Consider the following 53,456-nt stretch of genomic DNA (forward strand, 5'->3'; position numbering starts at 1 on the left):
TGGGATTTAAATTTTAAACTTCTGGATGACCGTGACCAAGTGATAGCTGAGATAAGGAAAGAACTTTTCCATTTAACCTCTACTTATACCGTAACAGTCTATGAAGACTCTTATGCAGACCTAGTTATTTCTCTCTGCGTCGCTATCGACTATGTAGAGATGCTAGAAAGCCAATCAGATTAAAAAAGGAGATTTTTATGAAACAATTATCTAGTGCACAAGTCCGCCAAATGTGGCTTGATTTCTGGGCAAGTAAAGGCCACTCTGTAGAACCATCTGTTAGCTTAGTTCCTGTCAATGACCCAACACTTTTGTGGATCAACTCTGGGGTAGCAACCCTCAAGAAATACTTTGACGGAACTATCATTCCTGAAAACCCACGTATTACCAATGCACAAAAGGCAATCCGTACCAACGATATTGAAAACGTAGGTAAGACTGCTCGTCACCATACCATGTTTGAAATGTTGGGAAACTTCTCAATTGGGGATTACTTCCGTGACGAAGCCATTACTTGGGCTTATGAACTTTTGACTAGTCCTGAATGGTTTGACTTCCCAGCTGAAAAACTTTACATGACTTATTATCCAGCCGATACAGATTCTTACAACCGCTGGATTGAAGTGGGAGTAGATCCAAGTCACTTGATTCCAATCGAAGACAACTTCTGGGAAATCGGTGCTGGACCTTCTGGACCAGATACAGAAATCTTCTTTGACCGTGGGGAAGCCTTTGACCCAGAAAATATCGGTATTCGCCTTCTCGCAGAAGATATCGAAAACGACCGTTACATCGAGATCTGGAATATCGTATTGTCACAATTTAATGCAGACCCAGCTGTACCTCGTAGCGAATACAAGGAATTGCCACACAAGAACATTGATACGGGTGCTGGTTTGGAGCGTTTGGTAGCTGTTATCCAAGGTGCTAAGACTAACTTTGAAACAGACCTATTTATGCCTATCATTCGCGAAGTTGAGAAGTTATCTGGTAAGGTTTATGACCAAGATGGCGACAACATGAGCTTCAAGGTTATTGCAGACCATATCCGTTCTCTTTCATTTGCTATCGGTGATGGTGCCCTTCCTGGAAATGAAGGTCGTGGTTATGTCCTTCGTCGTCTTCTCCGTCGTGCTTCAATGCATGGTCAAAAATTGGGTATCAATGAGCCTTTCCTTTTCAAATTGGTTCCAACTGTTGGAAAAATCATGGAAAGCTACTACCCAGAAGTTCTTGAAAAACGTGACTTTATCGAAAAAATTGTGAAGAGCGAGGAAGAGTCATTTGCCCGTACCCTTCACTCAGGTCAGCACTTTGCCCAAGGTATCGTAGCAGACTTGAAAGAAAAAGGCCAAACAGTTATCGCTGGACAAGATGTCTTTAAACTCTACGATACTTATGGATTCCCAGTAGAATTGACAGAAGAAATCGCTGAAGAAGCTGGAATGACCGTAGACCGTGAAGGCTTTGAAGCAGCCATGAAAGAGCAGCAAGAACGTGCGCGTGCATCTGCTGTCAAAGGCGGATCAATGGGGATGCAAAACGAAACTCTTCAAAACATCACTGTAGAAAGTGTCTTCAACTACAATGCTAGCCAATTGCCTTCTAAGTTAGTGGCTATTGTAGCGGACAATGCAGAAGTAGAAGCTGTTTCAGAAGGAACTGCCTCTCTGATCTTTGCAGAAACTCCATTCTACGCTGAAATGGGTGGACAGGTTGCAGACCACGGTCAAATCTTGGATGCTGCAGGAAACCTTGTAGCGACTGTAACGGATGTTCAAAAAGCACCAAATGGACAAGCTCTTCATACTGTTGAAGTTCTTGCACCGCTTGCTTTGAACCAAGAATACACTTTGGCCATCGATAGCAATCGTCGTCACCGTGTCATGAAGAACCACACAGCAACTCACTTGCTCCATGCGGCCCTTCACAATATCCTTGGCCACCATGCAACTCAAGCAGGTTCACTTAATGAAGTAGAATTCCTCCGCTTTGACTTCACCCACTTCCAAGCCGTAATTCCAGAAGAATTGCGTGCTATTGAGCAACAAGTTAATGAGAAGATCTGGGAAGCCATCGCAGTTAAGACCGTTGAGACAGACATTGACACAGCCAAAGAAATGGGAGCTATGGCCCTCTTTGGTGAGAAATACGGTAAGGAAGTCCGTGTTGTAACGATTGGTGACTACTCAGTTGAACTTTGTGGTGGTACTCACGTAGGTAACACTTCTGAAATCGGTCTCTTCAAGATTGTTAAAGAAGAAGGAATCGGCTCAGGAACTCGTCGTATCTTGGCAGTGACTGGTAAGGAAGCCTTTGAAGCTTATCGTGAACAAGAAGATGCACTGAAAGCAGTCGCAGCAACCTTGAAAGCTCCTCAACTCAAAGAAGTACCTCACAAGGTTGAAGGACTTCAAGAACAACTCCGTCAATTGCAAAAAGAAAATGCAGAATTGAAGGAAAAAGCAGCAGCAGCGGCAGCTGGCGATGTCTTCAAGAATGTTCAAGAAGCAAATGGCCACCGTTACATTGCTAGTCAAGTTTCTGTATCAGATGCAGGTGCCCTTCGTACCTTTGCGGATAATTGGAAACAAAAAGATTACTCTGACGTCCTTGTTCTTGTCGCAGCCATTGGTGACAAGGTGAATGTCCTTGTAGCCAGCAAGACAAAAGATGTGCACGCAGGTAATGTCATCAAAGAATTGGCTCCAATCGTTGATGGACGTGGTGGTGGTAAACCAGACATGGCCATGGCAGGAGGAAGCAATCAAGCGAAAATCCAAGAATTATTGGATGCAGTAGCAGGTAAATTGTAATCAAAAAAACCTATCCATTTGGATAGGTTTTTTTGGCATTAGAAAAACTCCCCACGAATAGTGAGGAGTTCATTTTTTAGAATTAAACGATACCTTGGGCAATCATAGCATTTGCTACGTTTTCAAAGGCTGCAATATTTGCGCCTGCAAGGTAGTCAGTACCAAGACCGTATGTTTCTGCAGTTGTTTTAGCTGTGTTGAAGATGTTGGTCATAATACCTTTCAAACGACCATCAACCTCTTCACGTGTCCATGAAAGACGAAGGCTGTTTTGGCTCATTTCAAGAGCAGATACAGCTACACCACCAGCATTGGCAGCTTTGGCAGGTCCGTAAAGAAGGCCATTTTCTTTGTAGACTTTGATAGCATCAAGGTCACTAGGCATGTTGGCACCTTCGGAAACAACTTTGACGCCTTGAGCAACCAAGCGTTTCGCAGCTTCACCGTTAATCTCGTTTTGAGTCGCACATGGAAGAGCGATATCGTAGTTACCAGTGTAAGTCCATACAGAACCTTCGTGGTAAGTAGCAGTAGATTTTTCAGCAGCGTACTCAGTCAAACGAGCACGACGTTTATTTTTTACATCTGCCAGAAGATCAAAGTCGATACCATTCTCATCAATAACATAACCGTTTGAGTCCGATACAGAAATAACTGTAGCACCAAGTTCAGTAGCTTTTTGAAGGGCAAACTGAGCAACGTTACCAGAACCAGAGATAACAACTTTTTTACCCGCAAAGCTATCGCCGTTGGCCTTGAGCATTTCTTCAGTGTAGTAAACAAGCCCGTAACCAGTCGCTTCTGGACGAATCAAGCTTCCACCAAATGGGACTGGTTTACCAGTCAAGACACCAGCATCAAATTGGTTGAGGCGTTTGTATTGGCCGTAGAGGTAACCAATCTCACGAGCACCAACACCAATATCTCCAGCAGGAACGTCAAGTGAAGGGCCGATGTATTTTTGCAATTCTGTCATAAAGCTTTGGCAGAAATTCATCACTTCGATGTCAGTTTTACCTTTAGGATCAAAGTCTGATCCCCCTTTACCTCCACCGATTGGAAGTCCTGTCAAAACATTTTTAAAGATTTGTTCAAATCCGAGGAATTTCAGAATCCCTTGGTTTACCGTTGGGTGGAAACGAAGTCCGCCTTTATATGGTCCAACAGCTGAGTTAAATTGAACACGATAACCACGGTTGACTTGTACTTTGCCATCACGGTCAACCCATGGAACACGGAAGGAAATAATGCGCTCTGGCTCAGTGATACGTGCTAAGATATTTTCTTCAATATACTCAGGGTGTTTTTCAAAGACAGGCTCCAAAGTGCTGAAGAACTCTTCAACCGCCTGGAGAAATTCAGCCTCATGCCCGTTACGAGCTTTTACAGTTTCAAACACGCTTTGGATATATTCTTTAGCAGATGTCATATCGTTCTCCTTTATTGTCCTAGTTTATTACGTGAGCCATTATAACAGAATTTTATTTTAGTGTAAAGAAAAAAAGGTGAATTTTCTAAAAATTCTTTCAATTAACGAAACGGACTGAGAAGTGTTAAGGTAAAAGACGAACGATTCCACTAGAACAAGCTTTTTTAAATAGAAGAAATCAAATTATGGTATAATATTAAAAATAAAAGGTATCTGGAGGAATTGGATAGATGGTATCAACTAAAACACAAATTGCGGGCTTTGAGTTTGGTAATTGCTTAATGAATGCAGCGGGTGTGGCTTGTATGACGATTGAAGAGTTAGAAGGAGTTAAAAACTCTGCGGCTGGAACTTTTGTAACCAAGACAGCTACCCTGAAGTTCCGTCAGGGAAATCCAGAACCACGCTATCAAGATGTTCCGCTCGGTTCCATTAACTCCATGGGCTTACCTAATAATGGTCTCGAATACTATTTAGACTATCTCTTAGATTTACAGGAAAAAGAACCAAATAGAACTTTCTTCCTTTCTTTAGTGGGTATGTCTCCTGAAGAAACACATACCATCTTGAAGAAAGTACAAGCAAGTGACTATAAAGGTTTGACAGAACTCAATCTATCTTGTCCAAATGTACCAGGTAAACCTCAAATTGCCTATGACTTTGAAACAACTGATCGTATCTTATCAGAAGTCTTTGCCTACTTTACAAAACCTCTAGGAATTAAGCTTCCACCTTACTTTGACATTGTTCACTTTGACCAAGCAGCAGAGATTTTTAACAAGTATCCACTTAAGTTTGTTAACTGTGTAAACTCTGTTGGAAATGGTCTTTATATTGAGGATGAAACAGTGGTTATTCGCCCTAAAAATGGCTTTGGTGGTATTGGTGGAGAATATATTAAACCAACTGCCCTTGCTAATGTTCATGCCTTTTATCAACGTTTGAAACCAGAAATTCAAATTATCGGGACTGGTGGTGTCTTGACAGGACGGGATGCCTTTGAACATATCCTTTGCGGAGCCAGCATGGTTCAGATTGGTACAACCTTGCATAAAGAAGGCGTTAGCGCTTTTGAACGTATCACAGCTGAACTAAAAGCAATCATGGAAGATAAAGGCTATGCATCCTTGGAAGACTTCCGTGGGAAATTGCACTATATTGACTAAATCTATTTAAAAATAAGAAGAAAGGAGAAGAGATGCTCGCCATTGAAGAAAGTCAGCAGTTGACCTTAGAAAACTTGCCTGCCCTAACCCTGTTTACTGGGAATGATCAGGGCCAGTTTGAAGTCATGAAGGCGCAAGTGCTAGAGCAAATTGGTTATGATCCAGCTGATTTAAATTTCTCACATTTTGATATGAAGGAAGTTTCCTACAAGGATGTAGAGTTAGAATTGGTTAGCCTCCCTTTCTTTGCGGATGAAAAGATTGTGATCCTAGATCACTTTTTGGATATTACAACTGCTAAAAAACGTTATCTGTCAGATGATGAACTCAAGTCTTTTGAAGAATATCTAGAAAATCCCTCTCCTACTAGTAAATTAGTTATTTTTGCAGAAGGTAAACTAGACAGCAAGCGACGTCTAGTTAAAATTCTCAAGAGAGATGCTAAGATATTTGAAGCTCTTGAGCCAAAAGAGCAGGAGATTCGAGCTTATTTTCAAAAATTGTCTCAAAAACAAGGCTTGGTATTTGATAACAAAGCTTTCGACCATCTACTCATCAAGTCTGGTTTTCAATTTAGTGAAATTCAAAAGAATCTTTTATTTTTAGAATCCTACAAGACTGATGGCCACATCACTGAAGAGGACATCGTTCAAGCTATCCCCAAAACCCTGCAGGATAATATCTTTGACTTAACCCAGCTCATCCTAGCGAAGAAGATAGATCAAGCAAGGGACTTAGTGAGAGATTTGACCTTGCAAGGAGAAGATGAGATTAAACTGATTGCCATTATGCTGGGGCAGTTTAGACTCTATACACAGGTAAAAATATTGCAAGAGTCTGGTCAGACAGAATCACAGATGGTCAGCAGTTTGGGTCACTATCTTGGTCGCAATCCGAATCCCTATCAAATCAAATTTGCCCTTCGTGACACGCGAGGATTGTCCCTGAATTTCCTACAAGATTCTATTCGTTATCTCATTCAGGCTGATTACCAAATCAAAACTGGTGTCTATGAGAAAAACTACCTATTTGAAAGGGCTCTTTTACAGATTGCGAGCCAGTCAAATTGAGCAAATATCTTGAAAAAAAAGGTTGTTTGCGTTATCATTTTTATATAGAAAGAAAAAGAGGTATTACAGATGGCTATTATCTTACCAGATCTTCCATACGCTTACGACGCCTTGGAACCATATATTGATGCTGAAACAATGCATTTACACCATGACAAACATCACCAAGCATATGTAAATAACGCAAATGCAGCTCTTGAAAAACACCCTGAAATCGGTGAAGACCTTGAAGCTTTGCTTGCAGATGTTGAATCTATCCCAGCTGATATCCGTCAAGCGCTTATCAATAATGGTGGTGGCCACTTGAACCATGCTCTTTTCTGGGAATTGATGACTCCAGAAAAAACAGCTCCTTCAGCAGAACTTGCAGCAGCAATCGATGCAACATTTGGTTCATTCGAAGAATTCCAAGCAGCATTTACTGCGGCAGCAACAACTCGTTTCGGTTCTGGATGGGCATGGTTGGTTGTTAACAAAGAAGGTAAGCTTGAAGTGACTTCAACAGCAAACCAAGACACACCAATCTCAGAAGGTAAGAAACCAATCTTGGGCTTGGACGTTTGGGAACATGCCTACTACGTGAAATACCGCAACGTTCGTCCTGACTACATCAAAGCTTTCTTCTCAGTTATTAACTGGAATAAAGTAGACGAGCTTTACGCAGCAGCTAAATAATCGCATTTGATAACACCCCTTTTTAGTTGGATTTTGGGTCTAGCTTTAAAGGTGTTTTTTTGTTTGCCTTTTTTAGAAGTAACTGTCTCATGATTTTCCTTTGTTGGATAGGCTTGATTTATGGTATAATGATAAGATAGAAATCGAAGGAGAAATCATGAATATTCAACAATTACGTTATGTTGTTGCTATTGCAAATAGTGGTACTTTTCGTGAAGCGGCTGAGAAAATGTACGTTAGCCAACCCAGTCTATCTATTTCTGTAAGAGATCTGGAGAAAGAGCTAGGATTCAAGATTTTCCGCAGAACTAGTTCGGGTACCTTTCTTACTCGTCGTGGAATGGAATTTTATGAAAAGGCCCAAGAGTTGGTCAAAGGATTTGATGTTTTCCAGAATCAGTATGCCAATCCTGAAGAGGAAAAGGATGAGTTTTCAATAGCCAGTCAGCACTATGATTTCTTGCCACCGACTATCACAACTTTTTCTCAAAGGTACCCAGACTATAAAAATTTCCGTATTTTTGAATCTACAACTGTTCAGATTTTGGATGAAGTAGCCCAAGGTCATAGTGAGATTGGGATTATTTACCTCAACAATCAAAACCAAAAGGGTATCATGCAGCGGATTGAAAAATTAGGTCTTGAAGTGATTGAGTTGATTTCTTTCCAAACTCACATTTATCTACGTGAAGGTCACCCCTTAGCTAAGAAAAAAGAGTTGGTCATGGAAGATTTAGTTGATTTGCCAACAGTTCGTTTCACACAAGAAAAGGATGAATATCTCTATTACTCAGAAAACTTTGTGGATACAAGTGCCAGCTCTCAGATGTTTAACGTAACAGACCGCGCTACTTTAAATGGAATTCTTGAACGAACAAATGCTTATGCGACTGGTTCTGGATTCTTGGATAGCGACAGCGTTAACGGAATCACCGTTATTCCACTAAATGATAATCTTAATAATCGTATGGTTTATGTCAAACGTGAGGAAGTAGACTTGAGTCAAGCAGGGACTTTATTTGTAGAGGTCATGCAAGAGTATTTTAGTCAGAAGAGGAAAGAATGAAAAAAAGAGGAATAGTAGCAGGAATCATAGCAGCCTTAATCGTGTTAGATCAATTGGTAAAGTCCTATGTCGTTCAGAATATTGCTCTTGGTGAAATCAAATCATGGATCCCAAATCTAGTTAGTTTAACCTATCTGCAAAATAGGGGGGCAGCTTTTTCTATGCTTCAAGATCAACAGTGGTTTTTTGCGGTGATTACTCTAGTAGTTATGGCAGGGGCTATCTGGTATTTGCACAAGCATATAGAGGATTCCATCTGGACAGTCTTTGGATTGATTCTAATTATTGCAGGTGGTCTGGGAAACTTCATTGATCGCATTAGCCAAGGATTTGTCGTGGATATGTTTCACTTAGACTTTATCAATTTTGCGATTTTCAATGTGGCTGATAGTTATCTGACAGTAGGGGTCGTTGTGTTATTACTTGCAATGCTAAATGAGGAAATGAATGGAAATTAAAATTGAAAGAGGCGGGGTACGTTTAGATAAGGCTTTGTCAGATTTGACAGAATTGTCTCGTAGTCTCGCCAATGAACAAATCAAGTCAGGTCAAGTCTTGGTCAACGGCCAGGTCAAGAAAGCCAAGTATACGGTCCAAGAGGGGGATGTCATCACCTATCAAGTTCCCGAACCAGAGGTCTTGGAGTATGTAGCTGAAGATATTCCTTTAGAAATCATTTATCAAGATGAAGATGTAGCAGTAGTCAACAAACCTCAAGGAATGGTCGTTCATCCAAGTGCTGGTCATACCAGTGGTACCTTGGTAAACGCCCTTATGTATCATATCAAGGATCTTTCTGGAATCAATGGTGTGCTTCGACCAGGGATTGTTCATCGTATCGATAAGGACACATCTGGGCTTCTCATGATTGCTAAAAATGATGAAGCGCATTTAGCACTTGCCCAAGAACTCAAGGATAAGAAATCTCTTCGAAAATATTGGGCCATCGTTCATGGGAATCTTCCAAATGACCGTGGTGTCATTGAGGCGCCGATTGGTCGTAGCGAAAAAGACCGCAAGAAACAAGCTGTGACTGCCAAAGGAAAATCAGCAGTGACACGTTTCCAAGTCTTAGAACGCTTTGGTGACTATTCTTTATTAGAGTTGCAACTGGAAACAGGACGAACTCATCAAATCCGTGTGCACATGGCTTATATCGGTCATCCTGTCGCTGGTGATGAGGTTTATGGACCTCGTAAAACCTTAAAGGGACATGGGCAATTTCTCCATGCCAAGACGCTAGGATTTACCCATCCAAGAACTGGGGAAACTATGGAATTTACTGCTGATATTCCAGCTATCTTCAAAGAGACTTTAGAGAAACTTCGAAAAAACTAAAAAAGGACTCAATTAAGTCCTTTTTATTTGCGTTTTTTCTTAGCTTTTTTCATTTTGTTGGCCATACGTTTCATGGATTGTTTCATGGCAAATTCACCGATTTTACCCTTGAGACCTCCACCGAGCATCTGGCTCATATCAGGCATTCCAGCTCCTCCAAAAGCAGACATATCCGGCATACCACCTTGTCCCATCATTCCTTCAAGGGCTGACATATCCATGCCACTAGGCATGTTTTTAGGAAGGTTGTTAGGGTTGATGCCCATTTGCTTCATCATCTTGTTCATGTCACCAGACATGACACCTTGCATGAGTTGTTTGGCTTGGTTAAAGTCTTTGATGAACTTGTTGACATCGATAAAGGTATTACCAGAACCAGCTGCGATACGACGACGACGGCTTGGAGTTAGTAAATCTGGATTTTCACGTTCTTCAGGAGTCATAGATGAGACGATAGCACGTTTGCGAGCGATTTGTTTTTCATCCACCTTCATATTTTGAAGGGCAGGATTGTTGGCCATACCAGGAATCATCTTTAGCAAATCTTCCATTGGCCCCATATTTTGCACTTGATCCAACTGATCGATGAAATCGTTGAAATCAAAGGTGTTTTCCCGCATCTTTTCAGCCATTTCAAGGGCTTTTTGCTCATCATACTCTTGGGAAGCTTTCTCAATCAGAGTCAGCATATCTCCCATACCGAGAATACGGCTGGCCATACGGTCAGGGTGGAAGGTTTCAATGTCGGTAATCTTTTCACCAGTACCAGTGAATTTGATTGGTTTTCCTGTGATATGACGAACAGAAAGGGCAGCACCACCACGAGTGTCCCCGTCAATCTTGGTAAGGATGACACCAGTAACTTCTAATTGAGCGTTAAATTCTCTTGCAACGTTAGCAGCTTCTTGACCGATCATAGCATCGATGACGAGAAGGATTTCATTTGGTTGAGCAAGAGCTTTGACATCACGGAGCTCATTCATGAGAAGTTCATCGATTTGTAAACGACCGGCCGTATCAATCAAAACATAGTCATTATGGTTGGCTTTAGCTTGCTCCAAACCTTGGCGAACAATCTCAACTGCAGGAACTTCAGTCCCAAGAGCAAAGACAGGAACATCAATTTGTTGTCCCAGTGTTTTGAGCTGGTCGATGGCCGCAGGACGATAGATGTCGGCTGCAATCATCAGAGGACGAGCATCCTCTTCTTTTTTGAGTTTGTTAGCAAGTTTTCCAGCGAAGGTTGTTTTACCAGCCCCTTGCAAACCGACCATCATGATAATGGTTGGGATTTTTGGAGACTTGATAATCTCAGCTTTATCAGAACCAAGAACTTCCGTCAACTCTTCATTGACAATCTTGATGATTTGTTGAGCTGGATTGAGGGTATCAATGACTTCATGCCCGACCGCGCGTTCACGAATTTTTTTGATAAAATCCTTAACTACAGGCAAAGCAACGTCGGCTTCTAAAAGAGCCAGACGAATTTCCTTGGTTGCTTCTTGGATATCACTCTCTGTGATTTTTCCTTTTTTACGTAGATTTTTAAAGACGTTCTGCAAACGTTCTGTTAAATTTTCAAATGCCATATTTTTCTCCTATTTATTCAATTCAGTGGAAATCGTCCGAAATGTTGCAAACACTCTAGTTCTTCGGGTGTGACTTCTTTCATGATTTCATTTGGATATCCCCAACAGCTAAAACCTATTTGCATAGCTTTGGAGATATCATTGGACGAGATAATCTGTAGTCGACTAGGAAATGGTTCCTCTGCGGCTAATAGTTTGCAAGGTATTCCTTGATAAATAACTAGATTGCCCATGATTACTCCCGATTGTCAATACTTGTTAAAATCTCAATTTGCTCTTGGAGAAAAGCATCTTCTGGATAGCGCTCAATGATCTGATCAAAAATCTGACTGCGGACAATGTAGTCAGAGTACATATGAAGCTTCATCTCATAGTCTTCCAGTATCTTTTCTGTTCGTTTGATATTATCATAAACAGCCTGACGACTAACACCGAATTCTTCAGCAATTTCAGCTAAACTATAGTCATCTGCATAATAGAGTTCGATATAGTTCATTTGTTTATCAGTCAAAAGGGCTGCATAAAATTCAAACAGAGCATTCATTCGATTGGTTTTTTCAATTTCCATAAGATTTATTATACCAAAAAATAGCTTGAACTGCTAGTAATGGATTGATTTTAAACACAAGTCAGAAAAAGGACTTTTAACTGTTATTTTCTGACTAAGAAACCTTTTTTTGGTATAATGGATAGGATTATAATGTTTTAGAAAGAGGTTCTTATGAAAGAATTAGAAACCGTGTTAGAGCAACATTTTGGGCTTGTTTTTTCAGATAAACAGTTACTTGAAACAGCTTTTACTCATACTAGTTATGCCAATGAGCACCGCCTCTTAAAAATTTCACACAATGAACGCTTGGAATTTTTAGGAGACGCTGTTCTGCAATTATTGATTTCAGAATATCTGTACAAAAAATATCCTAAAAAACCAGAAGGTGACCTGTCTAAACTCCGTGCCATGATTGTACGTGAAGAGAGTTTAGCTGGTTTTGCCCGTGACTGCCAGTTTGACCAGTTTATCAAGCTAGGTAAGGGAGAGGAAAAATCTGGAGGCCGTAATCGAGATACCATTTTGGGAGATGCTTTCGAAGCCTTTTTGGGTGCCCTGCTTTTAGATAAGAATCTACTTACGGTAAAAGAGTTTATCTATCAGGTCATGATACCGAAGGTTGAGGCTGGTGATTTTGAGATGATTAAAGACTACAAGACTCACCTCCAAGAATTACTCCAAGTCAATGGTGATGTCGATATTCGTTATCAGGTGATTTCGGAAAATGGTCCTGCCCACGATAAGATGTTTGAGGTTGAAGTCCTTGTCGAGGGTCAAAGTTTAGGTAGGGGTCAAGGACGATCAAAAAAATTGGCCGAACAAGAAGCCGCTAAAAATGCAGTTGAGGAAGGACTGGATTCATGTATTTAAAAGAAATTGAGATTCAGGGGTTTAAGTCCTTTGCTGATAAGACCAAGGTTGTTTTTGACCAAGGAGTAACAGCAGTTGTAGGACCCAATGGTTCTGGAAAATCTAACATCACAGAAAGTTTACGCTGGGCTCTTGGGGAATCCAGTGTCAAAAGTCTTCGTGGTGGGAAGATGCCTGATGTTATCTTTGCAGGGACAGAAAGTAGAAAACCATTAAACTATGCTTCTGTAGTTGTTACTCTAGATAATCAGGACGGTTTCATCAAGGATGCAGGACAGGAAATTAAGGTGGAGCGTCATATCTATCGTACTGGGGATAGTGAATACAAGATTGATGGCAAAAAAGTCCGTCTTCGTGATATTCATGATCTTTTCTTAGATACTGGACTTGGACGCGATTCCTTCTCCATCATTTCCCAAGGGAAGGTCGAAGAAATCTTTAACTCTAAGCCTGAGGAACGTCGCGCTATTTTTGAAGAGGCAGCGGGAGTCTTGAAATATAAAACTCGTCGCAAAGAAACAGAAAGTAAACTCCAACAAACTCAAGACAATTTAGATCGCTTGGAAGATATCATCTATGAGTTAGATAATCAAATCAAGCCATTAGAAAAACAAGCAGCAACAGCTCGTAAATTTATGGACTTGGACGATCAGCGTAAAGCCATCTACTTAGATGTTTTAGTTGCACAAATTCAAGCCAATAAGGCTGAATTGGATCTAACAGAAGAAGAATTAAACCAAGTCCAAGAACTGTTGACTAGTTATTATCAAAAACGCGAGTCACTAGAACTTGAAAATCAATCTCTCAAGAAGCAGAGACAAGATTTACAAGCAGAGATGACTAAAGATCAAACTAGTTTGATGGACTTGACTGCTTTAATCAGTGATTTAGAACGGAAATTGGCCTTGTCTAAACTGGAGACAGAGCAGGTTGCTCTCAATCAACAAGAGGCTCAAGCTCGTTTGGCTAGTTTGGATGAAAAGAGAAATGCTCTTATTCAAGAGAAGGAAGAAAAAGAAGCAAATCTCAGTCAGTTAGAAGCAAATCTAGCAGTCAATACCAAGGAGCTCAATCGTTTAGAAGCTGAGTTAGAAGCATTTTCTGATGATCCTGATCAGATGATTGAGCAACTGCGTGAGCGCTTTGTTGCTTTCTTGCAGGAAGAAGCAGATGTCTCTAACCAGTTGACACGGATTGAAAATGATCTTGAAAATAGTCGCCAACAGACTCAAAAGCAAGAAGAACAATTGGAGTCCTTGAAGGAACAATTAGCTTCTGCCAAGTCAAAGGCAAGTGAACAAGAGGCTGATCTAAAATCAGCAAAAGAAAAAGTACAGACCTTGCTTGCTGACTATCAGACACATGCTAAACAGGAAGAAGAACAAAAGCAGGCTTATCAAAGTCAGCAAAATCAACTTTTTGACCGCCTAGATAGTTTGAAAAACAAGCAGGCCAAGGCGCAAAGTCTGGAAAACATTCTTAAAAACCATAGTAATTTCTATGCAGGTGTTAAGAGTGTTCTACAAGAAAAAAATCGCCTGGGCGGTATTGTCGGAGCGGTCAGTGAACATTTAACTTTTGATGTTCGTTATCAAACAGCTCTTGAAATTGCCCTCGGGGCAAGTAGCCAACATATCATCGTTGAAGATGAACAGGCAGCGACTAAAGCTATTGATTTCCTTAAACGAAACCGAGCTGGTCGTGCGACCTTCCTGCCTTTAACAACTATTAAGGCTCGTAGCATTTCAGGTCAGAATCAAGATGTGATTGCCTCAAGTCCAGGTTTTCTTGGAATGGCAGATGAATTGGTTACTTTTGATGCCAAGCATGAAGCTATTTTTAAAAACTTGCTAGCTACAACAGCAATCTTTGATACGGTAGAGCATGCGCGTGATGCAGCTCGTAAGGTACGTTATCAGGTTCGTATGGTAACTCTCGATGGTACAGAATTGCGAACAGGTGGTTCTTATGCTGGTGGTGCTAATCGTCAAAATAACAGTATTTTCATCAAGCCTGAATTGGAGCAGTTACAAAAGGAAATTGCTCAAGAAGAAAAACTTCTTCGTCAAGAGGAAGAAAATCTGAAATCTGTTCAAGAAGGCTTGACAGCCCTCAGTCAAACTTTGGAGACTATTAAGTCTCAAGGAGAGCAAGCTCGAATAGAGGAGCAAGGCTTCTATCTGGCTTATCAACAAACTTGCCAACAAGTCGAAGAACTCGAAACACTTTTAGAACTTCAGGAAAAAGAATTAAACAATCTAAGAGGTGGAGATTGGCAAGCTGAAAAAGAAAAATGCCAAGAACGTCTCTCAATCATCGCAACTGAAAAGCAAAAGCTGGAGTCTGAGATTGAAGAAATCAAGTCCAATAAAAATGCGATTCAAGAACGTTACCAAAACTTACAGGATAAACTTTCTCAAGAACGTCTGCTCAAAACAGAAATGATAGGGCGAAAACGTTACGAAGTTGCGGATAGTGAGCGTATCAACAAAGAACTTGAATATCTTGATATGGAGCAAGATGAGATTGAACGTCTTCTCCAAGAAAAGGTAGACAATCTTGAAAAGGTTGATACGGAACTTTTGACCAAGCAGGAAGCAGAAGCTAAGAGTCAGAAGGAAGAAATTCAACAAGGGCTTATTCGTAAGCAGTTTGAACTGGATGATATTGAAGGTCAATTGGATGATATTGCTAGTCATTTAGAACAAGCTCGTCAGCAAAATGAAGAATGGATTCGTAAGCAGACTCGAGCGGAAGCGACTAAAGAGAAGATTACGGACCGCCTTCACTATCTTCAAGGTCAACTGACTGAAGAATACCAGATTAGCTATACGGAAGCTTTGCAGCAAGCCAACCAATTGGAAGACTTGCCTCTCGCTGAACAAAAGGTCAAGGATTTGGAAAAATCTATCCGTTCACTTGGTCCAGTTAATTTAGATGCCATTGAACAGTTTGACGAAGTTCACGAACGCTTGGAATTCTTGAATAGTCAGCGAGATGACATTCTTTCTGCCAAAAATCTTCTTCTTGAAACCATTACAGAGATGAATGATGAAGTGAAGGAACGATTCAAATCAACTTTTGAAGCTATTCGTGAGTCCTTTAAAGTGACCTTCAAGCAGATGTTTGGTGGTGGTCAAGCGGACCTAATCCTGACAGAGGGAGATTTATTGACAGCGGGTGTTGAAATCTCTGTTCAACCACCAGGCAAGAAAATCCAATCCCTCAATCTTATGAGTGGTGGAGAGAAGGCCTTGTCAGCTTTGGCCTTGCTCTTTTCAATCATTCGTGTCAAGACCATTCCATTTGTTATTTTGGATGAAGTAGAGGCTGCACTTGACGAGGCTAATGTTAAACGCTTTGGAGATTATCTCAATCGATTTGACAAGGATAGCCAGTTTATCGTCGTTACCCACCGTAAGGGAACTATGGCGGCAGCAGACTCAATCTATGGAGTTACCATGCAGGAATCTGGTATTTCTAAGATAGTTTCAGTCAAATTAAAAGATATTGATAATATGGATGCCTAGTCAGAATTCATTTAATCATATCTGAGAATAAGATTTCTAAGTGCCTTCAATATAGGAGAAGGCTAACATACATCAATGAGGAGATTCTATGGATTTTGACTTATTCCTAATGATTTGTAATTATATTGGGACTATAGCCTTTGCGGCGTCAGGAGCCATCAAGGGATTTGGTAAACGTTTAGATATTTTTGGAATTAGTTTATTGGCAATTGTAACAGCAGTAGGCGGGGGTATTTTAAGAGATTCTATTATCAGTCGTTTTCCCTCCGCTCTCGCAGATCCTGGACCGATTTATGTCTCTATTCTTGTAGCTGTTATTATGTATGCCTTTGTGACATCAAAACAAGCCAATGCTAGTCAAGAAAAAAAATTCTATAAGTGGCTGAGAGAAGCTTATCTTATCTTTGATTCGATTGGATTGATTATCTTCTCTCTAATCGGGGCTACAGCCTTGGCAGATAGTAAGTTGAATCTAATGTCTGCTGGGATTTTGGCCTGTTTAACAGGTGCTGGCGGAGGTATCATCCGAGATCTCTTGATTAATGAAGTCCCAAGTGTTCTAAAAGAGGACATCTATGCCCTTCTATCTTTTGTAATTGGCGTTATTTATTACTGGTTGGCCTTTGTCCTTCACTTTCCAAGAATCACTGCTTTTATCATTCTCTCAATTGTCGGTTTTGTGATTCGACTCTGTATTATTAAGTTTAAGCTCTCTTTGCCAAATATGGATAAAAAGACTTGGAATTGATTGATGGAAGGAAAGTTCAATCACTCAATTGATAAATATTTTATAAATTACAAGTTTAATCAAGCGTCTAATCTTGCATGGATTAGGCGCTATTTTATTTTTTGCAAATACGGGAAATATTTGATGAAATTTATATTTTTTGGTATTATATCTAAAATTTTAAATAAGATAGGAGCTACAATGAGTAATTTAAAGAATTCAGTCAATTTTATTAAAGAAATAGAGAAGTTAAAGTCAGTAACAAGATTTAATAGAACTCTTGATGGAAGATTTGAAAATAGTGCCGAGCATTCTTGGCAAGGTGCTATAGCTGCTATAGTTCTTCAAGATTATTATCCTGAAAAGTTGAAAATGGAAAAAGTTATTTCTATGTTATTGATTCATGATTTAGGTGAGATTTATGCCGGAGATACTTGGGTTTTTGATGATGAGAAAAAGGTTCATTCTCATGATAGAGAGTTAGAATCTCTAGAAAAAACAATGAGCCTCCTTCCAGAAGATAAATATTTGAATATGAAAAATTTGTGGTTGGAATTTGAAAAAGGGCAGAGTGCTGAAGCAAGATATGCAAGAGTGATCGATGCATTGGTACCACTGATAAATCACTTAGAAGTGTCAGAATTAAATTATAACCCTGATAACATAAGTGCAGACATTGTATTAGAAAAGAAAAAGTTCATAAAAAGTGAATCAGAAGAATTATGGAAACTGACGGAAGATTTGATTCAAGAAAGTGTGGAAAGGGGGTTATATTTATAATAACAATTGGCTCTACGGATAGATTTATAGAATACAAGGACGTGTCAATCCTGCACGTCTTTTTTACTTTTTCTATGGTATAATAGAAGATAGATTTATAACTGGAGAATATGAGTATTTATGATTAAACTAGTCGCAACTGATATGGACGGGACTTTTTTGGATGAAGCTGGCCAATTTGATATGGAACGTTTAAAAAAGCTTCTCCATTCTTATAAAGAAAAAGGGATTTACTTTGCTGTAGCATCAGGACGTGGCCTTTTGTCCTTAGAGAAACATTTTGCGGATGTCAAAGATGAGATTATTTTTATCGCTGAAAATGGTAGTCTGGTTCGTTTTCATGGACAAGATCTATATGAAGCAACTATGCCACGTGATTTTTATCTATCAACCTTTGAAAAACTAAAAACTTCACCCTATTTTGATGAAAGAAAAATGCTCTTGACAGGTAAGAAAGCTTGTTATGTTTTAGATACTGTAGATGAAACCTATCTCATGTTTAGTCATCATTACAATGAGAATATTCAAAAAGTAGCCAAACTTGAAGATATCACCGATGAGATTTTTAAATTCACAACCAACTTTACTGAAGAGACAGTAGAAGCTGGCGAAGCTTGGGTTAATGAACATGTGCCTGGTGTTAAGGCAATGACGACAGGTTTTGAATCCATTGATATTGTTCTTGATTATGTGGACAAGGGAGTTGCGATTGTCGAATTAGCTAAGAAGTTAAATCTGGATATGGACCAAGTGATGGCCTTCGGTGACAATCTCAATGACATTCATATGATGCAGGTTGTAGGGCACCCAGTCGCACCTGAAAATGCTCGTCCAGAGATTTTAGAACTTGCCGAAACAGTTATCGGTCACCATAAGGACCAATCAGTTATCGCTTATATGGAGGGATTATAATGGCAGATATTAAATTAATTGCCCTAGACTTGGATGGAACCTTGCTGACGACAGATAAGAAATTGACTGATCGTACCAAGGCGACTTTAAAGGCTGCGCGTGAACAGGGTGTCAAAGTAGTCCTAACAACTGGACGTCCTCTCAAGGCCATGGATTTCTTCCTTAAAGAGCTTGGAACAGATGGTCACGATGACGAATATACTATCACATTCAACGGTGGATTGGTTCAGAAAAATACAGGTGAGATTCTTGATAAGACAGTCTTTTCAATTGATGATGTGACACGTATTTATGAAGAAACTGAAAAATTGGAAATCCCCTTAGATGCAATTTCAGAAGGAACAGTTTACCAGATTCAGTCTGACCAAGAAAGTTTATATGCTCAGTTTAACCCGGCTTTAACTTTTGTTCCAACTGCATTTGAAGATTTGTCTAGTCAGGTGACATACAATAAATGTGTGACTGCCTTTCCTCAGGAACCTTTGGATGCAGCTATTCAAAAGATTTCACCAGAATTATTCGATCAATATGAAATTTTTAAATCACGTGAACTCTTGCTAGAATGGTCACCAAAGAATGTTCATAAGGCGACAGGATTATCTAAACTGATTGAACACCTGGGAATTGACCAAAGTCAGGTTATGGCCTGCGGAGATGAAACTAATGACCTTTCGATGATTGAGTGGGCCGGTCTCGGTGTCGCTATGCAAAATGCTGTGCCGGCAGTTAAGGCTGTGGCAAATGTGGTAACACCAATGACTAATGACGAAGAAGCTGTCGCCTGGGCAATTGAAAAATATGTACTGAAGGAGAACTAAAGAATGGGATTATTTGACCGTTTATTTGGAAAAATAGAAGAACCTAAAATTGAAGATGTTGTCAAAGAAGCTCTAGAAAACATTGATTTATCGGATGATAGCGAGCAAACTGAGACGCTAGAATCTGAAAATATCGAAGTAAAAGAGCAAGATGGGACTGTCGTAGCCGAAGAAAATGATGAAGGATTAAATGAAGCAGAGGTTGACGAAGAAACTATTGTCGAATCAGTTGATGAAGTTGAGGTTTCTCGAGAAGAGTTAAATCAAGTCCAAGAGGCAGATAGTCCTCAAGAGGAACCGACTCATGTTGAAGATATTCCTTCAAATGATAGTGACGAGGAAGAAATTGTTCAGCCTCAATCAGACGAAGCAGAAACAGAGTTTTTTGAAGAAGAGGAAGCAAACCAAGTAATCGAAGAAACTCCTCAAGTGCAAGAGACTGTACAAGAAAAATATGACCGTAGTCTTAAGAAAACTCGTACTGGGTTCGGTGCCCGTTTGAATGCTTTCTTTGCAAATTTCCGCTCAGTCGATGAAGAATTTTTTGAAGAACTAGAAGAACTGCTCATCATGAGTGACGTTGGTGTGCAGGTGGCTTCAAATCTTACAGAAGAATTGCGTTATGAAGCCAAGCTTGAGAATGCTAAGAAACCTGATGCCCTTCGTCGTGTTATCATCGAAAAATTGGTGGAGTTATACGAAAAAGACGGCGTATATAATGAAAATATTAACTTCCAAGATGGATTAACGGTTATGCTTTTTGTTGGAGTTAATGGGGTCGGGAAAACAACTTCAATTGGTAAATTAGCTAATCGATACAAACAAGCTGGTAAAAAGGTTATGCTTGTTGCTGCTGATACCTTCCGTGCGGGTGCGGTTGCTCAGTTAGCAGAATGGGGACGTCGTGTAGATGTTCCTGTCGTTACTGGTCCTGAGAAAGCAGATCCAGCTAGCGTTGTCTTTGATGGGATGGAACGAGCAGTAGCAGATGGTATTGATATTCTCATGATTGATACAGCTGGCCGTCTGCAAAACAAAGAAAACTTAATGGCTGAATTGGAAAAGATTGGTCGCATCATCAAACGCGTAGTGCCAGAAGCACCTCATGAAACCTTCCTAGCTCTTGATGCGTCAACTGGGCAAAACGCTCTTGTACAAGCTAAAGAATTCTCAAAAATAACTCCTGTTACAGGGATTGTCTTAACCAAGATTGATGGAACTGCCCGAGGTGGGGTTGTTCTTGCTATCCGTGAGGAACTCAATATCCCTGTTAAGCTAATTGGTTTTGGTGAAAAGATTGACGATATTGGTGAGTTCAACTCAGAAAACTTTATGAAGGGCCTTCTAGAAGGTTTGATATAAAAGAACATCCTGCAAGAATTCTTGCAGGATATTTTTTCTATTTTAGTCGACCATCCTCACGATAGGCGATATCTGGTTGCCGGTGTGGCGATTTGTTTTTCAAACTGCTTTATGAAGCTAACTATGTGCTTTAGGAGGATCTCTCTATTTACGAACTATGACCTGCTTATTAAATATTTAGAACTTAATTTAATTAGATCATTTTGACTTAGTAGAAATGATTGATCTTCTTTAGTAACAGTAGGCTTTAACTTATGTTTTCAAGTAAATAATCAAATAACTGGTTCGCAATAAGTTCTGCGTGGTTATTTATAACGGGAAATTTAAAGTAATAATATTGAGATTCATATCTTTCTAATATGTAGCTAGGAACTAGAAAAAAATTATTATAGCAAGAAGATATTTCTTTTATAGAATTAGAAATATCTTCTAATTTATTACTTATATTAGTTATGTCAAAAAAAAGCTCACTAAAACCATTATCAATATTATTAATTGTAATAAATGGATATTTATTTTGATTGCAAAATTCCCAGTGGTCAGTATAATTTTGATCTTTTTTATAAATAAATTTATTCATATAATCCTCTTATTTGAATTTGAAGTCAGTTACATTCTTCATTTTTCCAGCTTTATCAAATATTTCCATGTAGTGAATAGTAAGCCCATCTATTTTTTCTAACCCCAGTGGATCAATCCATCTTTGAACATTCGGCGCAAATCGGTAAAAGTTAAATCCGCCCGTCCTTTTTCAGGCGACGCCAAGCAGTGTATTCGCCGTACCACAACAGATTGCCGTGGATGTCGGTCATCTCTTTTGGAATGCCGATTTGGTCGCAGTGGAAGTAGTGGGTTTGTTGGCGGCTTCCGCCTTCTTCGGTTGCCAAATAGCGGATTTGTGCTAAAGGTTCGTGTGTACCGCACACTTCCTACCTCTAGATTGTAGGAAGTGTGCTGGCTGTGGCTTGCTTTGGGGAAATTCAATAATTATATCCAACTTTTGGTTCAAACATGTTAAACACGATATTTCCTTAAAATAGGATGATTCAATAGAAATTCTAGATATTTTTTACAAAGTTCCTGTCCGCATAATTTATATACATTAAAGAAAGTGGGAAGTAGTATATCGGATACTGTAGCGTAGTTCTCAAGTGCATCAGTGAATTGTTCTTCATCTGATAACCCTCCTAGTATAAGTTGAGTAAAGTTTCTTTCATGTGATGATGTTTGTGAATCATAAATTTTCCAAACTCTTATACGCTCCTTCTTCAATTCATCATTTGATAAGACGTTGGATAAATTCAATAGAATTTTACTACATGTATTTTCTGCTAATTTTATTAAAGTATCAGGTATTTGATTATGAATACAAGGGCTAGATAAAAGTACGTTTTTGATAAAATCATGAGTAATTATCTGAATGTCATGATAATTCATGGCATCAATATCAAATGTATCGGTTAATTTTCGTCCTGCTATAACATCAGGTCTATTTACTTTAGTCATTTTAACCTCCGTTACCGTCACGAATTCCAAGATTTTTTAATACGTGGCTACAGGAAGGATATGCACGCATAGGTTTTCCTTTTTTGTCGTTTCTGTTTGCTGTAGAGACGGAATTTTTTGCTAATTTTCTAAGCTCTCCCATATTGGTAACATTTGCCTTTTCTGCCCCTTTATTGAGAGCCTCGGCTTCAGCACATCTACCATGCATACGAGAATCAGAACGTTTATCATTGGGGACATTATCGTATGCTTCTTGAACAACAGGATGGGTAATACCTTTACCCCCCTCTCCAGTGCTAAGGCCAGTTTGGTTTCGTAACAGGAGCAGGGGGGAGGAGAATGGGTCGTCTGAAAATTTTCAGACGACCTCAGAAGTTATTAGGTCTTAACCTAACTTATTACTACTGCTTAAAATAACTTATATTCTTCTAAATGATTGAGGATATAAAATTATCCTTGCTTCTAAGAAATCATTGTCCGCCTCAAAGTAACCAATATATTTGTATTTATCGAAACTTGTTCCTACTTGAAAGTAAGTCGTTCATTAAAATACCATATATATGAGTTTGGATCGTATAAATTTATATCTCTACATATTTTCTTAATTATATCATAATCTTGCTTTCTGACGGGACTGCCTTTAAAAATTTCTTCAAGAGGTAGAGCATATGAAATATTTGGTTGAAGAGAGGCTATTTTTCCATTCATATTCCATTTTGGGTATTCATTAGGTATGCCTAGATCTTGTGCAAAGTTTGAAGTATTTGCTTGATTAATACCTACATATCTATCATATTCATCTATACTTTTATAATGACCAAGCCATAGATGGTAAAAATTTGAATTATACATATAAAATCCTAATCCTATCTTAGTTACATGAATCTTTACATTTTTGTAAGCTTTAAACATGGCATCAATTTCTGCATGCATGGAATATTCATTACTATTTGGTCCTGCTAATCGACATCCGGTTTTTCCTGACTTTCTGTTAGCACGCTCTGTTGGGTTGACACCTTGGAAAGTTTCTCCTCCCATATTAAATGTTGTATCAACTGTTGCTAATCCAAACGGGTCGATCCATCGTTGCGTATTGCGTCCAAATACATAAAGATTCTCTTCACCCCACAACCCAATCGGATCCTGATTCACAAACCGACCTTCATCAGGCTCATAATACCTGAAGAAGTTGTAGTACAGCCCTGTTTCACGGTCGCAATACTGGTTTTGCAGACGGAAGGGTTGATATGCGCTATCCGTTACCTTGGTTTCCTCTTTCAGCTGGCCTAAAGGGTCGAGTTCGTAGTGGCTGGTGAGTTTACCCTGTGTCCGGAGGACTGAAGGCTTTGCGCGGGCTACGACTTGCTTAATAAATTTATTGAATATTCCAATTAAAAATATTTAAATGGATAAACATTAAACAAATTATTACTTATACTATTTACTGAATTTATAAACTCAGTTTTTATATTATCCGTAAGTGTCTCTCCCTCATCTAATAGGTGTTCTAAATCTCGGTATAAGAGAGCCAAATGGATAAATTGTGAGAAATCTATCCCTAAATTTGTAAATCCAGATTTGGTATATTCTCCAGTATCATGATTATAATGAAAAATGGTATTATCTATTTTATTTAAAAACCATCCATCTCCCTGTCCCGCTTGTCCAATACTCCAATAACACCTTGATATTTCGGGATAATGGCACTCTAAGTATCTATTTTCATTTAAAGCCTCTTCATAATTAAAAAGAGAAATATCAGGTATTATCTCTACCCCCTGATACTTAGTAATAAATAACAAATAGTTATTATCCAGTTTAGGAAGTTTATCTAACTTTGTAATTTCTACTTTACGCTTAATACATATATTAAAAAAATCCTCGGGAAATAATTTTAATTTGAACATAAAAGTATCCTCCATAATTTTTTTGATAGAAAGATATTTCCTTCAATATTTTCCTAATCCTTTTATTTTTTTTTAGATATTGTAGCTATGCCGTCATTATTTTTTAAATTTAGTAAACTACGACTTCGCAATCAGATTCCCCAAAAATATACTCAATAAATTCATTTAATCTTTTATCAGGTTTATAAGTAATAATTAGATTTTCAATACTATTTTGATAGATTTTTTGTTTCTCTTGAAAATAAATAACTAATTTATTGGAATAAATTTCTACTCTTTTGAAGCCACCTACCCCTGAATATTGTTGACTATTAATTTCATAATAATAGTATTCTAAGTCATCAACTTCTCTTTGCAAGATTAAGTAATTATCAGGGTTAGGTTTGTTACTATCTGCAAATGCAATAGTAAGAATATCATCTTCTATTTTGTAATACGTATTTATTGAAATAATTTCCATAAACAATTCCTTATCATATTGTTTCTTAACATTTTTCAGGTGGAGGTGTTTGTAGTTTTTTTCCAGCTGGGCGAGGTGCTTTACGAGTTCTTTTTTGAAGATTTTGGCTTTAACCAGTTGGTCATGCAGATCGTAGAAATAGTTCTGCACTTCGCCGTCGGCCAGTTCGCGGTGGATCAGGTTGGATAACTTTGTGGAATTGTTGAGACTTCCTACCTCACCTGCCATTATTGTTGTATATGCTCATGATCATATATACATTTAATTCCTTGTTTTATAGTGGTAATTAAATCATTAATTGTGTTATCAGATTTTATAAATAATGGATTTTGCCAATCACAATTTTTAACTACGTAAACTTTGAATTTTCCTTTTCTACCGATATGGGGATACCACCCAACATCTAAAATATATTTTTCATTAAAGAACTGTACTTGTAATAAATCTTCTTCAAATTCAAGTTTATTGATTAATCCATTAGTGTTATTGAATAGCCAAAATAAATTGTCATAAGTAATAATGCCATCTTTAAAATCAATTTTAGGTACCATTTCAAATTGCTCCTAATCTTTTCAACTTTTCTTTTTTTGTAATTGGATGTCCATGTATTACTCCTTGAGAGAATTCAACTCGTATGTATGTTGTATCTATCCCTTCTGATGCACCAATAATTTTTCCGGAATCATATACTTTATAATGTACGTTTTTTCCAAATGGTGAAACTGGAGTTCCTTTTGTTCAAGCTATTCTTTCTAATGATTCACTATGAATTTTAGGTTTATATTTTGCAGGTTCACCATTTTTTGTAGCTTTTCGGATTTTAGACCAGAATTTTTAGGGGGAACATGTTTTCCTCCATGAGAAGTCCAATCTAAGGAATTATTATCACATGGATTATTACAGGCACCTGGAGCATTAGATAATCCGAGCGGATCAAACTACTTCTGCGTATTCGGCGCAAAAGCATATAAATTCTCCCCTCCCCACAATCCAATCGGCTCCTGATTCACAAACCGACCCGCATTAGGCTCGTAATAGCGTATCGGGTTATAGTGCAGCCCAGTCTCTTCATCGAAGTATTGGTTCTGCAATCTAAACGGCTGATGCGCATCCTTATAAACCCGCCCGTCCTTTTTCAGACGACCCTAGCCGGTATAGTTACCGAACCAAACCAGATTAGCTTCATCATCGGTCATCTCACGCGAGATGCTGATTTGGTAGCAGTGAAAGTAGTGGGTTTGTTGATGGATTTCCACTTCTTCGGTTGTCCAGTCATGGACTTGCGCCAAGGGGTCATCAGGACTGAAGGTTTTGTGCGGGCTACGGCTTGCTTTTTACACTTTTAAATTCCGGTGGTGAATTTTTTGAAACTCATCCGAAATAAAATCTCCAAATTCTGCAAATGATTCAATAGGTAAATTAAAAATTTCTGGTTTACGACGAATAAGAAAACTTAAAATATGATAATGACTATTGGGTGTTTCAAGCAATTCAATGCTTTTGAGTATTTTTTGCCTAGCATCCTCTTCATCTATTTCTTGCTCGATGGAGAAGTCTGCATTGTGAGCCAATCCCATAGCAGGATTAATAGAAGTAATTTCACTTGGGGTTGGATTTTGGTAATCGGGATCTTGAGCAATTATCCGCCAGTCTGACTCTAGCTTTGATTCAAATAAGGTATGACAGTCTAAAACGGTTTTGAATAGAATTGGGTAATTCCCAGCATTTTTATAATCGAATGGCTCAACTGGGCTTGAAGTAAACAAATCAAAAATTCCTACAGTGGCACCAAGCTTATTTTTAGCGATTATTCTACCGTAACCGAATAATTTATCAGCTATTTTAAAACAAAATAAATCACCATTCTTAAGATATCTATATAAAGTTCTGTTTTTTTCCCAATTAAAGATTTTCATAATACTTTTCCTTTTCTATAGTATAGAATGTTAAATTATTGGAAGATTTTTACAACCATTTTTGAGAATATGGTCTCTTCCCGCAACCATTGCTTCTTGTCTTTTAACATTACGGGTCTTATTCTCAACAAATGAATGACATTTATTTCCTCTGGTTTTAGTTTTTTTAGGATTAAAATTACTTTTCTGACCTTTTTTAAGTTTTTTTCCTGTCAGTGTTCCATGTTGTCGAATACAGCCTTCCTCATATCCACGGGCGGTTTCGTAATCCAAATCGTTATATAATTCTACTAAGCGTTCTGTTCCAACTAATCTTCCTGATTTCCTGTGTTGTTTTGCACGAGTCTTTATATTATCCGTAATACAGATATAAAAAGGTTTACTATCCCCTGGCCTATACAATCCATTAACAGACAATTTTTAAAATCCCAAGGGATCTAACCACATTTGAAAATTTGGCGCAAACCAATACAGATTCTCCCCACCATTAAACCAATAGGAAGGGCTGGTATGTGCTATCCGTTACCTTGGTTTCCTCTTTCAGACGACCCCAGCCAGTGTAGTTGCCGAACCATAAGAGGTTGCCGTCTTTATCGGTCATCTCACGCGGGATACCGATTTGGTCGCAGTGGAAGTAGTGGGTCTGTTGGCGGTTTTCGCCGTCTTCGGTTGTCCAATCGTGGACTTGCGCTAAAGGCTCGTAGGAATCTTGATCTGTGTAGATATAGGTATATCTGCCGTCCGGGTGGATTTCCTGCAAGAGGTGGCTGCCGTCCTAAACGAAGCGGGTTTGGTTTTCGAGACCGTTCCCGCTCAAATCATGCGGGAATGACGTTTCCGAAACTTCTTTGTCTTTCAGACGGCCTTGCAGGTGTATTGTGTCTTAACCCAACCTACGGCTACTACATGATTCAATTTTATCTTGCCAGTCGATTGTATTAGTAATTTTGGTGTTTTAATTTACCTCAATTCCATCAACATATTGAGAATCCTCAATATATACAGTTGAGAAGCTTTGTATAAAGTCGGGAGTTTTTTGCTCATCTCTTTTGGGTTTGAAGAAGCCTTTCATAATTGTCCAATCGTATATAGATATATCAATAGGGTACTTTGATAACATTCCACTAATTTTATATTTTTCTATCCATTGAACAGCTTTTTCTTTAGATGAAAAGATAGCCGATGGGAAGCTTGCTCTGCTTCCTTGAACAACCCACATGTAAAATTCATTCATAGTCATGTCCTTTTTAGTTTTGTTTAAGTTGTTTGTACGAAGAATAATCCACCAGATAGATCTGGATTTATAAAAATATATCCGATGTTCTCAGTTAGATAAAAAATTTCATTTATTTTTTCAGGTAGATCCATTCCTAAGATTTGACCTATGAAAATATATTTTTCTAGAAAATCATCACTCTCTTGCTGTAAATATTCAGGTTGTCCTCCTAAAAAACTCATTTCATCTAAATTCTCAATAGGATTAATTGGATAAAATTTATCTAGGTTAATCTTGAACTGATTTTTATCTCCGACGATAACTCTCGTGTATCCTTGAATAGCATCGTCAATTTCAGTAATGTAGTCAAGAAAATAATCTTCTTTATCATAATAAGAAAAAACGTAAATTGCTTTATCTTTATATTCCATATTCTGAAAATCTGTTTTAAATTGAGGTGCAATAGTTAATAGATTTTCAATTGGTATAAAAGCAACCAATGCTAACTCATGACCATCTGGCGCTATCACTTTATTTGAATAGTCTAAATCTAGCCCAACTAATATATTATTTATATTGGGTTTACTATCTAAAAAGTTAAAATTAACGTATCCATTTTTTTTCATTTAAATTCTCCTAAAAATTTAAGGGCGTTTCTTACCTGCTTTTTTTAATTTTTGAGGTGCAGTGCAATCTTACTTTTTGGTTTTTTTCTTAGGATTTAATTCGTCTTTACGCTGCTTATAAAACTGCCAATATTTTTTGTCCTCAATACTAAATGGATAATATCCAGCATCATTATAAGCAATATCAAAATATTTATAAGCTTCATCATATTTTCCAAGGTCATAATAAAAAATACCAGCTAACAGATACGTCCCTGCATTAGTGGTTCCTAAGTCAGCGACACTTAAAGCAATACTCAGCCATTCCTTAGCCTGTTCATATTTTTGATTTTTATAATACAACTCAAACAAAGCAATCGTAACCATTGTCGTTGGATGCGCCCATTGAGTTACTGGCTTGGGTATTAGCTCAAATGCTTCTTTTAATAACTTTTCTTGTTCTAAAAAAGGTTTATTATAAGCCTCACAGACTAAATCATTAATCTTTGATTCTAATTCTGGATTAACTGCATCTAAATTCATAGCATACAACACCTCAATAAAAATGAAACAAGGTTGTCTGAAAATTGATTTCAGATACCCTTGATATTTGGTGGGACTCGACCTAACCCACGCTTACTAAAAACTATAATGAATGATTTTTAATTCTATACCTAACTCAGATAATAATTGAATTTGATTTAAGGAGATTTTATATTCACGAGTGGCCTCATCGGTACCCCAGCTGTATATTATAAGCTCTTTATTTAGTTTATATTTTTTAAATACGTAATTTAAATCCTTTTTTATGCTTTCTATTGTTTTTATAATTTTATTAATTTTTTCCTTTAAATTTTCCTCTTTATCTATGCCAAAAGAATAGTAAGATTGTTCAATTACAAATTGAATCTTTTGGTTTGGTGATGTAAATAAATCTCCCTTGCTATAAAATTCAGCATTTTTAATATTAAGTATTTTGTCTATTTCTTTCATGTTGATGTAATCATTTGATTCCATATAAAATGTTACTTCAATTAAATTATTCAGCATCATTGCAACCAATTCCTGTTCTAATAAATTCAGAAGAATTTTTTCTTCTTAATAAATGTTCTCCAGTTTTATTTTGTTTATAAACATCATAATGAGATACGGCTCGTTTACCAACATAATCACCTTTAAACGCATGTGGATCTGTGCCTATTTGATCTAAAATCCGGTTCAATTCTTTTTGGTTAATTAGTTTACTATCTTTTGTATCTCCGTCATTACAACTAGACGACAATCTATATAAATCTACCCAAGCTTTTACATTTTGAGAATAGTTATAAAAATTGCTTCCTCCCCACAAACCGACCCGCATCAGGCTCATAATACCTGAAGAAGTTGTAATGCAGCCCCGTTTCACGGTCGCAATACTGGTTTTGCAGGCGGAAGGGTTGGTATGCGCTATCTATAAATATGATTTTTGAATTTTGCTTAAATAATATCTTCTTCGCAAGACAAGAAGTAGTCATAATTATTTATGTCTAATTTCTCGCATAAATAAGGTTCGATTATTTTTGCAACTTCATTTGATATCCAATATTCTTCATACATCGAGCTAGTTTCATGACAAATTTTTTGTAAGAAATCGAGAGATGGTTCATTCTTAAAATTTATAACCTCAATAAATTTTTCTCCATTTTTTTCGAATTTTGATATAAATCTGATGGTTTTTTTCACGGTTCTATCCTTCTGTTTTTAATAAGGTCTTTTAATTGTTTGCCAGTCTTAGAGGAAAATGCGCCAAGGTGTTTTCCTCGTTTATCATATTTTTCAACTTCTCCATGTTGAGAGTCACATTCTAGAATGCAGGCTCCAGTGATGGGGCTTCGATAGGTGAAATGGCGTACGTGCGTACCGCAGCCCCAAGTCAGGATTGGAGGTTTGTGCGGGCTACGGCTTGCTTGATTCACCCCAGTTTTACTCAGGGATTTATACGCTAGCTTGGTTAGTTTTTTATTTTAACTATTTGTTTTCATGTTTATGTTTGGAATTCTGCTTTTCATTATGTATATCAGTGAGTAGGTTAGTAATAGACATCCCATTTTTTTGAGCAAGTAGAGCCCATTTTTCCGCTTCGTCTAATTTGTTTTTGTCTTTACTGTCTTTGTAATGATCAAAGAATATATAGGCCAAATCATATTGTGCTTGAGTATTACCTAATTCGGCTGATCGAATTAACCAAAATATAAATTTATCATTGTTAAATTCATAAAAAGCAAAATAATTCGCTAATTTTGATGCTGCTTGACTATTGCCAGAGGAAGCAGCAATTCTTAACTTTTCCAGATCAGTTTTAGAAATATACATACTGTCATTTATTGAAATGTTGGCATTAGATTTCATGTCTCTATCCTTACTGTATAAGTTATTATAAGACGTTAGAAAAATACTTAAAAAATAAATTTAAGGATTTTATGGCTTAATTGTAACATATTTACCTCCATTTAATACTTCTCCTGTAACTGCACTAACATTTTCTGTTGCACCACGTACAGGTGCTTTTAATTCATTAGCCAATTTTTGAGCAAATGAATTGTCCCCTTTCCCTGTTTGACAAGCAACTAATGTTACTGGTTTCCCTCCAGAAGTTTTAGGTTTGTAACGATAATCCGCTAAATCTTATTAATTAATTGATATTTATCAATATTTTTAATTCGTCTGGTAGTTTGGCACCATTTCTATATGCCTTTTTAGCCCAAAATATGGCTTTTTCTTTATTACCTTGTGTGAAAAATAAATCGGCTAAATTGGATTGGGCAATTGGATGTCCATTTTTTGCTGCTATCTCTAGCCATTCAAATTCCAAATCTTGATCTAAAGATACAAACATGTGGTATTGATATAATTTGAAGGCTGAGTTTTTATCTCCATTAGTGGCGTTCTTTTCGAGAATTTGAATTTCTTCATCTGAAATCCAATAAGTACTACCTGTTGATATAAAGTTAGTCATTTTAAGTTTCTTTCCGGATGTTGTTTACATGATATTAAAGGAGTTAATAACAAAAATAAAATAAAGAAATTTTTTAGTATTTCCATAGTTAGCATGATCCTTACTTATTTTTTTTACTTTGAGGAGTAAAGCTTCTCATGGTGACTGGTTTGCTTGTATCTTGCGAGCGAACAGCCTTCATTCTCATCGGTGTTAATTTCCCGTGACTTGAAAACCAAAGATATTCATTTGGTGCTTTAACTGTAGTATTTAATTCATTAGCAAGTTGTTGTTCAAGAGGGTTGGCTCCTTTTCCTGTATTACAGGATAAAATCTCAACCGTCATACCTGATTTATAGTTAGGATTTTTTTAAAATTCTCGCTGCTAATTTTTTAGCATCTAATCTTTCACCTGTAGCCCCATCCACCATCAACGAAGGATTGCCATGGCCTCCTACTTGGAAAGTATTCGGTTTATTGGCAACTTTTTGAGCGTAAGAGTGTATGTTTTCATTACTTGGGAATAAATTCATATCAACTCCAGCTAAACCTAACCAATTGCCCCATACTTGGGTATTAGGTGCAAACTGATACAAATTCTCTCCACCCATCAACCCAATCGGGTCCTGATTAACAAACCACCCCGCATCAGGTTCATAATACCTGAAGAAGTTGTAGTGCAGCCCCTATATTTTGATTGGCATACTGGCGGGAATGAGGACGGAAGGAGACGTAGACGGAATGAGTAGAAGAAATTAATTGGGTAGAAAATTAATTAACTATTCATTTGGATTAAATAGATTAAAGAAATCTTCCACTGTATTTGCAACTTTTCTCCATTGTAAAACTCCATCATCCCAATAAATAATCTCAGGAATGTTACAGTTGGTGAAATCCATGCAAAATGGGCAATCTGAGCCATCGGTGGCAAAGCATAGCGAATTTTCTAAAGAGTATGCACCACCAAGATAATATTTTAATTCATTATCTGATAATTTATGCTGTGTATGGTATTCTTCATCTACATCAAAATACGTTAACATCTCTGCACCTTCAGCATAAATCTGCTCTTTAGAGATAAAGATTGTGCCTAACTCAGTGTCCAATGGATTTTCAAATTGATCATAATTTCTTTTCAATGAGCCACCATTTTTAAATTTTTTTACAAGTTGAAAATAAATTTCAGGAATTTTCATAAATAAACCTCTTTACTTTATCGAATAAAACCAAACATCTTCTCAAATTCATCGCCAATCCATTTTTGGGATTTTGCATATTGAATGGCTTTTTTAATAGCCTTTTTGCACCCCTCATCATCAGGAAACAAATCTTGAATATCTTTAATATCTAATGCAAATCGTTCTTCAAAATTTAAAATTGCGTCGTCTTTCATGGTTTTTTTCCCTCTACCTGCAAATGTACGTGTCTTTTTATGCCCCTCTTTTGTCATCAAGATTGATGGTCCATCTGATCTTGAAATATTTTCATTTTTCAAGAAAGCATTTTGCGGCATATGATGACCAACTGTTTTTGTATTTTTCTTTTTGTCCATATCACTGAAGGAACCACCATCTAGACATACACATAGACCAAGTACGTCAATCCATACTTGCGTGTTGAGCGCAAACTCATATAAGTTAGTTATGTTGCTTGCCAGTCCAATCGGATCCTGATTCACAAACCGACCCGCATCAGGCTCATAATACCTGAAGAAGTTGTAATGCAACCCCGTTTCACGGTCGGCGTACTGGTTTTGCAGGCGGAACGGCTGGTATGCGTTATCCGTTACCTTGGTTTCTTCTTTCAGACGACCCCAGCCGGTGTAGTTGCCGAACCACAAGAGGTTGCCGTCCTTATCAGTCATCTCACGCGGGATGCCGATTTGGTCACAGTGGAAGTAGTGGGTCTGTTGTCGGCTTTCGCCGTCTTCGTTGGTCCGGTTATGTACCTGTGCCAAGGGTTCGTAGCTGTCGGGGTCGGTGTAGATATAGGTATACCTGCCGTCCGAATGGATTTCCTGTGAGAGATGGCTGTCGTCCCAAACGAATCCAGTGGCATTTTCGAGGCCGTCTGAAGCTTCTTCGTTTTTTAGACGACCTTACTACACTGTTGGGACTTAACCCAGTCTATGCTTGTCAGGAGATATAATAAAGATATCAAAATATAGATAGAGTAGTAAAAGTTTTAATATATCTTTAGGCTCTCTTGGTAAAATTCAAATAACTCTTTTGCATATTTTTTATAAGAAGGGATCTTAATTGCTTTCAAAAAATTTGTTAAATCTATTTCTGATTTTCTCAATAGTAAAATTTCTATAGAGTTTACAATGAGGAAAGTCTTAGCCTGACCAATTAAAATAATATCATCACTATTTTCTTCATCTTCCTCAAAGTCACAGTAATTCTCTGACAATTTTGATATTTTTAATTTTGAGAAAACAAAAACTAATTTATCGTTTTCCATAATAAAATCTAATATTAACTCAGGTGTTAATCCTGATTTATTAATTTCATAAGCAACAGAATTACATTCTTGTGAAATACTGTCGTCATTGTCATAAATTTTAATTTTATAATCATGTTCAGCCTTATCTAATAATCTTTTGTATTCATGAGATTGAATTAAATTTATGATTTCTAATCCTGTTACCATGTGCTGGTTCCTTTCAAATTTTTTAATAATACACTACCTGTGTGAGGGTTGGTATGTGCTATCCGTTACCTTGGTTTCCTCTTTCAGACGACCACAGCCAGTGTAGTTGCCGAACCATAAGAGGTTGCCGTCCTTATCGGTCATCTCTCTCGGGATGACGATTTGGTCGCAGTGGAAGTAGTGGGTTTGTTGGCAGCTTTCACCGTCTTCGGTTGTCCAGTCGTGGACTTGTGCTAAAGGTTCGTGTGTACCGTAATGCCCTATGTCAGGATTGGAAGTTTCATGCAGGCTACGACTTGCTTTATTATTTTTTGTATTTCGAAAGGGTGTCTAAAATAAACTTTTCAAATCCCATAAAGTTTAATAAAGGAAGTGTGAATAATTCAGGCTTACACTTAATAAGTAACTCTAATATATGGTAATGATGACGTGGAAACTCATCTTTCCAAGGGAATTGTTTTATTGTAGAAACTGCCTCTTCTTTTGTAATTTCTATCTTTTTAGAAAAATCAGGATTATGCATAATTTTCATGATAGGGTTAACAGATGTATAAATATCAGCATAAGGATTATCATAATCAGTATCTTTAGCAATGATGCGCCATTCAGTATCTAATTTTTCTTGGAATAAAGAATGTGCATCTAATATTGTTATAAACAGTATAGATGGTTTATCATAATCATAATTTTTAAATAAATCATCCGGATGGGGTTGAAAGATATCAAATATCTCTGCAGCTACACCTAATGGATTTTTTGCTAAAATACGACCGAAACCAAATAGGTCTATTTTTATTTGAAATGCAAAAATATCCCCTTCTTTAATATATCTATACAAAGTTTTAGGTTTTTTGTTCCATCCTAAAATTTTTAAGTTATTCATATTGTAATTTCCTTTAAAATTAGTGAAAATGTACGGTCCTATTACAAAATAGGATTATTAGGACATTTTTTTCGAATTTTGATATAAATCTTATGATTGTTTTCATGGTTCTATCCTTCTGTGTAAATAATGCTAGAATTTTCTACATATTGCGATATTACGCAAGTTATAGCTTGCGTAAATTATTGTGCCAAATACCCTGTGTCATAATCTAAATCGTCAGTTTCCACAAACTCATCTAAGAAAAGATATATTTCTTCTATATCTACTTGAATTGGGATGTTTATAGCATAGAAATTTACATTAAATGCTTCATACTCACTTCCAAGATCGATTAGTTTCGTTAGTATTTTATCTTTAAATTTCTGATTTTCATTAAAGAAAACAATCCGCAATGTACTATTTTGACTATGAATTTTCGTTTTATCATAGAATAAGTAATTTTCTTCCGTTTGTATTCCACTAACAATATCACCTAGAGAGATTTCTTTGCTATAAAAAGGAATATTATTTATTTTAAGATAGCCTTCTTCAGTCACTTCTGCCCAAATGCTTTCCATAGATACTGGAGGATAACCATCAATTACTTCTAGATTAAAAAAAGCTTTTTCATTTTCATTACCTTATATAACCTTGCTACCTACTGTAGGATTTTGATTTAACAATTCGCACTTGCTTAAGTTAAACTTTAGTAATATCCTTTATAGAATCATATATTAATTCTTCCAAATAACTAATATTTTCATGGCAAATATTTATTTCTTTGTCTTTGAAAAAATAATATCCTCTTGAGTCAGATATATCAACCATTCCTTTTGAATTCTCTCGATTTATAAATAACTCTAAAACTATTTCATCATTATCGTCGTATATAAGAATATTTTCCTTTAAAAGTAGACTGAATACAATTCTTAAACTAGATTGTTTTAAGTAAATATCTAAATCCGCTTTAAGAATTTTATCATTTGAAGCTTGAGTTTCTCTTAATTTTGTAAAATGTTCAATTATTTTATTAATTTCCATTTTAAACCTCCGTTTATTTAATTATTGCATTTTTGACTGCTTGCGTGAATGAATGTGTGACATCTGTTCCCCTAGTAGAAGCCCATTCCTTCAATTTTATAAAACCAGGGTCATTAGTTGACCGAATGAATACATGATTTCCATGATCATTAATGGCCTCAAGTCCTGATTTTTCAAGTTTTGAAACATCAATTGCTTGGCATTTTCCAATAGGTTTATCCATTGATGTAGATAGGCCACTTTCAGTATCCTTCCCAGGTCTTGGAGTTAAATTATTATCAGTGGCTGAACCCATTCGATATACGATACCTTTAGTTAATTTTTTGGATAGACCTAACCAATCACCCCATCCTTACGTATTCGATGCAAGTTGATAAAGGCTAAAGCCCCCTAGCAACCTAATTGGGTCTTGGTCAGATTGGATGGGGGGATCTTTTATTGAACTTGCCGTTCATATGGAACATATCGCCGGTGCGCACGATATAGCGTTTGCTCATTGTAAGTGAGGAAGAATGGCGCATCAGCCAGGCTGGTTTGGTGGCGGTATGGGAAAGTATGCCCTTGCGTCTCGGAAGTTATAAATAAAGTTGGATAGTATTTGTTATTTTTTTTTGTGTTTCGACACTAATTTCCTGGTTAAAATTCTGGATTAATTTTAAAAAATCAATGATTAAGTTGATTTGAGTAGTGTTAAATATCGTACTTTGGTTTCTTAGGGCAATATATAAAAAATCAACAACGTAACCATATAAATGAAATTTAGATAAATTAGAAAAAATATATTTTAAACAGCAAGGAGTAAAATATAATATAGCCTTATTAGTATAAGCTTGCCACTCTAGTGATTCAAGTATTGAGAGAAAATCATCGTATGTTATCTCAATCCAAGTTTTAGTAGATAGTTGCATTATAGAAAATATATAAAAGTTATCACTATCATCAAAACTTATGATATTGTTTTTATCAACTTTGAAAACTGGAAAAGTAGTCCTAATTTTTTCCTCTAGATAATTTCGTTCTTGTATATATTTTACCTCCGTAAAGAATTTTTCAAATTCACAATATACTCCTAAGTCTTTGACAAACTTTGAAATATATTCTAAAAAATCATAAATGATATTGATTTCATCTTTTGTTAAAGATTGCAGTATATTAAATAGTTCACTCACTTCTCCTTGGGATATATTAGAATAATAGCTAAATAATTCTATGAAACAATCATTATCTATACTAGGATTTTCTATTGAACTTAGTAAAAGTGTATTTAAATGTAAGGCATTTTCATTTTTTTGTTTATCTGACATTTGATTTTTAATTAATAAAATTAGATTGTTTTTTTTCATGTCTTACTTTCTACATTTTAAGGTATGGCACCATCTGATTGATTTATTATCTATTTTTTATTTACGTTTTTTAAAATTATTTAATAGTTTTACTATCTTCTCTTTATTTTTGCTGGATGAGTTAATTGCAATTCTAACGGCATTTTCTCCAAATTCATTTTGTATATTTTTATCAGATCCATTGTCAAGGAGTAATTTCACCATTTCTATATTTCCAAACATGCATGCATAATGTAGCGGTGTATATCCTAAGTCCCCTTTAAGATCAATCAATGCCCCATTTTTAAGAAATACAAGAGCATCATCTAAAGAATTATTTCTGGCAGCAATATGTAAAACTGTATCATTCATACCTCCTACTTGATTTATATCTTCAATAGTGTCACCTAAAAAATCAGGATGCGTTTCATATTTTTTTAAAATACATAATAATTCTTTTTTCATTAACAATACCTATAGTTGTAAGTTGATAAATTTAATATCTGGATTTTATTTATTACTCGTGACACAATATTCTTTATGCTCTTTTTAGATTGTTTAATCTGTTTTTACGTTCTTGTATTTTTTGAGCATGACCATCCTGGCCGTATTCATAGGCGGTTTTGGCTTAGATTGTTACGGAATAAATATTTCATACGACCCTAGCCGGTGTAGTTGCCTAACCAAACCAGATTGCCATCCTTATCGGTCATCTCGTGCGGTATACCGATTTGGTCGCAGTGGAAGTAGTGGGTTTGTTGGCCGCTTTCTCCGTCTTCGTTGATGTGGTTTAGATAGGTGAAACCGTGTACGTGCGTACCGCAACACCTTACGTCAAGATTGAAGGTTTTGTGCGGGCTACAGCTTGTTACAAGGACTAATTATTGCATAATTTGTTGTTTTAATTTTTGGTCAAAAGAATTTTCCATGAAGATCAAATCATGCTTGCTAAACAATCCCTTATCATTTTCTAATACTTTTTTATCAAACAATAAAATATTCTGTATTAAAGGATCATTTAGTGGTAATTCATTCTTATTTATAATAAAAATAGCGGTTAACGCTTTAAAACGAAAAGCCTCTGGATAAAGTGCTAAATATTTTAAAACTTCTTTGCTACCAGAATGGAAGGCCATAATGATTGGAATATGATCTTGCTGCAAATGCTTTAATACATCTGGATAGATGTTTTTTGCGTCATTCTCAGATTCAGGTAATTTAATGGTATCTCCATAAGGAAATGAGGTAATAGGGGGAGCTTTAAAAAAATGCGCCTGCGAGATAGATGGTTGGACAAATACTAAATCATATGGATTTGACGATTTATCATAAGGAGGAACATTTTGGGAGAAAAAATTTCCCATTTCAGAATTGTATGCATATAGGTGAAGTATGACCCCCTCGAAAGTACGAGAATTGCTAAAGGATATTTCACCATAAACATATTTTCCTTTTTTAAATTTAATCCTATCTTTTAGAAAATTAGCATCAGGAATATTTAAATTATTTTTTAAATATTCAATAAGACCTTGAATAAATTCTTTACTTTTCATAATTATCGTCCTTAAAATCAATCTTTGAATACTAAAGTCATAAAGCGAGCAACGGCTTTGGATGAAGCCACATCCGTTTGCTTATCCTTATTTTTTGTTGAAACCATATATGTAGCCTTCGGATATTTTCCTCCAGCATTGTGCAGTCTTTTCAAATTGAATAACCCTGATCTCTTTTGACCTTTTGTTAATCGTCCTGTATTATATTTTACCCCAATAAAATAGATTTTCCCAGGCATACCTTTGTCAGTATTTTTGGGATAAAAATCATAGGGAAGGTCGTCTGAGAATTGATTTTAGACGACCTTGATGTTTTGTTGGGGCTCGATCCAACCTATGGTCTAAAAAAGGTCTTAAAGAGGTTTGTTACCTTTAAATGTATTAAATCTTGATAGATTAGCTCCTTTTGATTGAATATGTTTTATAGCTAATTCAAGTTCATTAAATTCATTAAATTCTTCTATCTCATAATCTTCAGCCTGATCCAATTTATTTTTTGGTACTGTATAGTAATATGTGATATAAGTTCCATTATTTTTCTTAATAGCAAATACTTGATAAACAACCTCTCCATCAATTTCAATAAGTTCATCATATCCTTTTGTTTGTAAATTATTTAAATTTAACATATCTATTCTCCTATAATATCAATACGCACTTGTTTCCCATCCGTAATAATCCCTGAACCAGGTCGCCTTTATCATCAGTCATTTCACGTGGGATGCCGATTTGGTCGCAGTGGAAGTAGTGGGTTTGTTGGCAGCTTTCAACGTCTTCAGTTGTCCAGTTGCATACCTGCGCCAAGGGTTCGTGTGTACCGCACATGCCCTACGTCAGGATTGGAAGTTTCGTGCGGGCTACGACTTGCTAACTCAATCTAGTGGTCATTTTTACTATTGTTATCATTGTGTATCTCAATATTTTTTTTATGTGCGAATAATAAATCTAAAATTTTAGATATATTCTTTGAGTCAGGGAATTTTCTAGGATTTTTTATGTTTACGAAATTATTAATTTCCAAGTTGTGTAAATGACTTATTAGTAAAATTGTAGATAGTGGGTATTTATATGAGGAAGGATTTTTTAAAATATCCTCTATTGCTAAATTACTTCCAAAATAATAATTTTTCATTGGCAACACATAATTATCGAATATGGCAATAATTATCTCATTTATTTCATTTTCGGATGTTTCTGGATATAAAGAAATAATGCCAAAATCTTTAAAAATAGAATCAAATTTTCCAAGTTCTGAACCATGTACTTTAAAATTACTTGGTGTGTCATTTTCATCAAAAATATCGTTTATTTCAGGATAAAATTTTGGGATAGTTGTACTTAATTCTATAAATTTTTGGTCTAGAATATTTTTCTCATTTATATAAGAAACAATAGAAAATGAGCATAATGCCCCAATTTTTACATGCTTACCTTTTTTAAATTGGAAATTAATATTTCCAAAAAAAATGTCATTAAAAAAGAGTGAAATAATACAATCGTGTTTTTTAAATGAAATATGGTTAGATTCTAAATATGAGCAGAAGCTATTTAATATTTTTTTCTTCATTTTTTATACCTCAATAAAATAAATGTTATATCACTTCCATTTACATTAAAAACTTTGCCTTTAGAAGTTAGAATAGTTCTTCCTCCTTTTCTTTATGTATTTGCATTTGCACTACGACCAGTTGGTCATGCAGGTCGTATAAATAGTTCTGCACTTCGTCGTCGGTCAGTTCGCGGTGGATGAGGTTTCCGAGGTCGTCGTAGTAGTAACTTGTACCGTTGTAGGTTTTCAGGCAGTTGTCTTGAATGGTAGGGGTAAGAGTTATTTAATCAAATTTATTTTCAAATCTCATAAAAAAACATCCTTTATATGTATTCAATAAAAGAATATTATCATTATTTTCAATAATATATATTTTTTCATATAGAAAATTTGGAAAATCAGCCAATACATCTGTAACAGCACTATATATTGCTTCATACTCATCATCTGTCAGTGGTGAATCAATATATACATAAAGAGTAAATAATTCTTCAGTCATATCAAATGCAATAAGTCTGACTTTGTTACAAATTGCCCCAAGAAAAGCCGTTTGCATACTTAAAATAATTTCTTGTTTTTTCATAATTAATTTCTCCAATAAAATATAGAATTTATGTTATATCAGGCAATGTAGGAACAATAAGGGCTTCTTTTGGGATGAATGAATTATTCCCCATTCTGTCGAGTCTTATCTCTCTTGGGATGCCGATTTGGTCGCAGTGGAAGTAGTGGATTTGTTGTTGGCTTTCGCCTTCTGCGGTTGTCAAGTCGCAGACTTGTGCCAAGGGTTCGTGTGTACCGTAATGCCCTACATCAGGATTGGAGGTTTTGTGCGGGCTACGGTTTGCTGCCATATTGCCGAAGGCCAGTAATATTTATTCTTTCGTCATTGAAAGCAGGAAAGGGGTTGAACTAAGTGCACTTTTTACTGAATCAATTTCAGTAAAGTTCAATGTCCAAATATATTTTTCATTTTTTATAGAATAACTTCCAATTCCTCTATTTAAGAAACTTGTCAAATTAATATTTTCAGCCTGTTTATGATTTAGAATATTAAGTTCATAAATATCTTTAACAAAACCTTTTTCGGCTAATGAACCATTTGTTAATAACTTGTTGTCCCATATTTTTTCTGCAAACAATGGTATATTTTCGCTTGAGAATATTGTGGATTTAATTTTAGAACCATCAAGTGTTTGGTTTTCTAGCAATCCCATACCGTAGCCATAATCCCAAGCATCAAGATTTACATTATTAGTAATAAAATTTACTAACAACTCTTTATATTTATATGGGCACATAATTATAAATTTTGCTTCATATACATTATTAGAATTTAAATCTAATTGATTTAAAAAAGGGTTGTCGTACAGGATTAAAATTTTATCTATTTTTTTTGCTTGAGCTGAAAAGAATGATAAATTTTTCTGTTTCATTTTTTTTAAGGTATTTTCAATCGAACTAGATTGATAGTTTCCAAAATTTATATCAATATCATCTAGTCTTAAGTTAAATTCATTTATGTATAATTTATCAATTTGAATTATATTTTCTAAAAACCAATTATCTGTATTTGAGAAATTGTTAATATCATTTCTTTTTAAAAGAGTTATAGAGAAATTTTTAAATTTCTCTCCTTTAGTTTTTTTAAAAATCATTGAATAAATTCCTTACTTTTCATAATTATAGTCCTTAAAATCAATTTTTGAATACTAAAGTCATAAAGCGAGCAACACCTTTGGATGAAGCCACATCCGTTTGCTTATCCTTATTTTTTGTTGAAACCATATATGCAGCCTTTGGACATTTTCCTCCAGCATTGTGCAGTTTTTTCAAATTGAATAACCCTGATCTCTTTTGACCTTTCGTTAATCGTCCTGTATTATATTTTACCTCAATAAAATAGATTTTCCCAGGCCTACCTTTGTCAGTATTTTTTGGATAAAAATCATAGGGAAGGGCGTCTGAAGGTTATTTCAGAGGACTTTGATATTTTGTTGGGTCTCGACCAACCTACGCTTGCTATAGTTCGTTATAGTATTTAAATGAATGAATTAAAAAAGAAATATCATATGCTTCGTACAAATACGTTTGGATTTTATACAAGCAATTTTTATGAGTAAATTTTACCTCTATACTATCTTCTTTATCTTTAAAAGTAAAAGCACTATCAAATATAACCCATTCAACATCATTAATGAAAATTGATGTTTCTTCTAATGGCTGATATTTATGATGACCATCCACTATATTTTTTATATGAGTATCAATGTGTGATTCATCATTAATCCAATAAGCTCTGAATATAAAAATCTCACTAGTGTCTAGTTTGTGTACTGCAAAAGTTGGTAAAGGTTCGTCTCCTAAAATAATAGTTTGTACACCTTCTACAGCTAAAACAGATAAATAGTTATGCTGAGAGCAAGCTAAAGAATAATGCTCTTCTGGTTTTAAATCTACACAGCCCTGCCATATATTGGCATCTGATTTGGGTAACATGACTAATGGACCACCATAAGTGTCAATATCATGTGTTTTAAAAAAATTCATTGCAAAACCTCTATGTATTAAAAATTTAAATTTTAGCTAACTAAAGTTACTTCAAGAATAAACATTGAGGATACAGATCTTGAGACTCATTTCCTCGTAGCAAGCCAATATTAGCTTGGTGATCTCCTACAAAATTTCCAGTTTTAGTTCCAGGATCAGTGGCACCACAAGTATGGCATATACCAATTTTATTCAATTTTTTGCGTTCTTCTTGAGTGAAATTCCTTTCAGGTCCTCTAGCAGGAATAGATCCTTCTTCAAATGGGCCAATTCCTACCGTCAGTAATTGTTCTAATGTGAATAATCCTAAAAAGTCTACCCAGCTTTGCGTATTCGGTGCAAACCTGTACAGATTCTCCCCACCCATCAACCCAATCGGATCCTAAGTTACAAACCGACCTGCATCAGGCTCATAGTATCTGAAGAAGTTGTAATGCAGCCCGTTTTGCGGTCGCAATACTGGTTTTGCAACCTCAACGGCTGGTGCGCCGTCCCCGTAACGTTCGTCTCCTCTTTCATACGACCTTAATGTATGCGTTAGGAGGAGGCTAATTCTATTTACGCTTGTTTTAAATATCCTTCTTTTTTAATAAAAATATCCTGAAAATTTCATGGCCAAAACCGTCATCAAATTTAGAGTAAACAATGTTAAAAATGTCTTTATAATTAAAATCAGATGAATATTCATGTAACCATGAGAAATTCTCTAAATTTAAGACTGGATAATTTTTAAATGTATTTTCATATTTCGACCTATAAATACATATGTTAGGTATATAAAAACTATATAGATTATGTGATTCAGAACTTATATCCGGGTATGTTATACATATTGATAAATCGTTATCTATCAGAATATCTTTTGCCATTAAATTTATATTATTAATGTAAAATATTGCAGTATTTAAAAAGAACAAATTCAACTGTTTTTGGGATAGTATTTTCAAAAATGGTTTTTCTCTTCCAGTTCTAGTAATCAAGGGAATTTCTTCAAATTCAACAGGATGCTTAAGTAATTTAATTATTTCATCATACTGATACGATTTTTCAGTTTTTGCTAACGTTGTTAATAGTTTTAAGTATTCCATTATGTATTCCATCCATGGCAAAATAAGAAATCTCTATTATCTTTAGAGAATGGGGGATTTATCAATGTTTATCGTGAGTAGTGTGGTTGGTTTTACTGGCTTTGAAGACGAAAGCAGGTTTGCGATTAAGGCGTACGTCAAGAAACTATTTAAATTCTTCTAATAATTCTTTTCTTAATTCCGCAAATTCATCCGATAAATTATTTTTAAGTTCAGTATAAATTTCATCATCGATTTTACTTTGAGTGAATAGTGTCTTTTTAACATAAGGGATAACTTTTTTAGAATTAATTGAAATTAAAAATGCAATAATTTCATTGTAAATATAAGATTTTTCATTAAATTGGCTTAGTTTATGTTTTAGTAAATTTTCAATTGATTCTGATCTATAATGTTTTCCTTTTAATCCATACAATACCCAGGAGATAATTTTGTGATGCTTGCTGTTTAAATTTTTTATAAGATATTCTTTTATATAATTTCTTTTTGGGAAATATGCAGAACTAAATGCAATAGAAATAATTATAGAATATCTATTTAAATTCCAAATAGAACTAATATTATTTTCAATAGTGCGAAACTCTTCTTCTCCTAGATTATATTTTTTGAATAGATGTCCTAAAGAAGATATTGCAGATGATTTCACTTTAATACTTTTGTCATTTTGAATAGAGTAAATTAATATAGAGAAAATTTCTTTCAATTCCGTAGTGCTAAGTTTTTCTTGCATTTGTCCCAAGATAAAATTTGCAATTTCTCTATGTTTACTAAATCGACTTGTTAAAAGGGTATTTCTGATTATATCAATAATCTCTTTATACTGAAAAAATTGTAGTCTTTTTGCTGCTTCATATTGAATAATAGTATTAGAATGTAGTAGTTTTTCTAATAAGTCATTGATAGATAGATCTTTACATTCTAAAAAAGCGTCAAAACTTGAAATTCTATCATTTACCATATTATTTTTTCCTGTTACACTTATCATTCGAATGCTGAGAATGGCAACATCCCCAAGCTTTTTGAGTAGATTTAGCTTGTTTGGCAGATATTTGCCCACAATTAATTAATTCTTACAATACTTCACATTTCTCTGGTTTTTTCCTGTGCTTTGAAAATACTCATTTATTTTTTTATAAACTTGATTAGCAACCCCAGTATCTACTTGATTTCCATTTGCTGCCATCATTACTGTATCAAGCGCTTTTTTTCCTTTTTCATAAATAATAACTATACCTAAAGTTACAAGCGCAGCTTTACTTAACACAATCAATTCAGGAGCAATAAGGGAACTGCCAAGCCTTTAAGGGTCGTTCCATCTTTGTACGTTCAGTGCAAACTGATATAAATTTTCCCCACCCATCAATCCAATCGGATCCTGATTCACAAACCGTCCGGCCTCGGGTTCGTAATACCTGAACAGATTGTAATGCAGCCCCGTCTCTTCATCGAAGTATTGGTTCTGCAATCTGAACGGCTGATGTGCATCCTTATAAACCCTCTCATCCTTTTTCAGACGACCCTAGGCGGTGTATTCGCCGTACCACAACAGATTGCCGTTGAAATCGTAGTGGTAGCGGATGGTTTCTGAACGGGCAGGTACAGCATATCGTACAGCACATCGCGCCAGTCGGTTTCAGGCAAATCGTTTCGGGCGTTCTCTTCTTTAGATGGCACTTTCCATTGGTGCTGGCCGTTTTCGTTGTAGACGAAGCAGGTAAGGGTAAGCGTATAGGGCAAGGTCGTCTGAAGGTTATTTCACACAACCTTGATATTTTGTTGGGTCTTGACCCAAACTACGCTTGCTAGAAACATCTACAGTTATTTGGATTTTGATTAGCTTTATATAGTTTGAAGGATTTAAAATTAGTAAATTATAAAAGAATTCAGATTTAAAATGAATGTATTTAAATCTCTCTTCCATAACTTAATGCTCTTAGAAAAGTATAATGATATAGTTGGCTCTTCAGATAAAAAACATGCATAACTTTTTTCGATTGGTAAAACTTCCAAGTCATCCATTCCTTCAAAAACTAGAGTACAAGTTTTGTTTGGTTGGTATCTATGACGAATAGTCCAATATTCTGATATATCTAAATCATTTCCTTCTGATTCTTTTAAAACAATCCAGTTATGGTTATGTAATTGGTCTCTTAAATCTTCAATATGATATTTCATAGTATATTTCCCTCTAGTTATACTACATCCGGGTCGTAGGCGTAGTGGCGGTTAAGTACGGTACAAAAAAGGTCGTCTGAAAATATCGAATCTTACTTTTTGGTTTTTTTCTTAGGATTTAATTCTTCTTTACGTTGCTTATAAAATTGCCAATATTTTTTGTCTTCCATAGAGAAAGGTGTGTAACGTAGCTCATTATAAGTTAGGTCAAAATATTTATAGGCATTTTCCATATCACCTAATTCGTAATAAACGATTCCTGTCCATATAAACACACCTGCTGCAGGTTCATCTTTTCGTGCATCAAGTGCAATTAACATCCACTCAAGAGCTTTTTGATAATCACCTAATTTTTTATAGCTTCCTGAAATACCACAAGCAATCGCAGAAGTAGGTTCAACAAATTGAGTTGCTGGTTTGGGTAAAAGTTCCCATGCCTGCTTTAGAATATCAATTCTTTCCTCCGGTGTGGGCGCGTCATTTGAGTTACATACAAAATCATTGATTATTTCGTTTAATTCATAATTTACTTGATCTAAATACATAATTTCTCCTTCTTATGTGCATTCTTTAAAGAGTATTTATTACCATGATGGTCCAGTTGTGTATCTGTGCCAAGGGTTCGCGCGTAACGCACACACTTTACATCTTGGAGGTTTCATACTGGCTACGGATTGCTTCAGATTATTACAAATTCTATATTTGTACAGAATTTAATTGTCTTTTTGCCGTTTTATTTCTTAAGATACTTTTCTATATATCTGTATTGCTCTTGCGTACATTTAACTGAAAAAAATATTTTTTCACTTATAATACTTTGGGCAGAAAAAATATCTTTTTCATATTTTAATTTTATTTTACTTAACGGAATCATTCCTTTTCCATTTTCTTTCCCACAAAAAAGCTTATATTGTAACTCATTATTACTGATCCTTATATCTCCGCAAGTTTTTTTACTATTATATTCTGATACAATTATATTTAACCAGCCATGTTGAAAATCATAAGAGTAATGTGAAACATAAGGTAAATTAGAAGAAGAGGATACTATTAGAGATAAAATTGAACTTAAAATTGATTTCATAATTTATTTACCATTTAATTTATTAATTTTATTAGCTAACGAAGCAGGAGTAACCCAACCAGACATTTTCAATTCTTTAATATCAGCAGCTTAACTTTGCTCCATATGCAAAACTTGCACACTGCCTATTTCGTAAATTATATCCAGAAGTTTCTGTATTTTTTTATTAATGAGATTGTCAAAAAACAAATCTTTCAAAGGATCTTGATGAAGGTTTGAAGTCGACTGAAAATTATTTCAGACGACCTTATGGGATTTGTTAAACCTTGATACAATTTACATTTACTCAAAATCTATAATTTTTCCATATTCAAGAATTTCATCAAAAGTATCTGCTACTTTTCCAATACTTCCATCATCTAGCCAATACTCCCATATTGAGAAATTATCTTCCAAATCAAAATACACGCACGCTCCATCAGCTAAAGAGCCAAACAGCAAACCTCTTTTTACTCGTTCTGAGTCAATATATCCATTTGAGTCATGCCTTTCTACAATATTAGGCATCTGTTGTTTCTCTTTATTTATCTCTACTAGGTATTTTAAATAGCACCATTGAGGAAATCCATTTAAGTTATCAAACAACGATTCTTCATTAAACAGATTAATTTGATAGTTGTTGAATTCAATCTCCATAAATAATTGAAATTTATTAATAGTATTTTTATATGACTGAGGAAATAAGATGTTTAAATTTTTTTCTATGCTTGATATTTCTTTCATGATTAGTATTAGTCCTTTCAATATGAGTTTTTTTACAACTTCCAATATAATCCCGTGCACTTTTTTTCAATAGACCTCACGAAATTTATCGTGCGCATCAGTTTGTGCTTTATCTCTATGAAAACTTTCTGTAATAAAGAGTTGTGTACCTGTACCAGGGGTTCGTAGTTGTCGGGATCGGTGTAGAGATAAGTATATCTTCCGTCCGGGTGGGCTTCCTGCAAGAGGTGGCTGCCGTCCCAAACAAATTAGGAGGCCAGTAATATCATAGACGTAGACATCTTTAGACATTATCAGGCTTCTTACTAAACCATCTCTTCATTATTTTCATTGCCTTTTAGCAAAGATAGGCGTATTAAAAGTATCTTTTGAAATAATTTATTGCCTTATAAGAGCTGATACCATAATGGTTTATACACTCAATAAACCAATATAGATTATCACAGTTTCTATCTAATTCTTCTGATTTAAATGGAGTAAGAATTAAACGATAAATATGATTTAATTCTATATTTTTTTTATCCTTTTTATTTAAAGTTGACCATTTTTTTAATAGTGCAATTTCAATAACTTCCTTTCGGTATTTTTCTAAGTTATCAATAGTTTCATCATAATATCTCCAATAATTTTCTGCACTATCAACATAAGGTTTATAGATGCTTATACATAAAATTGGATTCTCTATAATAATATCTAATATAGAAAGCATAATCTTTCTATAAATTTGTTCAGTATTATTATCAATTAATAAATTGATAATTTCTAAGAAATATTTTTCCATCTGATTTCTCTTATTTATCCACTTGTTGCAGTAATTCTTAATATAGCTAGCAAAGGGTTAGATGTTGCACATGCATGCTTTGGTTTCTCAAAACGGTTATCTTTTGCTAAATTTAGAGTTTCTATGGTTGTTAACAGGAATTTATTGTCCTTGACCAAGAATTTCTTCTCCAATTATTGAATCTAACTCTATCCATGCTTCTTCAAGTTGATTAACAATAGAAGATTCATTTTTATTTGGATCGTCTTTTAAATTGAGATACCAAATATGTGTTAATTTCGGTATTTCATATAAAATAGACGCTAATCTTTTTTCAATTAGATTATGATTATGAGTATAATGCTTTATTTCATTTAAAATTTTTTATAATTCTTGATAGTCCTTTACATCGAATTCAAGATCCATTCTGACCTTATCAATAAAACTATTATTTTCAAGTTTTTCTAATAATTCTTTCATAGTAACCACCTTTAAGTTATACAAAGCCAAGGATTGCTTCTGCTGGAATAGTTTATTTATTTTAAAAAAGTTAAGCATTCACTCCAATAGAAATAGATAACACATCTTTCTCATTGTCGAGTAGAGATATATCGATGACTTTATCTATTTTATGACTAAAGAATTTTAAACAATAAAAATTAGGTTTGTTTATTAATTCTAGCCAATTGCTAATATTTTTTATTTTGATAATAAACAAGGGGAATAATTCTATTGGTATTTCAGCCGAATCATTTATTCCTCCATAAAAGTATACATAAGCAATATCATTTTCCTCTGGTGCAAAAAAATTTAATATTTCATTTTTTATCGATAAACTAAAATTTTCTTTTGATAATTCTATATTTCTATAGGGGGTAAAAGTACGATTTATTATGTCACATGAGAGTGGATATGGAATAATTTTTTCAGAATCTAAAATTAAATTATTTAAAAAATGAATCTCTTTCATTTTTTTCATTAAATTTTTTTGTTTTAAAGTAAAGATCTTATCTTCTAAAGTTGTCATGATACTATTTCCTATGTTGTACGGTTACATTATCTTTGTAGCACTTCCAAGAAAATGTACCATTCCCATTATTTCTTTTTTGACTAAGAATTCTATCCATTTTGGCAGTAGCTACATGCAAGTGTGGACAAGGATGTTTTCCAATCGTAAGGGTTGGTGTGCGGCATCCCGATTTGGTAGCAGTGGAAGTAGTGGGCTTGTTGGCGGCTTGCTTCTGTTGGGGATGGGGTCGTCTGAAAGCTGGGTGAGTGAGGGTTTAGGGTTTCAGACGATCCTGTAGGTTATGGCTTACCGAAAATATATTTTTCCTCTAGTTTAGTTTTATCATGCTCAAGAAAAAAAATGTTTCTATATTCAGATAAACTATTATGATTAACCGCTGAATATTGTTCTTCATTACTGCCATCATCTTCCCAATGACAAATGGGACAAATATCATAGTTGGATTTACTAGACAAGGTATAAAAATGACAACACGGACATTTTACTTTCTGATTTATCTCGTCTCCATAGACGTTTATTTCTTTGGAGAGAAGAAGACTAAGTTTTTTAGCTAGAAATTTATTACTTAAAATTGAATTTTTATATGTTAACCCTAAGGTAACTACAGGATTAAAAAAATCATCATAAAATTCTATGTCATCAAAATCATGTGTACTTAAGTAGCTTATAAGTTCTTTATTTAAATGTTCTGGTTCAGATTCATAGGAATACCAAAAGTCTAATAGGATATTCATCTTTTCAGAATTAGATATTGAATTAGTCTGATACTCAGAAAAAATTTTAATAGCTTCTGTTCTAGTCATGATAAAACCTTTCCATTTGATCTCAGATGCTTTAATTAGCCCTAAGGGATCAATCCAGCTAACAATATTGGGATTAAAGGTATATAGATTTTTCCCACCCCACAACCCAATCGGATCCGGATTCACAAACCGACCGGCCTCAGGTTCGTAATAACACATCAGGTTGTAATGCAGCCCCGTCTCACGGTCGGCATACTGATTTTGCCGTCTGAACGGCTGATTCGCAACCTTGTAAACCCGATCGTCCTTTTTCAGACGGCCCCAGGCGGTGTATTCACCGTACCATAAGAGATTGCCGTGGATGTCGGTCATCTCGCGCGGTATACCGATTTGGTCGCAGTGGAAGTAGTGGGTTTGTTGGCGGCTTTCTCCGTCTTTGTTGGTCCAGTTATGTACCTATGCCAAGGGTTCGTGCGTACCGCACACCCTACGTCGGGATTGGAGGTTTCATGGGAGCTACGGCTTGCTTTTAAGTTTTATAAGAATAATATTATGTATCAAGAAATGGCATTAATTGTTCTGGCTTTAAAGTTAGTAGTGAGATTGTTTTTCCTTTAGTATCGCAGAATTCAACCTCATATGCTTCATATGGATTTGAATAAACTTCTACAATTGCACCGATGTCTCCCTGTTGTAAATTAAAATCAGGAAGATCTTGTTGCAATTTGACTACTTCTAAAAGTGAATATTTCATTAGAAACTCCTTAATAATTAACTATAAAACATATGTAGTTGCCTTTGGAGGTGTACTCCTGAAGTAATCGCGTTCCGTCCACCGCGAGTTCGTAGGCGGTTTTGGCACCGAGTCCGTCGATGTAGGCGGTCAGTCGGTCGAGGCAGTTGTTTTGCCCTCTCCCATGAGAGAAGGAGTAGATGTTGGGATGGAAAAAAGTTCATCCAACACTTCTTTGATTTATATTAATCCCAATAAAAGTCTGAATTATTTAATTCCTTCCACTCTTCCAAAGAATAAAGAAAAGGCAAAGAAAAGTTTTCCAATATTTTTTCTTTTAAATTTTCTGACATCATAAATGCTCCTGAATAATTATAATTGGAAGACAATAAAATATCCTTATCTGAATTAGTATATGCCTCCAGTGAATAATCATCTTCATCTAATGCTAAATCTGGGTAAACAATTTCATCCTGAATTTCCCAATCAACTATTCTTACTAAATAATAGACTTCATTCGTCAATAACTCACCTTTTGTATTGACAATAATTGCTTTACTCATTCCAAAATCATGATCAAACCCGTATTTTTTAATAAATTCCAAAAAACGTGCTGACATGATAAAGAAATCATTATATGGAAGAAAATCAAAAGTAACACCTCTTGCTTTCTTTAAGCAGACATAAACCTTTTCAGGCATTGGAGGAATTTCTTGTCCCTTTACAAACCAACTCCACGGAAAGTCAAAATCAGGATGCGTTTTCTTAGGGTTAAACTTCTCTGATATACCCACAGCTCCACTACTTACTCGTGGCAACCCCATTTTTTCTGCTTTATCCATGCTTTGTAGGGCATATCCCCACACCATCAATTTCTTCATAATACACTCCTAATCTAATCGTTTGGGCGAGTTGGTAGATGAATATCCTCCAACAGATATGGACTTACTCAAACGATTTTTTAAACTTTTTTGTAAATCTCGTACACGCCGTCGCACTTGTGCCTGTAATCGACCATGATGTGGTTGCGGTAGGCGAAACCGCGTGCGTACAATTCTGCTGTAAATGCGACCATTAACATTTAAAAAAGGAACTGCCCCTGTATTTTGTTTTGCAGATACTTTTGTAAGGAAACCTAATATGGATTCCAAGCCTAAAGGATCAATCCAGCTTGTAATATTAGAAGCGAACCAGTATAGATTCTCTCCACCTTCTAACCCAATCGGATCCTGATTCACAAACCGACCCGTATCAATCTCGTAATACCTGAAGAAGTTGTAATGCAACCCCGTCTCACGGTCGCAATAGTAGTTTTGCAGGCGGAAGGGTTGGTGAGCAGTTCCTCCGGATGTGTTGGTTTCGCTCTTCAGTTTGCCCCAACCGTAATAATCCCCAAACCAGGTTACCGTCTTTATCGGTCATTTCACGCGGAATGCCGATTTGGTCGCAGTGGAAGTAGTGAGTTTGTTGGCGGCTTTCGCCGTCTTCATTGGTCCAGTTGTGTACCTTTGCCAAGGGTTCGTAGCTGTCGTTTTGCCCTCTCCCCAGCCCTCTCCCACGAAAGAAGGAGTAGATGTTGGGATGAAAAAAGTTCATCCAACACTTCTTTGATTTATATTAATCCCAATAACTGTCTAAATTGTTCAATTCCTTCCACTCTTCCAAAGAATAAAGAAAAGGCAAAGAAAAGTTTTCCAATATTTTGTCTTTTAAATTTTCTGACACCATAAATGCTTCCATATACTTATATTTGGAAGACAGCAAAATATCCTTATCCGAATTAGTATATGCTTCCAGCGAAAAACCTTTTTCATCTCTTCCTAAATCCGGGTAAACAATTTCATCCTCAATTTCCCAGCTAACTATTCTTACCAAATAATAGACTTCATTTGTCAATAGCTCACCTTTTGTATTGACAATAATGGCTTCGCTCATACCAAAATTATAATTAAAACCATATTTTTTAATAAATTCCAAAAAACGCGCTGACATGATAAAGAAGTTGTAGCCATAAGGTAGAAAATCAAAAGTAACACTCCTTGCTTTTTTTAAGCAGACATAAACCTTTTCAGGCATTGGAGGAATTTCTTGTCCCTTTACGAACCAACTCCATGAAAAGTCAAAATCAGGATGCGTTTTTTTAGGGTTGAATACCTCTGATATCCCTACTTCCCCTAAGGAAACCTTAGGTACTTTTCTTTTCGCTAACTCATCTAAACTTTGTGAGCTATATCCCCACACCATCAATTTCTTCATAATACACTCCTAATCTAATCGTTTGGGTGAGTTGGTAGATGAATATCCTC

Annotated in this window: 81 protein-coding genes (1 of these 81 cut by a window edge); 15 read left to right on the forward strand and 66 right to left on the reverse strand. The window is 35.7% G+C overall.

The genetic code is table 11. The features are described 5' to 3' along the window. Together BQ2679_RS05495 and alaS are read left to right on the forward strand one after the other, a co-directional pair. On the forward strand, positions 1-183 hold the 3' portion of the coding sequence (locus BQ2679_RS05495; RefSeq protein WP_075567135.1) for an LURP-one-related/scramblase family protein. 303 nt of this gene lie to the left of the window's left edge; 183 of the gene's 486 nt are visible here — the last part of the coding sequence; its start codon lies off the left edge, out of view; it ends in the stop codon at positions 181-183. Positions 184-197: 14 nt separating this feature from the next. After that, the gene (gene alaS / locus BQ2679_RS05500; RefSeq protein ID WP_075567138.1) at positions 198-2,816 is read left to right on the forward strand and encodes an alanine--tRNA ligase; all 2,619 of its coding nucleotides are present in this window, start codon (positions 198-200) and stop codon (positions 2,814-2,816) included. An 82-nt stretch (positions 2,817-2,898) separates the two neighbouring features. Here the strand turns inward: alaS and gdhA are convergent, their stop codons facing one another. Further along, positions 2,899-4,245, reverse strand: coding sequence for an NADP-specific glutamate dehydrogenase (gene gdhA, locus BQ2679_RS05505; RefSeq protein WP_075567141.1), 1,347 nt, complete (start codon positions 4,243-4,245; stop codon positions 2,899-2,901). Between the two features lie 230 nt (positions 4,246-4,475). On the opposite strand from gdhA, the gene BQ2679_RS05510 reads away from it, so the two are divergent. From BQ2679_RS05510 to BQ2679_RS05535, 6 genes are all read left to right on the forward strand, one after another. Continuing rightward, the gene (locus tag BQ2679_RS05510; protein WP_075567146.1) at positions 4,476-5,411 is read left to right on the forward strand and encodes a dihydroorotate oxidase; all 936 of its coding nucleotides are present in this window, start codon (positions 4,476-4,478) and stop codon (positions 5,409-5,411) included. A gap of 32 nt (positions 5,412-5,443) precedes the next feature. Continuing rightward, a complete protein-coding gene (gene holA, locus BQ2679_RS05515; RefSeq protein WP_075567151.1) occupies positions 5,444-6,481 on the forward strand; it encodes a DNA polymerase III subunit delta in 1,038 nt (345 codons plus the stop codon). Between the two features lie 69 nt (positions 6,482-6,550). Beyond that, positions 6,551-7,156 (forward strand): superoxide dismutase SodA, encoded by a 606-nt coding sequence (gene sodA / locus BQ2679_RS05520; RefSeq protein WP_000974725.1) that lies wholly within the window; start codon positions 6,551-6,553, stop codon positions 7,154-7,156. A 157-nt stretch (positions 7,157-7,313) separates the two neighbouring features. Further along, positions 7,314-8,222 (forward strand): LysR family transcriptional regulator, encoded by a 909-nt coding sequence (locus BQ2679_RS05525; protein ID WP_075567153.1) that lies wholly within the window; start codon positions 7,314-7,316, stop codon positions 8,220-8,222. Further along, entirely contained in the window at positions 8,219-8,680 is a 462-nt protein-coding gene (gene lspA / locus BQ2679_RS05530) for a signal peptidase II (protein ID WP_075567155.1), read from the forward strand. Before BQ2679_RS05525 ends, lspA begins: the two co-directional genes overlap by 4 nt. Continuing rightward, the gene (locus BQ2679_RS05535) at positions 8,670-9,560 is read left to right on the forward strand and encodes an RluA family pseudouridine synthase (RefSeq protein ID WP_075567157.1); all 891 of its coding nucleotides are present in this window, start codon (positions 8,670-8,672) and stop codon (positions 9,558-9,560) included. Before lspA ends, BQ2679_RS05535 begins: the two co-directional genes overlap by 11 nt. 23 nt (positions 9,561-9,583) lie before the next feature. Here BQ2679_RS05535 and ffh read toward each other — a convergent pair whose 3' ends face one another. From ffh to BQ2679_RS05550, 3 genes are read right to left on the reverse strand one after another with little or no spacing between them, the layout of a single operon-like run. Further along, positions 9,584-11,149 (reverse strand): signal recognition particle protein, encoded by a 1,566-nt coding sequence (gene ffh / locus BQ2679_RS05540; RefSeq protein WP_075567160.1) that lies wholly within the window; start codon positions 11,147-11,149, stop codon positions 9,584-9,586. Between the two features lie 17 nt (positions 11,150-11,166). Next, positions 11,167-11,382 carry a 2-oxoglutarate:acceptor oxidoreductase gene (locus tag BQ2679_RS05545; RefSeq protein ID WP_075567162.1) on the reverse strand — a complete coding sequence of 72 codons (216 nt, stop codon included), beginning with the start codon at positions 11,380-11,382 and terminating at the stop codon, positions 11,167-11,169. 2 nt (positions 11,383-11,384) lie between these two features. Beyond that, a complete protein-coding gene (locus BQ2679_RS05550) occupies positions 11,385-11,717 on the reverse strand; it encodes a putative DNA-binding protein (RefSeq protein WP_045615678.1) in 333 nt (110 codons plus the stop codon). Positions 11,718-11,870: 153 nt separating this feature from the next. Between BQ2679_RS05550 and rnc the strand changes: the two genes are divergently transcribed. The 7 genes from rnc to ftsY all read left to right on the forward strand — a co-directional run bounded on the left by rnc (position 11,871) and on the right by ftsY (position 20,698). Then, positions 11,871-12,569, forward strand: coding sequence for a ribonuclease III (gene rnc / locus BQ2679_RS05555; protein WP_075567169.1), 699 nt, complete (start codon positions 11,871-11,873; stop codon positions 12,567-12,569). Continuing rightward, positions 12,560-16,099, forward strand: coding sequence for a chromosome segregation protein SMC (smc, locus tag BQ2679_RS05560; RefSeq protein WP_075567175.1), 3,540 nt, complete (start codon positions 12,560-12,562; stop codon positions 16,097-16,099). Before rnc ends, smc begins: the two co-directional genes overlap by 10 nt. Positions 16,100-16,187: 88 nt before the next feature. Further along, complete coding sequence (locus BQ2679_RS05565) at positions 16,188-16,847, forward strand: trimeric intracellular cation channel family protein (protein WP_006148259.1); 660 nt, start codon at positions 16,188-16,190, stop codon at positions 16,845-16,847. A 180-nt stretch (positions 16,848-17,027) separates the two neighbouring features. After that, the gene (locus BQ2679_RS05570; protein WP_075568058.1) at positions 17,028-17,606 is read left to right on the forward strand and encodes an HD domain-containing protein; all 579 of its coding nucleotides are present in this window, start codon (positions 17,028-17,030) and stop codon (positions 17,604-17,606) included. 120 nt (positions 17,607-17,726) lie between these two features. After that, positions 17,727-18,518 (forward strand): Cof-type HAD-IIB family hydrolase, encoded by a 792-nt coding sequence (locus tag BQ2679_RS05575; protein ID WP_075567177.1) that lies wholly within the window; start codon positions 17,727-17,729, stop codon positions 18,516-18,518. Then, positions 18,518-19,336 carry a Cof-type HAD-IIB family hydrolase gene (locus BQ2679_RS05580; protein WP_075567179.1) on the forward strand — a complete coding sequence of 273 codons (819 nt, stop codon included), beginning with the start codon at positions 18,518-18,520 and terminating at the stop codon, positions 19,334-19,336. The genes BQ2679_RS05575 and BQ2679_RS05580 overlap by 1 nt, the downstream gene beginning before the upstream one ends. A 3-nt stretch (positions 19,337-19,339) precedes the next feature. Further along, complete coding sequence (gene ftsY / locus BQ2679_RS05585; protein ID WP_075567181.1) at positions 19,340-20,698, forward strand: signal recognition particle-docking protein FtsY; 1,359 nt, start codon at positions 19,340-19,342, stop codon at positions 20,696-20,698. A 247-nt stretch (positions 20,699-20,945) separates the two neighbouring features. Here the strand turns inward: ftsY and BQ2679_RS05590 are convergent, their stop codons facing one another. The 62 genes from BQ2679_RS05590 to BQ2679_RS05910 all read right to left on the reverse strand — a co-directional run bounded on the left by BQ2679_RS05590 (position 20,946) and on the right by BQ2679_RS05910 (position 53,406). Next, entirely contained in the window at positions 20,946-21,278 is a 333-nt protein-coding gene (locus BQ2679_RS05590; protein ID WP_075567183.1) for a hypothetical protein, read from the reverse strand. A gap of 151 nt (positions 21,279-21,429) precedes the next feature. After that, complete coding sequence (locus BQ2679_RS10855) at positions 21,430-21,585, reverse strand: RHS domain-containing protein (protein ID WP_244491700.1); 156 nt, start codon at positions 21,583-21,585, stop codon at positions 21,430-21,432. 127 nt (positions 21,586-21,712) lie between these two features. Continuing rightward, positions 21,713-22,204, reverse strand: coding sequence for a hypothetical protein (locus BQ2679_RS05600; protein WP_075567187.1), 492 nt, complete (start codon positions 22,202-22,204; stop codon positions 21,713-21,715). A 1-nt stretch (position 22,205) separates the two neighbouring features. Beyond that, a complete protein-coding gene (locus BQ2679_RS11205) occupies positions 22,206-22,532 on the reverse strand; it encodes a YwqJ-related putative deaminase (RefSeq protein ID WP_083237577.1) in 327 nt (108 codons plus the stop codon). Positions 22,533-22,726: 194 nt separating this feature from the next. Continuing rightward, positions 22,727-23,605 carry an RHS repeat-associated core domain-containing protein gene (locus BQ2679_RS11140; protein ID WP_209444058.1) on the reverse strand — a complete coding sequence of 293 codons (879 nt, stop codon included), beginning with the start codon at positions 23,603-23,605 and terminating at the stop codon, positions 22,727-22,729. Then, a complete protein-coding gene (locus BQ2679_RS05615; RefSeq protein ID WP_075567191.1) occupies positions 23,596-24,111 on the reverse strand; it encodes an SMI1/KNR4 family protein in 516 nt (171 codons plus the stop codon). The genes BQ2679_RS11140 and BQ2679_RS05615 overlap by 10 nt, the downstream gene beginning before the upstream one ends. A 109-nt stretch (positions 24,112-24,220) precedes the next feature. Then, a complete protein-coding gene (locus BQ2679_RS11045) occupies positions 24,221-24,799 on the reverse strand; it encodes a hypothetical protein (RefSeq protein WP_244491701.1) in 579 nt (192 codons plus the stop codon). Then, entirely contained in the window at positions 24,799-25,122 is a 324-nt protein-coding gene (locus tag BQ2679_RS05625) for a hypothetical protein (RefSeq protein ID WP_075567192.1), read from the reverse strand. Before BQ2679_RS05625 ends, BQ2679_RS11045 begins: the two co-directional genes overlap by 1 nt. A gap of 387 nt (positions 25,123-25,509) precedes the next feature. After that, on the reverse strand, positions 25,510-25,710 hold the full coding sequence (locus tag BQ2679_RS10940; RefSeq protein WP_142324077.1) for an RHS repeat-associated core domain-containing protein: 201 nt from the start codon (positions 25,708-25,710) through the stop codon (positions 25,510-25,512). 195 nt (positions 25,711-25,905) lie between these two features. Further along, complete coding sequence (locus BQ2679_RS05635) at positions 25,906-26,487, reverse strand: Imm26 family immunity protein (protein ID WP_075567194.1); 582 nt, start codon at positions 26,485-26,487, stop codon at positions 25,906-25,908. A 30-nt stretch (positions 26,488-26,517) separates the two neighbouring features. Continuing rightward, the gene (locus tag BQ2679_RS05640; RefSeq protein ID WP_075567196.1) at positions 26,518-26,904 is read right to left on the reverse strand and encodes a hypothetical protein; all 387 of its coding nucleotides are present in this window, start codon (positions 26,902-26,904) and stop codon (positions 26,518-26,520) included. 70 nt (positions 26,905-26,974) lie between these two features. Beyond that, positions 26,975-27,247, reverse strand: a complete 273-nt coding sequence (locus BQ2679_RS05645) for an RHS domain-containing protein (protein WP_244491702.1) — start codon at positions 27,245-27,247, stop codon at positions 26,975-26,977. A 195-nt stretch (positions 27,248-27,442) separates the two neighbouring features. After that, positions 27,443-27,721 carry a DUF7710 domain-containing protein gene (locus BQ2679_RS05650; protein WP_075567198.1) on the reverse strand — a complete coding sequence of 93 codons (279 nt, stop codon included), beginning with the start codon at positions 27,719-27,721 and terminating at the stop codon, positions 27,443-27,445. A gap of 23 nt (positions 27,722-27,744) precedes the next feature. Beyond that, positions 27,745-28,329, reverse strand: a complete 585-nt coding sequence (locus tag BQ2679_RS05655) for a hypothetical protein (RefSeq protein WP_075567201.1) — start codon at positions 28,327-28,329, stop codon at positions 27,745-27,747. 69 nt (positions 28,330-28,398) lie between these two features. Next, positions 28,399-28,851 carry a hypothetical protein gene (locus BQ2679_RS05660; protein WP_075567210.1) on the reverse strand — a complete coding sequence of 151 codons (453 nt, stop codon included), beginning with the start codon at positions 28,849-28,851 and terminating at the stop codon, positions 28,399-28,401. Positions 28,852-28,947: 96 nt separating this feature from the next. Further along, positions 28,948-29,325, reverse strand: coding sequence for a DUF4279 domain-containing protein (locus BQ2679_RS05665; RefSeq protein WP_159427233.1), 378 nt, complete (start codon positions 29,323-29,325; stop codon positions 28,948-28,950). Between the two features lie 22 nt (positions 29,326-29,347). Further along, a complete protein-coding gene (locus tag BQ2679_RS05670) occupies positions 29,348-29,668 on the reverse strand; it encodes a hypothetical protein (protein WP_075567214.1) in 321 nt (106 codons plus the stop codon). Continuing rightward, complete coding sequence (locus BQ2679_RS11210; RefSeq protein ID WP_075567216.1) at positions 29,631-29,822, reverse strand: RHS repeat domain-containing protein; 192 nt, start codon at positions 29,820-29,822, stop codon at positions 29,631-29,633. Before BQ2679_RS11210 ends, BQ2679_RS05670 begins: the two co-directional genes overlap by 38 nt. Next, on the reverse strand, positions 29,785-30,030 hold the full coding sequence (locus BQ2679_RS05680; RefSeq protein WP_075567218.1) for a DUF7683 domain-containing protein: 246 nt from the start codon (positions 30,028-30,030) through the stop codon (positions 29,785-29,787). Before BQ2679_RS05680 ends, BQ2679_RS11210 begins: the two co-directional genes overlap by 38 nt. Then, positions 30,027-30,263, reverse strand: coding sequence for a colicin E3/pyocin S6 family cytotoxin (locus tag BQ2679_RS05685; RefSeq protein WP_075567221.1), 237 nt, complete (start codon positions 30,261-30,263; stop codon positions 30,027-30,029). Before BQ2679_RS05685 ends, BQ2679_RS05680 begins: the two co-directional genes overlap by 4 nt. Positions 30,264-30,315: 52 nt before the next feature. Continuing rightward, the gene (locus BQ2679_RS05690) at positions 30,316-30,696 is read right to left on the reverse strand and encodes an SEL1-like repeat protein (protein WP_075567224.1); all 381 of its coding nucleotides are present in this window, start codon (positions 30,694-30,696) and stop codon (positions 30,316-30,318) included. A 283-nt stretch (positions 30,697-30,979) separates the two neighbouring features. Continuing rightward, positions 30,980-31,303, reverse strand: coding sequence for an SEL1-like repeat protein (locus BQ2679_RS05695; RefSeq protein ID WP_075567226.1), 324 nt, complete (start codon positions 31,301-31,303; stop codon positions 30,980-30,982). Between the two features lie 100 nt (positions 31,304-31,403). Further along, positions 31,404-31,628, reverse strand: coding sequence for a hypothetical protein (locus BQ2679_RS05700; protein WP_075567228.1), 225 nt, complete (start codon positions 31,626-31,628; stop codon positions 31,404-31,406). A gap of 13 nt (positions 31,629-31,641) precedes the next feature. After that, positions 31,642-31,965: an RHS repeat-associated core domain-containing protein gene (locus tag BQ2679_RS11050; RefSeq protein ID WP_083237580.1), complete on the reverse strand. Its 324-nt coding sequence runs from the start codon at positions 31,963-31,965 to the stop codon at positions 31,642-31,644. Positions 31,966-32,061: 96 nt separating this feature from the next. After that, positions 32,062-32,478 carry an SMI1/KNR4 family protein gene (locus tag BQ2679_RS05710; protein ID WP_075567230.1) on the reverse strand — a complete coding sequence of 139 codons (417 nt, stop codon included), beginning with the start codon at positions 32,476-32,478 and terminating at the stop codon, positions 32,062-32,064. 17 nt (positions 32,479-32,495) lie between these two features. Then, on the reverse strand, positions 32,496-33,239 hold the full coding sequence (locus BQ2679_RS11060) for an RHS repeat domain-containing protein (RefSeq protein WP_244491704.1): 744 nt from the start codon (positions 33,237-33,239) through the stop codon (positions 32,496-32,498). Between the two features lie 227 nt (positions 33,240-33,466). Continuing rightward, on the reverse strand, positions 33,467-33,934 hold the full coding sequence (locus BQ2679_RS05720; RefSeq protein ID WP_075567232.1) for a hypothetical protein: 468 nt from the start codon (positions 33,932-33,934) through the stop codon (positions 33,467-33,469). 33 nt (positions 33,935-33,967) lie between these two features. Then, positions 33,968-34,078, reverse strand: a complete 111-nt coding sequence (locus tag BQ2679_RS11215) for a hypothetical protein (RefSeq protein ID WP_244491705.1) — start codon at positions 34,076-34,078, stop codon at positions 33,968-33,970. 160 nt (positions 34,079-34,238) lie between these two features. After that, entirely contained in the window at positions 34,239-34,817 is a 579-nt protein-coding gene (locus tag BQ2679_RS05730) for an Imm26 family immunity protein (RefSeq protein WP_075567236.1), read from the reverse strand. Positions 34,818-34,999: 182 nt separating this feature from the next. After that, a complete protein-coding gene (locus BQ2679_RS05735; RefSeq protein ID WP_075567238.1) occupies positions 35,000-35,377 on the reverse strand; it encodes a DUF4265 domain-containing protein in 378 nt (125 codons plus the stop codon). A 121-nt stretch (positions 35,378-35,498) separates the two neighbouring features. Then, positions 35,499-35,840, reverse strand: a complete 342-nt coding sequence (locus BQ2679_RS05740) for a hypothetical protein (protein ID WP_075567240.1) — start codon at positions 35,838-35,840, stop codon at positions 35,499-35,501. A gap of 13 nt (positions 35,841-35,853) precedes the next feature. Next, a complete protein-coding gene (locus BQ2679_RS10655; protein WP_075567242.1) occupies positions 35,854-36,135 on the reverse strand; it encodes a hypothetical protein in 282 nt (93 codons plus the stop codon). A 280-nt stretch (positions 36,136-36,415) separates the two neighbouring features. Further along, entirely contained in the window at positions 36,416-37,183 is a 768-nt protein-coding gene (locus BQ2679_RS05750) for a hypothetical protein (protein WP_075567245.1), read from the reverse strand. A gap of 57 nt (positions 37,184-37,240) precedes the next feature. Beyond that, the gene (locus BQ2679_RS05755) at positions 37,241-37,627 is read right to left on the reverse strand and encodes an ankyrin repeat domain-containing protein (RefSeq protein ID WP_075567253.1); all 387 of its coding nucleotides are present in this window, start codon (positions 37,625-37,627) and stop codon (positions 37,241-37,243) included. Positions 37,628-37,824: 197 nt separating this feature from the next. Continuing rightward, on the reverse strand, positions 37,825-37,947 hold the full coding sequence (locus BQ2679_RS11220) for an RHS domain-containing protein (RefSeq protein ID WP_075568061.1): 123 nt from the start codon (positions 37,945-37,947) through the stop codon (positions 37,825-37,827). A 96-nt stretch (positions 37,948-38,043) separates the two neighbouring features. Further along, positions 38,044-38,715, reverse strand: coding sequence for a growth inhibitor PemK (locus BQ2679_RS05765; protein WP_075567256.1), 672 nt, complete (start codon positions 38,713-38,715; stop codon positions 38,044-38,046). 17 nt (positions 38,716-38,732) lie between these two features. Then, on the reverse strand, positions 38,733-38,954 hold the full coding sequence (locus tag BQ2679_RS05770; RefSeq protein WP_075567258.1) for a hypothetical protein: 222 nt from the start codon (positions 38,952-38,954) through the stop codon (positions 38,733-38,735). Positions 38,955-39,068: 114 nt separating this feature from the next. Continuing rightward, a complete protein-coding gene (locus BQ2679_RS05775) occupies positions 39,069-39,344 on the reverse strand; it encodes a hypothetical protein (RefSeq protein ID WP_075567261.1) in 276 nt (91 codons plus the stop codon). 10 nt (positions 39,345-39,354) lie between these two features. Further along, the gene (locus BQ2679_RS05780) at positions 39,355-39,519 is read right to left on the reverse strand and encodes an RHS domain-containing protein (protein WP_244491706.1); all 165 of its coding nucleotides are present in this window, start codon (positions 39,517-39,519) and stop codon (positions 39,355-39,357) included. Positions 39,520-39,592: 73 nt separating this feature from the next. Beyond that, a complete protein-coding gene (locus BQ2679_RS05785; RefSeq protein WP_075567267.1) occupies positions 39,593-40,282 on the reverse strand; it encodes a hypothetical protein in 690 nt (229 codons plus the stop codon). Between the two features lie 265 nt (positions 40,283-40,547). Then, complete coding sequence (locus BQ2679_RS05795) at positions 40,548-40,847, reverse strand: MafI2 family immunity protein (protein ID WP_075567270.1); 300 nt, start codon at positions 40,845-40,847, stop codon at positions 40,548-40,550. A gap of 28 nt (positions 40,848-40,875) precedes the next feature. After that, positions 40,876-41,049: a hypothetical protein gene (locus BQ2679_RS05800; protein WP_244491707.1), complete on the reverse strand. Its 174-nt coding sequence runs from the start codon at positions 41,047-41,049 to the stop codon at positions 40,876-40,878. A gap of 90 nt (positions 41,050-41,139) precedes the next feature. Next, positions 41,140-41,922 carry a hypothetical protein gene (locus BQ2679_RS05805; protein ID WP_075567275.1) on the reverse strand — a complete coding sequence of 261 codons (783 nt, stop codon included), beginning with the start codon at positions 41,920-41,922 and terminating at the stop codon, positions 41,140-41,142. A gap of 364 nt (positions 41,923-42,286) precedes the next feature. Then, entirely contained in the window at positions 42,287-42,814 is a 528-nt protein-coding gene (locus tag BQ2679_RS05815; protein WP_006148303.1) for an Imm21 family immunity protein, read from the reverse strand. 46 nt (positions 42,815-42,860) lie between these two features. Then, the gene (locus BQ2679_RS05820) at positions 42,861-43,181 is read right to left on the reverse strand and encodes a hypothetical protein (protein ID WP_006148304.1); all 321 of its coding nucleotides are present in this window, start codon (positions 43,179-43,181) and stop codon (positions 42,861-42,863) included. A 202-nt stretch (positions 43,182-43,383) separates the two neighbouring features. Then, entirely contained in the window at positions 43,384-43,902 is a 519-nt protein-coding gene (locus BQ2679_RS05825) for an Imm15 family immunity protein (protein ID WP_006155761.1), read from the reverse strand. A gap of 145 nt (positions 43,903-44,047) precedes the next feature. Beyond that, on the reverse strand, positions 44,048-44,887 hold the full coding sequence (locus tag BQ2679_RS05830; protein WP_392392664.1) for a hypothetical protein: 840 nt from the start codon (positions 44,885-44,887) through the stop codon (positions 44,048-44,050). Then, the gene (locus BQ2679_RS11225; RefSeq protein ID WP_208853958.1) at positions 44,862-44,966 is read right to left on the reverse strand and encodes a polymorphic toxin type 34 domain-containing protein; all 105 of its coding nucleotides are present in this window, start codon (positions 44,964-44,966) and stop codon (positions 44,862-44,864) included. Before BQ2679_RS11225 ends, BQ2679_RS05830 begins: the two co-directional genes overlap by 26 nt. After that, positions 44,966-45,166: a polymorphic toxin type 34 domain-containing protein gene (locus BQ2679_RS11150; protein ID WP_006148307.1), complete on the reverse strand. Its 201-nt coding sequence runs from the start codon at positions 45,164-45,166 to the stop codon at positions 44,966-44,968. Before BQ2679_RS11150 ends, BQ2679_RS11225 begins: the two co-directional genes overlap by 1 nt. Positions 45,167-45,202: 36 nt before the next feature. After that, complete coding sequence (locus BQ2679_RS05845; RefSeq protein ID WP_208853959.1) at positions 45,203-45,415, reverse strand: RHS repeat-associated core domain-containing protein; 213 nt, start codon at positions 45,413-45,415, stop codon at positions 45,203-45,205. 350 nt (positions 45,416-45,765) lie between these two features. Next, entirely contained in the window at positions 45,766-46,077 is a 312-nt protein-coding gene (locus BQ2679_RS05850; protein ID WP_006148309.1) for a hypothetical protein, read from the reverse strand. A 92-nt stretch (positions 46,078-46,169) separates the two neighbouring features. Next, positions 46,170-46,622 carry a hypothetical protein gene (locus BQ2679_RS05855; protein ID WP_006148310.1) on the reverse strand — a complete coding sequence of 151 codons (453 nt, stop codon included), beginning with the start codon at positions 46,620-46,622 and terminating at the stop codon, positions 46,170-46,172. Between the two features lie 188 nt (positions 46,623-46,810). Continuing rightward, a complete protein-coding gene (locus BQ2679_RS05860) occupies positions 46,811-47,161 on the reverse strand; it encodes a hypothetical protein (RefSeq protein WP_006148311.1) in 351 nt (116 codons plus the stop codon). A 282-nt stretch (positions 47,162-47,443) separates the two neighbouring features. Next, positions 47,444-47,884, reverse strand: coding sequence for an SMI1/KNR4 family protein (locus BQ2679_RS05865; protein WP_006155773.1), 441 nt, complete (start codon positions 47,882-47,884; stop codon positions 47,444-47,446). 355 nt (positions 47,885-48,239) lie between these two features. Next, positions 48,240-48,665 (reverse strand): hypothetical protein, encoded by a 426-nt coding sequence (locus BQ2679_RS05870; protein WP_006148313.1) that lies wholly within the window; start codon positions 48,663-48,665, stop codon positions 48,240-48,242. Between the two features lie 529 nt (positions 48,666-49,194). Continuing rightward, entirely contained in the window at positions 49,195-49,671 is a 477-nt protein-coding gene (locus BQ2679_RS05880) for a hypothetical protein (RefSeq protein ID WP_075567280.1), read from the reverse strand. Between the two features lie 281 nt (positions 49,672-49,952). Beyond that, positions 49,953-50,789 carry an RHS repeat-associated core domain-containing protein gene (locus tag BQ2679_RS05890; protein WP_075567286.1) on the reverse strand — a complete coding sequence of 279 codons (837 nt, stop codon included), beginning with the start codon at positions 50,787-50,789 and terminating at the stop codon, positions 49,953-49,955. A 178-nt stretch (positions 50,790-50,967) separates the two neighbouring features. Further along, positions 50,968-51,171 carry a DUF4926 domain-containing protein gene (locus BQ2679_RS05895; protein ID WP_006148317.1) on the reverse strand — a complete coding sequence of 68 codons (204 nt, stop codon included), beginning with the start codon at positions 51,169-51,171 and terminating at the stop codon, positions 50,968-50,970. 224 nt (positions 51,172-51,395) lie between these two features. Next, positions 51,396-52,031, reverse strand: coding sequence for an Imm43 family immunity protein (locus BQ2679_RS05900; RefSeq protein ID WP_006148318.1), 636 nt, complete (start codon positions 52,029-52,031; stop codon positions 51,396-51,398). A 9-nt stretch (positions 52,032-52,040) separates the two neighbouring features. Next, positions 52,041-52,520, reverse strand: a complete 480-nt coding sequence (locus BQ2679_RS10860; protein WP_244491733.1) for an RHS repeat-associated core domain-containing protein — start codon at positions 52,518-52,520, stop codon at positions 52,041-52,043. After that, positions 52,444-52,746, reverse strand: coding sequence for an RHS domain-containing protein (locus tag BQ2679_RS11230; protein WP_392392502.1), 303 nt, complete (start codon positions 52,744-52,746; stop codon positions 52,444-52,446). The genes BQ2679_RS10860 and BQ2679_RS11230 overlap by 77 nt, the downstream gene beginning before the upstream one ends. A gap of 21 nt (positions 52,747-52,767) precedes the next feature. Beyond that, the gene (locus BQ2679_RS05910) at positions 52,768-53,406 is read right to left on the reverse strand and encodes an Imm43 family immunity protein (protein WP_006148321.1); all 639 of its coding nucleotides are present in this window, start codon (positions 53,404-53,406) and stop codon (positions 52,768-52,770) included. Positions 53,407-53,456 lie beyond the last annotated feature (50 nt).

This window comes from Streptococcus timonensis, assembly GCF_900095845.1.
In the GTDB taxonomy this organism is placed as follows: Bacteria; Bacillota; Bacilli; order Lactobacillales; family Streptococcaceae; genus Streptococcus; species Streptococcus timonensis.

What these genes read in the sequence shown, in the direction of transcription:
- BQ2679_RS05570 (WP_075568058.1), top strand. Translation starts at nt 17,028, where the DNA reads ATGAGTAATTTAAAGAATTCAGTCAATTTTATTAAAGAAATAGAGAAG.
- holA (WP_075567151.1), top strand. Translation starts at nt 5,444, where the DNA reads ATGCTCGCCATTGAAGAAAGTCAGCAGTTGACCTTAGAAAACTTGCCT.
- BQ2679_RS05525 (WP_075567153.1), top strand. Translation starts at nt 7,314, where the DNA reads ATGAATATTCAACAATTACGTTATGTTGTTGCTATTGCAAATAGTGGT.
- BQ2679_RS05750 (WP_075567245.1), bottom strand. Translation starts at nt 37,183, where the DNA reads ATGAAAAAAAACAATCTAATTTTATTAATTAAAAATCAAATGTCAGAT.
- BQ2679_RS05565 (WP_006148259.1), top strand. Translation starts at nt 16,188, where the DNA reads ATGGATTTTGACTTATTCCTAATGATTTGTAATTATATTGGGACTATA.
- ftsY (WP_075567181.1), top strand. Translation starts at nt 19,340, where the DNA reads ATGGGATTATTTGACCGTTTATTTGGAAAAATAGAAGAACCTAAAATT.
- BQ2679_RS05535 (WP_075567157.1), top strand. Translation starts at nt 8,670, where the DNA reads ATGGAAATTAAAATTGAAAGAGGCGGGGTACGTTTAGATAAGGCTTTG.
- BQ2679_RS05825 (WP_006155761.1), bottom strand. Translation starts at nt 43,902, where the DNA reads ATGGAATACTTAAAACTATTAACAACGTTAGCAAAAACTGAAAAATCG.
- BQ2679_RS05590 (WP_075567183.1), bottom strand. Translation starts at nt 21,278, where the DNA reads ATGAATAAATTTATTTATAAAAAAGATCAAAATTATACTGACCACTGG.
- sodA (WP_000974725.1), top strand. Translation starts at nt 6,551, where the DNA reads ATGGCTATTATCTTACCAGATCTTCCATACGCTTACGACGCCTTGGAA.
- BQ2679_RS05575 (WP_075567177.1), top strand. Translation starts at nt 17,727, where the DNA reads ATGATTAAACTAGTCGCAACTGATATGGACGGGACTTTTTTGGATGAA.
- BQ2679_RS05665 (WP_159427233.1), bottom strand. Translation starts at nt 29,325, where the DNA reads ATGGAATCAAATGATTACATCAACATGAAAGAAATAGACAAAATACTT.
- BQ2679_RS05550 (WP_045615678.1), bottom strand. Translation starts at nt 11,717, where the DNA reads ATGGAAATTGAAAAAACCAATCGAATGAATGCTCTGTTTGAATTTTAT.
- BQ2679_RS05910 (WP_006148321.1), bottom strand. Translation starts at nt 53,406, where the DNA reads ATGAAGAAATTGATGGTGTGGGGATATAGCTCACAAAGTTTAGATGAG.
- BQ2679_RS05695 (WP_075567226.1), bottom strand. Translation starts at nt 31,303, where the DNA reads ATGACTAACTTTATATCAACAGGTAGTACTTATTGGATTTCAGATGAA.
- BQ2679_RS05830 (WP_392392664.1), bottom strand. Translation starts at nt 44,887, where the DNA reads ATGATAAGTGTAACAGGAAAAAATAATATGGTAAATGATAGAATTTCA.
- BQ2679_RS05865 (WP_006155773.1), bottom strand. Translation starts at nt 47,884, where the DNA reads ATGAAAGAAATATCAAGCATAGAAAAAAATTTAAACATCTTATTTCCT.
- BQ2679_RS05625 (WP_075567192.1), bottom strand. Translation starts at nt 25,122, where the DNA reads ATGGTACCTAAAATTGATTTTAAAGATGGCATTATTACTTATGACAAT.
- BQ2679_RS05755 (WP_075567253.1), bottom strand. Translation starts at nt 37,627, where the DNA reads ATGAAAAAAGAATTATTATGTATTTTAAAAAAATATGAAACGCATCCT.
- BQ2679_RS05600 (WP_075567187.1), bottom strand. Translation starts at nt 22,204, where the DNA reads ATGACTAAAGTAAATAGACCTGATGTTATAGCAGGACGAAAATTAACC.
- BQ2679_RS05740 (WP_075567240.1), bottom strand. Translation starts at nt 35,840, where the DNA reads ATGGAAATTAATAAAATAATTGAACATTTTACAAAATTAAGAGAAACT.
- BQ2679_RS05655 (WP_075567201.1), bottom strand. Translation starts at nt 28,329, where the DNA reads ATGAAAAAAAATGGATACGTTAATTTTAACTTTTTAGATAGTAAACCC.
- BQ2679_RS05805 (WP_075567275.1), bottom strand. Translation starts at nt 41,922, where the DNA reads ATGATTTTTAAAAAAACTAAAGGAGAGAAATTTAAAAATTTCTCTATA.
- gdhA (WP_075567141.1), bottom strand. Translation starts at nt 4,245, where the DNA reads ATGACATCTGCTAAAGAATATATCCAAAGCGTGTTTGAAACTGTAAAA.
- BQ2679_RS05635 (WP_075567194.1), bottom strand. Translation starts at nt 26,487, where the DNA reads ATGAAAATCTTTAATTGGGAAAAAAACAGAACTTTATATAGATATCTT.
- BQ2679_RS05735 (WP_075567238.1), bottom strand. Translation starts at nt 35,377, where the DNA reads ATGGAAAGCATTTGGGCAGAAGTGACTGAAGAAGGCTATCTTAAAATA.
- BQ2679_RS05650 (WP_075567198.1), bottom strand. Translation starts at nt 27,721, where the DNA reads ATGAATGAATTTTACATGTGGGTTGTTCAAGGAAGCAGAGCAAGCTTC.
- BQ2679_RS05785 (WP_075567267.1), bottom strand. Translation starts at nt 40,282, where the DNA reads ATGAAGAAAAAAATATTAAATAGCTTCTGCTCATATTTAGAATCTAAC.
- BQ2679_RS11045 (WP_244491701.1), bottom strand. Translation starts at nt 24,799, where the DNA reads ATGGCAGGTGAGGTAGGAAGTCTCAACAATTCCACAAAGTTATCCAAC.
- BQ2679_RS05580 (WP_075567179.1), top strand. Translation starts at nt 18,518, where the DNA reads ATGGCAGATATTAAATTAATTGCCCTAGACTTGGATGGAACCTTGCTG.
- BQ2679_RS05855 (WP_006148310.1), bottom strand. Translation starts at nt 46,622, where the DNA reads ATGTATTTAGATCAAGTAAATTATGAATTAAACGAAATAATCAATGAT.
- BQ2679_RS05510 (WP_075567146.1), top strand. Translation starts at nt 4,476, where the DNA reads ATGGTATCAACTAAAACACAAATTGCGGGCTTTGAGTTTGGTAATTGC.
- smc (WP_075567175.1), top strand. Translation starts at nt 12,560, where the DNA reads ATGTATTTAAAAGAAATTGAGATTCAGGGGTTTAAGTCCTTTGCTGAT.
- BQ2679_RS10655 (WP_075567242.1), bottom strand. Translation starts at nt 36,135, where the DNA reads ATGGGTTCAGCCACTGATAATAATTTAACTCCAAGACCTGGGAAGGAT.
- BQ2679_RS05870 (WP_006148313.1), bottom strand. Translation starts at nt 48,665, where the DNA reads ATGGAAAAATATTTCTTAGAAATTATCAATTTATTAATTGATAATAAT.
- BQ2679_RS05770 (WP_075567258.1), bottom strand. Translation starts at nt 38,954, where the DNA reads ATGCCTGGGAAAATCTATTTTATTGGGGTAAAATATAATACAGGACGA.
- BQ2679_RS05700 (WP_075567228.1), bottom strand. Translation starts at nt 31,628, where the DNA reads ATGACGGTTGAGATTTTATCCTGTAATACAGGAAAAGGAGCCAACCCT.
- BQ2679_RS05775 (WP_075567261.1), bottom strand. Translation starts at nt 39,344, where the DNA reads ATGTTAAATTTAAATAATTTACAAACAAAAGGATATGATGAACTTATT.
- BQ2679_RS05880 (WP_075567280.1), bottom strand. Translation starts at nt 49,671, where the DNA reads ATGACAACTTTAGAAGATAAGATCTTTACTTTAAAACAAAAAAATTTA.
- BQ2679_RS05890 (WP_075567286.1), bottom strand. Translation starts at nt 50,789, where the DNA reads ATGACCGACATCCACGGCAATCTCTTATGGTACGGTGAATACACCGCC.
- BQ2679_RS05815 (WP_006148303.1), bottom strand. Translation starts at nt 42,814, where the DNA reads ATGAATTTTTTTAAAACACATGATATTGACACTTATGGTGGTCCATTA.
- BQ2679_RS05615 (WP_075567191.1), bottom strand. Translation starts at nt 24,111, where the DNA reads ATGTTCAAATTAAAATTATTTCCCGAGGATTTTTTTAATATATGTATT.
- BQ2679_RS11210 (WP_075567216.1), bottom strand. Translation starts at nt 29,822, where the DNA reads ATGACTACTTCTTGTCTTGCGAAGAAGATATTATTTAAGCAAAATTCA.
- BQ2679_RS11230 (WP_392392502.1), bottom strand. Translation starts at nt 52,746, where the DNA reads ATGAACTTTTTTCATCCCAACATCTACTCCTTCTTTCGTGGGAGAGGG.
- BQ2679_RS05795 (WP_075567270.1), bottom strand. Translation starts at nt 40,847, where the DNA reads ATGAAAAAACAAGAAATTATTTTAAGTATGCAAACGGCTTTTCTTGGG.
- BQ2679_RS05710 (WP_075567230.1), bottom strand. Translation starts at nt 32,478, where the DNA reads ATGAAAATTCCTGAAATTTATTTTCAACTTGTAAAAAAATTTAAAAAT.
- BQ2679_RS05900 (WP_006148318.1), bottom strand. Translation starts at nt 52,031, where the DNA reads ATGAAGAAATTGATGGTGTGGGGATATGCCCTACAAAGCATGGATAAA.
- BQ2679_RS05690 (WP_075567224.1), bottom strand. Translation starts at nt 30,696, where the DNA reads ATGAAATCTAATGCCAACATTTCAATAAATGACAGTATGTATATTTCT.
- ffh (WP_075567160.1), bottom strand. Translation starts at nt 11,149, where the DNA reads ATGGCATTTGAAAATTTAACAGAACGTTTGCAGAACGTCTTTAAAAAT.
- BQ2679_RS05730 (WP_075567236.1), bottom strand. Translation starts at nt 34,817, where the DNA reads ATGAATAACTTAAAAATTTTAGGATGGAACAAAAAACCTAAAACTTTG.
- BQ2679_RS05545 (WP_075567162.1), bottom strand. Translation starts at nt 11,382, where the DNA reads ATGGGCAATCTAGTTATTTATCAAGGAATACCTTGCAAACTATTAGCC.
- BQ2679_RS05720 (WP_075567232.1), bottom strand. Translation starts at nt 33,934, where the DNA reads ATGGTAACAGGATTAGAAATCATAAATTTAATTCAATCTCATGAATAC.
- BQ2679_RS05860 (WP_006148311.1), bottom strand. Translation starts at nt 47,161, where the DNA reads ATGAAATCAATTTTAAGTTCAATTTTATCTCTAATAGTATCCTCTTCT.
- BQ2679_RS05765 (WP_075567256.1), bottom strand. Translation starts at nt 38,715, where the DNA reads ATGAAAAGTAAAGAATTTATTCAAGGTCTTATTGAATATTTAAAAAAT.
- BQ2679_RS05820 (WP_006148304.1), bottom strand. Translation starts at nt 43,181, where the DNA reads ATGGGTGGGGAGAATCTGTACAGGTTTGCACCGAATACGCAAAGCTGG.
- BQ2679_RS05670 (WP_075567214.1), bottom strand. Translation starts at nt 29,668, where the DNA reads ATGCGGGTCGGTTTGTGGGGAGGAAGCAATTTTTATAACTATTCTCAA.
- lspA (WP_075567155.1), top strand. Translation starts at nt 8,219, where the DNA reads ATGAAAAAAAGAGGAATAGTAGCAGGAATCATAGCAGCCTTAATCGTG.
- BQ2679_RS05895 (WP_006148317.1), bottom strand. Translation starts at nt 51,171, where the DNA reads ATGAAATATTCACTTTTAGAAGTAGTCAAATTGCAACAAGATCTTCCT.
- BQ2679_RS11215 (WP_244491705.1), bottom strand. Translation starts at nt 34,078, where the DNA reads ATGACCGATAAGGACGGCAACCTCTTATGGTTCGGCAACTACACTGGC.
- alaS (WP_075567138.1), top strand. Translation starts at nt 198, where the DNA reads ATGAAACAATTATCTAGTGCACAAGTCCGCCAAATGTGGCTTGATTTC.
- BQ2679_RS05850 (WP_006148309.1), bottom strand. Translation starts at nt 46,077, where the DNA reads ATGAAATATCATATTGAAGATTTAAGAGACCAATTACATAACCATAAC.
- rnc (WP_075567169.1), top strand. Translation starts at nt 11,871, where the DNA reads ATGAAAGAATTAGAAACCGTGTTAGAGCAACATTTTGGGCTTGTTTTT.
- BQ2679_RS05660 (WP_075567210.1), bottom strand. Translation starts at nt 28,851, where the DNA reads ATGAATTTAGATGCAGTTAATCCAGAATTAGAATCAAAGATTAATGAT.